General features: G+C 71.1%; 60 protein-coding genes (1 of these 60 cut by a window edge). 35 read left to right on the forward strand and 25 right to left on the reverse strand.

The window, feature by feature from the left end:
- From D0Z08_RS07295 to D0Z08_RS07330, 8 genes are all read left to right on the forward strand, one after another.
- Positions 1–563 (forward strand): NAD(P)/FAD-dependent oxidoreductase (locus tag D0Z08_RS07295; protein WP_147381357.1); only part of this gene is annotated, 563 nt, incomplete at its 5' end.
- A gap of 58 nt (positions 564–621) precedes the next feature.
- Complete coding sequence (locus D0Z08_RS07300) at positions 622–1,563, forward strand: ABC transporter permease (protein WP_118924193.1); 942 nt, start codon at positions 622–624, stop codon at positions 1,561–1,563.
- Positions 1,556–2,551, forward strand: coding sequence for an ABC transporter permease (locus tag D0Z08_RS07305; protein ID WP_118924195.1), 996 nt, complete (start codon positions 1,556–1,558; stop codon positions 2,549–2,551). Before D0Z08_RS07300 ends, D0Z08_RS07305 begins: the two co-directional genes overlap by 8 nt.
- The gene (locus tag D0Z08_RS07310) at positions 2,548–3,234 is read left to right on the forward strand and encodes a GntR family transcriptional regulator (RefSeq protein ID WP_118924197.1); all 687 of its coding nucleotides are present in this window, start codon (positions 2,548–2,550) and stop codon (positions 3,232–3,234) included. Before D0Z08_RS07305 ends, D0Z08_RS07310 begins: the two co-directional genes overlap by 4 nt.
- Entirely contained in the window at positions 3,231–4,274 is a 1,044-nt protein-coding gene (locus D0Z08_RS07315) for an ABC transporter ATP-binding protein (protein ID WP_220454094.1), read from the forward strand. Before D0Z08_RS07310 ends, D0Z08_RS07315 begins: the two co-directional genes overlap by 4 nt.
- On the forward strand, positions 4,271–5,287 hold the full coding sequence (locus D0Z08_RS07320; protein WP_118924199.1) for an ABC transporter ATP-binding protein: 1,017 nt from the start codon (positions 4,271–4,273) through the stop codon (positions 5,285–5,287). Before D0Z08_RS07315 ends, D0Z08_RS07320 begins: the two co-directional genes overlap by 4 nt.
- A 45-nt stretch (positions 5,288–5,332) precedes the next feature.
- Positions 5,333–6,304 carry a cation diffusion facilitator family transporter gene (locus D0Z08_RS07325; protein ID WP_118924201.1) on the forward strand — a complete coding sequence of 324 codons (972 nt, stop codon included), beginning with the start codon at positions 5,333–5,335 and terminating at the stop codon, positions 6,302–6,304.
- A 72-nt stretch (positions 6,305–6,376) separates the two neighbouring features.
- Positions 6,377–7,810, forward strand: a complete 1,434-nt coding sequence (locus D0Z08_RS07330; protein ID WP_118924202.1) for an aspartate ammonia-lyase — start codon at positions 6,377–6,379, stop codon at positions 7,808–7,810.
- Positions 7,811–7,820: 10 nt separating this feature from the next.
- On the opposite strand, the gene D0Z08_RS07335 is transcribed toward D0Z08_RS07330, so the two are convergent.
- Entirely contained in the window at positions 7,821–9,818 is a 1,998-nt protein-coding gene (locus D0Z08_RS07335; RefSeq protein ID WP_118924204.1) for a heavy metal translocating P-type ATPase, read from the reverse strand.
- 94 nt (positions 9,819–9,912) lie between these two features.
- Here D0Z08_RS07335 and D0Z08_RS07340 point away from each other — a divergent pair, with 94 nt between their 5' ends.
- Positions 9,913–10,272: an ArsR/SmtB family transcription factor gene (locus D0Z08_RS07340; protein WP_118924697.1), complete on the forward strand. Its 360-nt coding sequence runs from the start codon at positions 9,913–9,915 to the stop codon at positions 10,270–10,272.
- An 18-nt stretch (positions 10,273–10,290) separates the two neighbouring features.
- Here the strand turns inward: D0Z08_RS07340 and D0Z08_RS07345 are convergent, their stop codons facing one another.
- The 3 genes from D0Z08_RS07345 to D0Z08_RS07355 are packed head-to-tail and all read right to left on the reverse strand — an operon-like array spanning position 10,291 to position 13,869.
- Positions 10,291–12,651, reverse strand: a complete 2,361-nt coding sequence (locus D0Z08_RS07345; protein ID WP_118924206.1) for a heavy metal translocating P-type ATPase — start codon at positions 12,649–12,651, stop codon at positions 10,291–10,293.
- Between the two features lie 22 nt (positions 12,652–12,673).
- Positions 12,674–13,666 carry a hypothetical protein gene (locus D0Z08_RS07350; protein WP_118924208.1) on the reverse strand — a complete coding sequence of 331 codons (993 nt, stop codon included), beginning with the start codon at positions 13,664–13,666 and terminating at the stop codon, positions 12,674–12,676.
- Entirely contained in the window at positions 13,663–13,869 is a 207-nt protein-coding gene (locus D0Z08_RS07355; protein ID WP_118924210.1) for a heavy-metal-associated domain-containing protein, read from the reverse strand. Before D0Z08_RS07355 ends, D0Z08_RS07350 begins: the two co-directional genes overlap by 4 nt.
- 136 nt (positions 13,870–14,005) lie before the next feature.
- Here D0Z08_RS07355 and D0Z08_RS07360 point away from each other — a divergent pair, with 136 nt between their 5' ends.
- Entirely contained in the window at positions 14,006–14,305 is a 300-nt protein-coding gene (locus D0Z08_RS07360; RefSeq protein ID WP_118924699.1) for a metal-sensitive transcriptional regulator, read from the forward strand.
- A gap of 27 nt (positions 14,306–14,332) precedes the next feature.
- Here D0Z08_RS07360 and D0Z08_RS32005 read toward each other — a convergent pair whose 3' ends face one another.
- The 3 genes from D0Z08_RS32005 to D0Z08_RS07370 are packed head-to-tail and all read right to left on the reverse strand — an operon-like array spanning position 14,333 to position 15,977.
- Positions 14,333–14,482, reverse strand: a complete 150-nt coding sequence (locus D0Z08_RS32005; RefSeq protein ID WP_182481214.1) for a hypothetical protein — start codon at positions 14,480–14,482, stop codon at positions 14,333–14,335.
- Positions 14,479–14,742: a CDGSH iron-sulfur domain-containing protein gene (locus D0Z08_RS07365; RefSeq protein WP_118924212.1), complete on the reverse strand. Its 264-nt coding sequence runs from the start codon at positions 14,740–14,742 to the stop codon at positions 14,479–14,481. The genes D0Z08_RS32005 and D0Z08_RS07365 overlap by 4 nt, the downstream gene beginning before the upstream one ends.
- 2 nt (positions 14,743–14,744) lie before the next feature.
- The gene (locus tag D0Z08_RS07370; protein WP_118924214.1) at positions 14,745–15,977 is read right to left on the reverse strand and encodes an NAD(P)/FAD-dependent oxidoreductase; all 1,233 of its coding nucleotides are present in this window, start codon (positions 15,975–15,977) and stop codon (positions 14,745–14,747) included.
- A 131-nt stretch (positions 15,978–16,108) separates the two neighbouring features.
- Here D0Z08_RS07370 and D0Z08_RS07375 point away from each other — a divergent pair, with 131 nt between their 5' ends.
- A complete protein-coding gene (locus D0Z08_RS07375) occupies positions 16,109–16,318 on the forward strand; it encodes a heavy-metal-associated domain-containing protein (protein ID WP_118924216.1) in 210 nt (69 codons plus the stop codon).
- A 31-nt stretch (positions 16,319–16,349) separates the two neighbouring features.
- Here the strand turns inward: D0Z08_RS07375 and D0Z08_RS07380 are convergent, their stop codons facing one another.
- Together D0Z08_RS07380 and D0Z08_RS07385 are read right to left on the reverse strand one after the other, a co-directional pair.
- Positions 16,350–17,117, reverse strand: coding sequence for an ABC transporter permease (locus D0Z08_RS07380; RefSeq protein WP_118924218.1), 768 nt, complete (start codon positions 17,115–17,117; stop codon positions 16,350–16,352).
- A 108-nt stretch (positions 17,118–17,225) separates the two neighbouring features.
- Complete coding sequence (locus D0Z08_RS07385) at positions 17,226–19,853, reverse strand: DUF7948 domain-containing protein (RefSeq protein ID WP_118924220.1); 2,628 nt, start codon at positions 19,851–19,853, stop codon at positions 17,226–17,228.
- Between the two features lie 180 nt (positions 19,854–20,033).
- On the opposite strand from D0Z08_RS07385, the gene D0Z08_RS07390 reads away from it, so the two are divergent.
- Both D0Z08_RS07390 and D0Z08_RS07395 read left to right on the forward strand, forming a co-directional pair.
- Entirely contained in the window at positions 20,034–20,957 is a 924-nt protein-coding gene (locus D0Z08_RS07390) for an EamA family transporter (RefSeq protein WP_118924222.1), read from the forward strand.
- A gap of 19 nt (positions 20,958–20,976) precedes the next feature.
- The gene (locus tag D0Z08_RS07395) at positions 20,977–21,609 is read left to right on the forward strand and encodes a glyoxalase (RefSeq protein WP_118924224.1); all 633 of its coding nucleotides are present in this window, start codon (positions 20,977–20,979) and stop codon (positions 21,607–21,609) included.
- Positions 21,610–21,620: 11 nt separating this feature from the next.
- Here D0Z08_RS07395 and D0Z08_RS07400 read toward each other — a convergent pair whose 3' ends face one another.
- The 3 genes from D0Z08_RS07400 to D0Z08_RS07410 all read right to left on the reverse strand — a co-directional run bounded on the left by D0Z08_RS07400 (position 21,621) and on the right by D0Z08_RS07410 (position 23,591).
- Positions 21,621–21,953: a hypothetical protein gene (locus D0Z08_RS07400; RefSeq protein WP_118924226.1), complete on the reverse strand. Its 333-nt coding sequence runs from the start codon at positions 21,951–21,953 to the stop codon at positions 21,621–21,623.
- On the reverse strand, positions 21,950–23,176 hold the full coding sequence (locus D0Z08_RS07405; protein WP_118924228.1) for a serine/threonine-protein kinase: 1,227 nt from the start codon (positions 23,174–23,176) through the stop codon (positions 21,950–21,952). Before D0Z08_RS07405 ends, D0Z08_RS07400 begins: the two co-directional genes overlap by 4 nt.
- Positions 23,177–23,240: 64 nt before the next feature.
- Positions 23,241–23,591 (reverse strand): HNH endonuclease, encoded by a 351-nt coding sequence (locus tag D0Z08_RS07410; protein WP_245993740.1) that lies wholly within the window; start codon positions 23,589–23,591, stop codon positions 23,241–23,243.
- Positions 23,592–23,726: 135 nt separating this feature from the next.
- On the opposite strand from D0Z08_RS07410, the gene D0Z08_RS07415 reads away from it, so the two are divergent.
- From D0Z08_RS07415 to D0Z08_RS07445, 7 genes are all read left to right on the forward strand, one after another.
- Positions 23,727–24,413: an aquaporin gene (locus tag D0Z08_RS07415; RefSeq protein WP_118924232.1), complete on the forward strand. Its 687-nt coding sequence runs from the start codon at positions 23,727–23,729 to the stop codon at positions 24,411–24,413.
- A 5-nt stretch (positions 24,414–24,418) separates the two neighbouring features.
- Positions 24,419–24,817, forward strand: coding sequence for an arsenate reductase ArsC (locus tag D0Z08_RS07420; RefSeq protein WP_118924701.1), 399 nt, complete (start codon positions 24,419–24,421; stop codon positions 24,815–24,817).
- A gap of 66 nt (positions 24,818–24,883) precedes the next feature.
- Entirely contained in the window at positions 24,884–25,336 is a 453-nt protein-coding gene (locus tag D0Z08_RS07425) for a methyltransferase family protein (protein ID WP_118924234.1), read from the forward strand.
- A 214-nt stretch (positions 25,337–25,550) separates the two neighbouring features.
- A complete protein-coding gene (locus tag D0Z08_RS07430; protein WP_118924236.1) occupies positions 25,551–26,933 on the forward strand; it encodes a xanthine dehydrogenase small subunit in 1,383 nt (460 codons plus the stop codon).
- Complete coding sequence (gene xdhB, locus D0Z08_RS07435; RefSeq protein WP_118924238.1) at positions 26,930–29,194, forward strand: xanthine dehydrogenase molybdopterin binding subunit; 2,265 nt, start codon at positions 26,930–26,932, stop codon at positions 29,192–29,194. Before D0Z08_RS07430 ends, xdhB begins: the two co-directional genes overlap by 4 nt.
- Positions 29,194–30,036, forward strand: a complete 843-nt coding sequence (gene xdhC / locus D0Z08_RS07440) for a xanthine dehydrogenase accessory protein XdhC (RefSeq protein ID WP_118924240.1) — start codon at positions 29,194–29,196, stop codon at positions 30,034–30,036. The genes xdhB and xdhC overlap by 1 nt, the downstream gene beginning before the upstream one ends.
- Complete coding sequence (locus D0Z08_RS07445; protein ID WP_245993743.1) at positions 30,033–30,869, forward strand: thioesterase family protein; 837 nt, start codon at positions 30,033–30,035, stop codon at positions 30,867–30,869. Before xdhC ends, D0Z08_RS07445 begins: the two co-directional genes overlap by 4 nt.
- A gap of 96 nt (positions 30,870–30,965) precedes the next feature.
- Here D0Z08_RS07445 and D0Z08_RS07450 read toward each other — a convergent pair whose 3' ends face one another.
- Positions 30,966–31,325, reverse strand: coding sequence for a cupin domain-containing protein (locus D0Z08_RS07450; protein ID WP_118924242.1), 360 nt, complete (start codon positions 31,323–31,325; stop codon positions 30,966–30,968).
- Between the two features lie 130 nt (positions 31,326–31,455).
- Between D0Z08_RS07450 and D0Z08_RS07455 the strand changes: the two genes are divergently transcribed.
- Positions 31,456–31,899, forward strand: a complete 444-nt coding sequence (locus D0Z08_RS07455; protein ID WP_118924244.1) for a MerR family transcriptional regulator — start codon at positions 31,456–31,458, stop codon at positions 31,897–31,899.
- On the opposite strand, the gene D0Z08_RS07460 is transcribed toward D0Z08_RS07455, so the two are convergent.
- The 7 genes from D0Z08_RS07460 to D0Z08_RS32905 form a co-directional block, all read right to left on the reverse strand.
- Complete coding sequence (locus D0Z08_RS07460) at positions 31,893–32,369, reverse strand: nucleoside deaminase (protein ID WP_118924246.1); 477 nt, start codon at positions 32,367–32,369, stop codon at positions 31,893–31,895. The genes D0Z08_RS07455 and D0Z08_RS07460 overlap by 7 nt on opposite strands.
- A complete protein-coding gene (locus tag D0Z08_RS07465) occupies positions 32,369–33,175 on the reverse strand; it encodes a MurR/RpiR family transcriptional regulator (RefSeq protein ID WP_118924248.1) in 807 nt (268 codons plus the stop codon). The genes D0Z08_RS07460 and D0Z08_RS07465 overlap by 1 nt, the downstream gene beginning before the upstream one ends.
- A 79-nt stretch (positions 33,176–33,254) precedes the next feature.
- Complete coding sequence (gene pucL, locus D0Z08_RS07470; RefSeq protein WP_118924249.1) at positions 33,255–34,145, reverse strand: factor-independent urate hydroxylase; 891 nt, start codon at positions 34,143–34,145, stop codon at positions 33,255–33,257.
- A 10-nt stretch (positions 34,146–34,155) separates the two neighbouring features.
- On the reverse strand, positions 34,156–34,473 hold the full coding sequence (uraH, locus tag D0Z08_RS07475) for a hydroxyisourate hydrolase (protein WP_118924251.1): 318 nt from the start codon (positions 34,471–34,473) through the stop codon (positions 34,156–34,158).
- Entirely contained in the window at positions 34,470–34,994 is a 525-nt protein-coding gene (uraD, locus tag D0Z08_RS07480) for a 2-oxo-4-hydroxy-4-carboxy-5-ureidoimidazoline decarboxylase (protein WP_118924253.1), read from the reverse strand. The genes uraH and uraD overlap by 4 nt, the downstream gene beginning before the upstream one ends.
- A gap of 43 nt (positions 34,995–35,037) precedes the next feature.
- Positions 35,038–36,177, reverse strand: a complete 1,140-nt coding sequence (locus D0Z08_RS07485) for an amidase (protein ID WP_245993745.1) — start codon at positions 36,175–36,177, stop codon at positions 35,038–35,040.
- Positions 36,174–37,235 (reverse strand): hypothetical protein, encoded by a 1,062-nt coding sequence (locus tag D0Z08_RS32905; RefSeq protein WP_245993747.1) that lies wholly within the window; start codon positions 37,233–37,235, stop codon positions 36,174–36,176. Before D0Z08_RS32905 ends, D0Z08_RS07485 begins: the two co-directional genes overlap by 4 nt.
- A 27-nt stretch (positions 37,236–37,262) precedes the next feature.
- Here D0Z08_RS32905 and D0Z08_RS07490 point away from each other — a divergent pair, with 27 nt between their 5' ends.
- The gene (locus tag D0Z08_RS07490) at positions 37,263–37,535 is read left to right on the forward strand and encodes a hypothetical protein (protein ID WP_118924255.1); all 273 of its coding nucleotides are present in this window, start codon (positions 37,263–37,265) and stop codon (positions 37,533–37,535) included.
- On the opposite strand, the gene D0Z08_RS07495 is transcribed toward D0Z08_RS07490, so the two are convergent.
- A complete protein-coding gene (locus tag D0Z08_RS07495) occupies positions 37,536–38,630 on the reverse strand; it encodes a hypothetical protein (RefSeq protein ID WP_118924257.1) in 1,095 nt (364 codons plus the stop codon).
- A gap of 25 nt (positions 38,631–38,655) precedes the next feature.
- Between D0Z08_RS07495 and mshB the strand changes: the two genes are divergently transcribed.
- The 6 genes from mshB (at position 38,656) to D0Z08_RS07525 (ending at position 44,011) form a co-directional block, all read left to right on the forward strand.
- On the forward strand, positions 38,656–39,576 hold the full coding sequence (mshB, locus tag D0Z08_RS07500; protein ID WP_118924259.1) for an N-acetyl-1-D-myo-inositol-2-amino-2-deoxy-alpha-D-glucopyranoside deacetylase: 921 nt from the start codon (positions 38,656–38,658) through the stop codon (positions 39,574–39,576).
- Positions 39,573–39,947 (forward strand): DUF6113 family protein, encoded by a 375-nt coding sequence (locus D0Z08_RS07505; protein WP_118924261.1) that lies wholly within the window; start codon positions 39,573–39,575, stop codon positions 39,945–39,947. The genes mshB and D0Z08_RS07505 overlap by 4 nt, the downstream gene beginning before the upstream one ends.
- A 16-nt stretch (positions 39,948–39,963) precedes the next feature.
- On the forward strand, positions 39,964–41,724 hold the full coding sequence (locus tag D0Z08_RS07510; protein WP_245993794.1) for a VanW family protein: 1,761 nt from the start codon (positions 39,964–39,966) through the stop codon (positions 41,722–41,724).
- Position 41,725: 1 nt separating this feature from the next.
- On the forward strand, positions 41,726–42,268 hold the full coding sequence (locus tag D0Z08_RS07515; protein ID WP_118924265.1) for a 2'-5' RNA ligase family protein: 543 nt from the start codon (positions 41,726–41,728) through the stop codon (positions 42,266–42,268).
- Positions 42,269–42,362: 94 nt separating this feature from the next.
- Positions 42,363–42,827 (forward strand): Zn-ribbon domain-containing OB-fold protein, encoded by a 465-nt coding sequence (locus tag D0Z08_RS07520; RefSeq protein ID WP_118924267.1) that lies wholly within the window; start codon positions 42,363–42,365, stop codon positions 42,825–42,827.
- Complete coding sequence (locus D0Z08_RS07525) at positions 42,824–44,011, forward strand: lipid-transfer protein (RefSeq protein ID WP_118924269.1); 1,188 nt, start codon at positions 42,824–42,826, stop codon at positions 44,009–44,011. The genes D0Z08_RS07520 and D0Z08_RS07525 overlap by 4 nt, the downstream gene beginning before the upstream one ends.
- A gap of 70 nt (positions 44,012–44,081) precedes the next feature.
- Here the strand turns inward: D0Z08_RS07525 and D0Z08_RS07530 are convergent, their stop codons facing one another.
- Positions 44,082–44,909, reverse strand: a complete 828-nt coding sequence (locus D0Z08_RS07530; RefSeq protein WP_147381360.1) for an adenylate/guanylate cyclase domain-containing protein — start codon at positions 44,907–44,909, stop codon at positions 44,082–44,084.
- 103 nt (positions 44,910–45,012) lie between these two features.
- On the opposite strand from D0Z08_RS07530, the gene D0Z08_RS07535 reads away from it, so the two are divergent.
- The 3 genes from D0Z08_RS07535 to D0Z08_RS07545 all read left to right on the forward strand — a co-directional run bounded on the left by D0Z08_RS07535 (position 45,013) and on the right by D0Z08_RS07545 (position 49,316).
- Entirely contained in the window at positions 45,013–46,422 is a 1,410-nt protein-coding gene (locus tag D0Z08_RS07535; RefSeq protein ID WP_118924273.1) for a MoxR family ATPase, read from the forward strand.
- Positions 46,423–46,432: 10 nt separating this feature from the next.
- Positions 46,433–48,436, forward strand: a complete 2,004-nt coding sequence (locus tag D0Z08_RS07540; protein WP_118924275.1) for a vWA domain-containing protein — start codon at positions 46,433–46,435, stop codon at positions 48,434–48,436.
- Positions 48,437–48,536: 100 nt separating this feature from the next.
- On the forward strand, positions 48,537–49,316 hold the full coding sequence (locus D0Z08_RS07545; protein WP_118924277.1) for a sulfite exporter TauE/SafE family protein: 780 nt from the start codon (positions 48,537–48,539) through the stop codon (positions 49,314–49,316).
- Between the two features lie 6 nt (positions 49,317–49,322).
- On the opposite strand, the gene D0Z08_RS07550 is transcribed toward D0Z08_RS07545, so the two are convergent.
- On the reverse strand, positions 49,323–50,258 hold the full coding sequence (locus tag D0Z08_RS07550; protein ID WP_118924279.1) for an NAD(P)-dependent alcohol dehydrogenase: 936 nt from the start codon (positions 50,256–50,258) through the stop codon (positions 49,323–49,325).
- A 50-nt stretch (positions 50,259–50,308) separates the two neighbouring features.
- Here D0Z08_RS07550 and D0Z08_RS07555 point away from each other — a divergent pair, with 50 nt between their 5' ends.
- Genes D0Z08_RS07555 through D0Z08_RS07570 form a run of 4 tightly spaced genes read left to right on the forward strand, consistent with a single transcriptional unit; the run spans position 50,309 to position 52,680 of the window.
- Positions 50,309–51,013, forward strand: coding sequence for a TetR/AcrR family transcriptional regulator (locus D0Z08_RS07555; RefSeq protein WP_245993749.1), 705 nt, complete (start codon positions 50,309–50,311; stop codon positions 51,011–51,013).
- The gene (locus tag D0Z08_RS07560; RefSeq protein ID WP_118924283.1) at positions 51,010–51,381 is read left to right on the forward strand and encodes a pyridoxamine 5'-phosphate oxidase; all 372 of its coding nucleotides are present in this window, start codon (positions 51,010–51,012) and stop codon (positions 51,379–51,381) included. Before D0Z08_RS07555 ends, D0Z08_RS07560 begins: the two co-directional genes overlap by 4 nt.
- Positions 51,378–52,121 (forward strand): VOC family protein, encoded by a 744-nt coding sequence (locus D0Z08_RS07565; protein ID WP_118924285.1) that lies wholly within the window; start codon positions 51,378–51,380, stop codon positions 52,119–52,121. The genes D0Z08_RS07560 and D0Z08_RS07565 overlap by 4 nt, the downstream gene beginning before the upstream one ends.
- Positions 52,122–52,146: 25 nt before the next feature.
- On the forward strand, positions 52,147–52,680 hold the full coding sequence (locus D0Z08_RS07570) for a DinB family protein (protein ID WP_118924287.1): 534 nt from the start codon (positions 52,147–52,149) through the stop codon (positions 52,678–52,680).
- Between the two features lie 3 nt (positions 52,681–52,683).
- Here the strand turns inward: D0Z08_RS07570 and D0Z08_RS07575 are convergent, their stop codons facing one another.
- Both D0Z08_RS07575 and D0Z08_RS07580 read right to left on the reverse strand, forming a co-directional pair.
- Entirely contained in the window at positions 52,684–54,039 is a 1,356-nt protein-coding gene (locus tag D0Z08_RS07575) for an ABC1 kinase family protein (RefSeq protein WP_118924289.1), read from the reverse strand.
- A gap of 40 nt (positions 54,040–54,079) precedes the next feature.
- On the reverse strand, positions 54,080–54,220 hold the final stretch of the coding sequence (locus D0Z08_RS07580; RefSeq protein ID WP_118924291.1) for a CARDB domain-containing protein. It continues 1,929 nt past the right edge of the window; 141 of the gene's 2,070 nt are visible here — the last part of the coding sequence; its start codon lies off the right edge, out of view; its stop codon occupies positions 54,080–54,082.

Consider the following 54,220-nt stretch of genomic DNA (forward strand, 5'->3'; position numbering starts at 1 on the left):
CCCGGCGCCCGTTCCGGTGGCAGCAGGTCCGGATCGCGCCGGTGGGCAGCTTCATCATCGTCACCGAGCCGCTGGGCAAGGAGGTCTGTGATGAGCTGATGCCGACCCGGCGGATGGCCTCGGACTCGAAGAACCTCCTCTACTACTTCCGGATCACCCCCGACCACCGGCTGCTGTTCGGGGGCCGGGCCCGGTTCGCGATGTCGAGCCCGACCTCGGACGAGAAGAGCGGGCGGATCCTGCGCGAGGCGATGACCAGCGTGTTCCCCCAGCTCGCCGCGACCAAGGTCGACTACTGCTGGGGTGGTCTGGTCGACATGAGCATGGACCGGATGGTCCACGCCGGGGAGAAGGACGGCCTGTTCTACTCCATGGGCTACTCCGGACACGGGGTCCAGATGGCCACCCACATGGGCAAGCAGATGGCCGAGTACCTCAACGGCACCCCCCAGGCCAACCCCTGGCGCGACCTGACCTTCAAGCGCATCCCCGGCCACTTCGGACCCCCCTGGTTCCTCCCCTTCGCCGGGGCCTACTACAAGTTCCAGGACCTCATCAAGTAGCGCGCGCTGCGGGATAGACGATGATGACCACACACGACCGAAGCACCGGGAGCCCGGGATGCTGATCTTCTTGATTCGACGGACGCTCGTCCTGGTGATCACCCTGCTGATCGTCTCGGTGCTCGCGTTCCTCATCCCGTACGCCGGCGAGGGCGACCCGGCGCGGAAGATCCTCCGCGCGCGGGTCAACGACCCCGCGCTCGACCAGTCCCAGGTCGACGCTCTCACCAAGGAGCTCGGCCTCGACCGGCCGATCTACGAGCAGTACTTCGAGTGGCTCGGGAACACGATGACCGGAGACTTCGGGTTCTCCTACACCAGCCGGGTGCCGGTCTCCGAGATGGTCGCGCCGGCCCTGTCGGTCTCGATCAGCCTCGCGCTGGCAGCGCTGCTGCTGGCACTGGTGTTCGCACTGCCGCTCGGGATCGTCGCCGCCACCAGACGGGGCGGGAAGATCGACAACGTCATCACGTTCCTCTCCCAGAGCGCGGTCTCCGCGCCGGAGTACTGGGTAGGCCCGGTGCTGGTGCTCATCTTCGCGAAGCACTTGGGCTGGCTGCCGTCCGGCGGGTGGTCGGGCCTCGCCTACATCGTGATGCCGGCGTTGGCGCTGTCGCTGCGGCCGATGGGCTACTTCACCCAGGTGACCCGCGCCGCGATGACAGAGGTGCTGGCGGCGCCGTACATCACCGCCGCGAGGAGTCGGGGACTCAGCTTCCCCAAGACCCTCGCCCGCCACGGCATGCGCAACAGCATGCTGCCAGTCATGACCTTGTTCTCGTTCTGGTTCGCCGGTCTCCTCGGCGGATCGGTGGTCATCGAGGTGATCTTCAACATCCCGGGGATGGGCCGGCTGCTCTACACCTCGGTCCTCAACAACGACGTGCCGGTCATCCAAGGCGGGATGATGTGGATCCTCACCCTCGCTGTCGTGATCAACACCATCACCGACCTGCTGTACGGCGTCCTCAACCCAGCGATCAGGGTGACCCATGGCTAACTCGACGCTCACCACGCCCCCGACCCGCAAGCGCGAGCCGTGGCACCTGTCCGCGCCGCCCTCGCACCGGCCGAACATCTTCCTGGCCACCGTGCGCAACCTCCTGCACCGGCACTGGACGTTCGAGGTCGGAGCAGCACTGCTCCTCTTCGTCCTCCTGGTCCTCGTCCTGACGCCCTGGATCGCGCCGCACGACCCGGCGAACCAGGATCTCGCCAACCGGCTCGCCGGCCCGTCCGCCGATCACTGGCTCGGGACGGACCATCTCGGTCGCGACGTGCTGTCCCGGCTGATGTGGGGCGGCCGGTTCTCGGTCACCATCGCCGGGATCACGCTGGTCATCTGTGTCGTGTCGGGCACCATCCTCGGCGCGCTCGCCGGGCGTCGCGGCGGCTGGATCGACGAGGTCGTGATGCGGACCGTCGACGTGCTCGTCTGCTTCCCCGACGTCGTCATCGCGCTGTTCCTCATCGCCCTCTTCGGTACCGGCTACGGCACCTTGATCGCCGCGCTCAGCATCGCCGGCTGGACGCCGTTCGCCCGGCTCATGCGCGGTCTGGCGCTGGAGATCAACGCCAAGGAGTACATCGAGGCCGCCGAGATCCTCGGCTCACCGAAGTGGTTCATCCTGTTCCGGCACGTCATCCCCAACGCCCTGCCCCCGGTCGCGGCGATGAGCTTCCTGCGGTTCGGCCACAAGCTGATCACCGTCGGCGCTCTGTCGTACCTGAGTCTCGGTGTCCAACCGCCGGACTCCGACTGGGGAGCGATGCTGCTCGACGCACAGCCCTACATGGAACGTGCGCCCTGGGTTGGCATCCTTCCCGGCGCGGCGATCTTCATCACGGCGCTCAGTGTCACCATGATCGGACAAGGTCTCGACGTACAGAAGAAGCGCCGCACGACCGCACGAACAACAGGGCCGTCAGGAGCGCCGGCCGAGGAGCCGGCGTCCCGCACCGCAATCGAAGAGGGAGAAGCTCTATGAGCTCAGAAACAGTTCCTACGCAACTTCCGCGGGCGACCTACGCCTCGATGGTGACCGAGCGCCTTCGGGACAGCATCGTCAACGGTTCACTCGCGCCGGGTTCGCAGCTGAGCGAGGCTGAGCTGGCGACGCGGTTCGGCGTGAGTCGGGGACCTGTCCGAGAAGCGCTCCAGAGGTTGATCCAGGAGGGCCTGGTGCGGGCCGAGCCGCACCGCGGCGTCTTCGTGCCGGTGCTGACCGAGGACGACGTCCGGGACATCTACCTGGCACGCGCGGCGCTCGAGTCTGCCGCGGTCCAGCACATCATCACCAGCTCCAGGTCCGAAGCGGCTGCGGACGACCTCGACGCCATGGTGAAGCTGATGGCGGAGGCAGAGGCAGCCGATGACTGGGAGGCCGTGGGGCGCCACGACCTCGACTTCCACTCGGCGCTGGTGGCCGCGACCGGCAGCGAGCGCCTGCAGCGGATGTTCAGCACGGTGATCTCCGAGACGCGCCTCTGCCTCGGCGTGCTGACGTCTGCCGACGCGCGGAGCGACCTCGTCGACGAGCACCGTCAGATCGCGGCCATGATCCGGAAGCGCCAGACCGACAAGGCGCTCGCCGTGCTCAAGCAGCACTTCGACGACGCTGTCGTCACGATCAAGAGCCGCGAGCCGGATCCCGAGGAGGACGCGGGATGAGCGCGGCGCCGATGCCGATCGATCGCGGAATGCCCGCCTCTTCATTCGGCGAGCCGTTGCTCGAGATCAAAGGCCTGCGCGTCGACTTCCCCGAGGTGGGCGACGGGCCGGCGATCGACGGCATGGACCTGACCGTGCGCCGCGGGGAGATCGTGGCCCTGGTGGGGGAGTCCGGATCCGGCAAGAGCCTGACCGCGCTCACGATGATGGGCCTGCTGCCGCCAGGAGCGCAGGTCACGGACGGGACGGCATTGCTGGACGGCGAGGACGTCCTGAGCATGTCCCCGAAGCGGCTCAACAAGGTGCGAGGCAGCAAGGTCGCGATGCTGTTCCAGCAGCCGAAGGTGATGCTGGACCCGACCGCACGCGTGGGCGGCCAGGTGGCGGAGGCGCTGCGGCGTCATCGCGGTGTGGGCCGGCGCGAGGCCAAGGCGCGCGTGGTACAGATGTTGAGGGACGTCGGCATCCCCGAGCCCTCCCGTCGGGCCTCGGCCTTCTCCTACCAGCTCTCCGGCGGGATGGCTCAGCGCGTGATGATCGCAGCTGCGCTGTCCGCGGACCCGGAGCTGGTGATCGCCGACGAGCCCACGACGGCCCTCGACGTGACCGTCCAGGCCCAGATCCTGGACCTGCTGCGTCGCAAGCGCGACGAGCTGGGCCTGTCCATCCTCCTGATCACCCACGACCTCGGCATCGTGTCGACGATGGCCGACCGGGTCGCCGTGATGTACGCCGGCCGGATCGTGGAGGACGGCACCACGGCAGACATCTTCAGCTCGCCCCAGCATCCCTACACGGAGGCGCTGATCAAGGCATCGCTGCTGGAGGCCGACCGAGGCAAGCTGTTCTCCATCCCCGGCAGCATTGCCCATGCGCGGGCCATGGAGCGCGGCTGCCGGTTCCTGCCCCGGTGTCCCAAGGCGGCCGAGCTCGGCATCAGCGACATGTGCAGCGGCGCCGAGCCCACCCTGCACACGTGCGGCGAGCACGAGCACCACAGCCGCTGCCACGCGGCGCCCGAGCACGCGGAGGCGTCATGATCACCCCACTTCCCAGCACCGTCGTCCAGCCCGAACCCGCACCGGCCCCCGTCCCGTCGCAGCCGCTGTTGACCCTGGACGGGGTGGTGAAGCACTACCCGGCCGGCCGGGGGAAACAGGTCCACTCCGTTGACGGGGTGTCGCTGGAGGTTGGAAAGGGCGAGGTGCTGGGCCTCGTCGGTGAGTCCGGCTGCGGGAAGTCGACGCTGGCCAGGACCATCCTGCGTGCGGTCTCGGCCACCGCCGGGCAGATCACCTTCGACGGCGAGGACATCACCCGGGTCAAGGGCGCCCGGCTCAAGGCGCTGCGTCGTTCGATGCAGTTCGTCTTCCAGGACCCCTACGGTGCGTTCGACCCCAAGATGCGACTCGGCACCAGCCTGGACGCCCCGCTGCGCCACCACGGGATGAAGGACAAGGCGGAGCGCCGCGGGCGGATCGCCGAGATGCTCGACCGGGTCGGGCTCGAGGAGGAGATCCTGGACCGGTTCCCCCGTGAGTGCTCCGGCGGCCAGCTGCAGCGGATGGTGATCGCCCGGGCACTCCTGCTCAAGCCGAAGTTCCTGATCTGCGACGAGCCGACCTCTGCGCTCGACGCGTCGATCCGGGCGCAGATCCTCAACCTCCTGGTCGAGCTGAAGGACCAGCTGGACCTGACCCTGGTGCTGATCTCCCACGACCTGCGGGTGGTGCGCTACCTGTGCGACCGGGTCGCGGTCATGTACCTCGGTCAGATCGTGGAGGTGGCGATGCGTGACGATCTGTTCAGCAACCCCCGCCACCCCTACACCCGGGTGCTGCTGGCTGCCTCGCTGGCCGAGGAGGAGAAGACGGGCGAGCACGAGCTGGTGTCCCAGCTCAGGGGTGAACCTCCCAGCCCGATCGACCCTCCGGCGGGATGCCGGTTCCACCCCCGCTGCCCGCTGGCCCAAGAGGTCTGTCACACGGTCGTTCCCGAAGCCGCCCGTCCGGGCGAGGGACACCTCGTCACGTGCCACTTCTGGGACCAGTGACGCGACCATTCACCGACCAGCGCGACACCGAGAGGCGAACCAACGATGGGGCGCGGACACGACCACCACGACCACCAGGACCATGGCGAAGGTGACCACGGCCACGGCCACGGCCATGGCCTGAGCGCGCTGGATGCGGTCAACGCCGGTGCCCGCTACCGGCGCCCGCTGCTGATCGCCTTCCTGCTCACCGTCTCCTTCGTGGGCGTCGAGTTCACCGTCGGCATCCTCTCCGGCTCCTTGGCCCTGCTCTCCGACGCGGGCCACATGCTGTCCGACGCGGGCGGACTCGGCATGTCGCTGGCCGCGATCACCCTGGCCAGCGGCGGCACCGCGGCCGCGCACCGCACCTTCGGCTGGTACCGCCTGGAGATCCTCGCCGCCCTGGCCAACACCGTGCTGCTGTTCGCCGTCGCCGGCTACGTCGTGTACGAAGCCATCCAGCGGTTGGACGGGGACCACGAGGTCGCCTCCACCCCGATGATCGTGGTCGCGATCCTCGGCCTGGTGGTCAACCTGATCGCCTTCCGTCTCCTTGCCGCCGGTGCTCAGGAGAGCCTCAACCTGCGCGGTGCCTACCTGGAGGTGATCGCCGACGCTGTCGGCTCGGTCGGGGTGCTCATCGGCGCGGCGATCATCGCCTTCACCTCGTGGTACTGGATCGACTCCCTGATCGCCATCGGCATCGGGATCTTCATCCTGCCCCGCGCCTACAAGCTCGGACGTGACGCGCTTCGGATCCTCGTCGAGTCCGCCCCTGCCCACATCGACGTCGACCATGTGGCGACCGACCTCCAGGCGATCCCGGAGGTCGAAGAGGCCCACGACCTCCACGTCTGGACCATCACCTCTGGCATGGACGCCGTGAGCGTCCACCTCCAGGTCCGCCCCGACGCCGACATGCACGCGGTGCTCGACCAGGCACGCGAAGTGCTGCGCGACCGCCACCAGATCAGCCACGCCACCGTCCAGGTCGAGCCCACCAACCACACCGGTTGCAACCTCGTCCAGTGGTGACGGGGTTCACCGGATAGCCCGTCGCCGATCGACCGGCGACCGTCTCGACAACGACAGAACAGGAGCTTCGGCATGCCGTCGCGCGCCCGCACCGAGCAGGACTTCCTCGGCGAATGGGAAGTACCCGCTGGGGCCTACTGGGGAGTGCACACCGCACGTGCCCTGGAGAACTTCCCGATCAGTGGCACACCCGTGTCCACCCATCGTGAGCTGGTCGCCGCCCTGGGAGCGGTGAAGCAGGCCGCGGTGCGGGCGAACCAGGAGCTGGGGCTGATCGACCACCGTCGTGCCGAGGCGATCGACCAAGCCTGCCAGGACGTCCGCGACGGCCTGCTGGACGACCAGTTCGTCGTCGACGTCGTCCAGGGCGGAGCCGGGACCTCGACCAACATGAACGCCAACGAGGTCGTGGCGAACCGGGCGCTCGAGCTGCTCGAGCTCCCCGCCGGCGCGTACGACGAGATCCACCCGCTCGACCAGGTCAACCGCAGCCAGAGCACGAACGACGTCTATCCGACGGCGGTGAGGCTGAGCCTCCTGTCGGCGCTCGACGGTCTCTCCACGGCAGTACGCCGGCTCAGCCAGAGCTGTCACCAGAAGGCCGGTGAGTTCTGGACGGTCCCGAAGGTCGGCCGCACCCAGCTGCAGGACGCCGTACCGATGACGGTCGGGCAGGAGTTCGCAGCGTGGGGCGCGACCCTCGCCGAGGAGGAGGCCCGCATCCAGGACTCCCGACTCCTGCTGTGCGAGATCAACCTCGGCGCCACGGCGATCGGCACGGGCATCACCGCGGACCCGGCGTACCGCGAGGCGGTGTGCCGGCACCTCCGGCAGATCACCGGTCTGCCGCTGGTGACGGCGACGAACCTGATCGAGGCGACGTCGGACACCGGCGTCTTCGTCCAGCTGTCCGGCGTCCTCAAGCGGACGGCCGTCAAGGTCTCCAAGATCTGCAACGACCTGCGGCTGTTGTCGTCCGGGCCGCAGGCCGGCTTCGGCGAGCTCCGGCTCCCGGCCCGACAGGCGGGGTCCAGCATCATGCCCGGCAAGGTCAACCCGGTGATCCCGGAGATGGTCAACCAGGTCGCCTTCGCCGTCGTCGGCAACGACGTGACCGTGACCATGGCGGCCGAGGCGGGACAGCTCCAGCTCAACGCGTTCGAGCCGGTCATCGCCCACGTGCTGCTCCAGAACATCGGCTGGATGACCCGGGCCTTCGAGCGGCTGGAGACCCTGTGCCTCGACGGGATCGCCGTCAACGACGACGGCCTGCGCACCATGAGCGCGAGAAGCGTCGGCGTGATCACCGCCCTCACCCCCTACATCGGCTACGCGGCGGCCGCGGAGATCGCGAAGACCGCGCTCGCCGGAACGGGCGAGATCCGGCAGCTGGTGCTCGCGACCGGTGCGGTGACCGAGGAGGCCCTCGACGTCCTGCTGAGCCCCGAGCGGTTGGCCGGCATCACCAGCTCCGGCACCGGCCCGCAGGACGTCGCGGCTCCGTGAGGCCCTGGCGCTAGCTCGCCGCCGTGTCGGCCTTCCGCCACGCCGCTCGCGCCAGCAGGCGGAGCCCGTTGAGCCCGACCACGATGGTCGAGCCCTCGTGGCCCGCGACCCCGAGCGGCAGCGGAAGGATCCAGATCACGTCCCAGACCACCAGCACCGTGATGACGGTCGCGGCGAAGGCGAGGTTCGCCTTCACGACCCGGTGCGCGCGCCGCGAGAGTCCGACGACCTTCGGGAGGGTGGAGAGGTCGTCGCGCACGATCACCGCGTCCGCGGTCTCCAGCGCCAGGTCCGAGCCGTGGCGACCCATCGCCACGCCGAGCTCGGCTGCGGCCATGGCCGGCGCGTCGTTGACGCCGTCGCCGACCAGGAGGACGCGGTGGCCCTGCTCCTGGAGGGCGCGAACCTCCGCGACCTTCTCGTCGGGCAGGAGGCCTGCTCGTACGTCGACGATGCCCACCTCCTCGGCGAGCCGGCGAGCGGCCCGCTCGTTGTCACCAGTCAGCAGGAGCGGGCTGCGACCGGTCATGGCGGCCAGCCGCGCAACCGCCTCCCGAGCGCCGGGACGCACCCGGTCGGCGAGGGCGAGGACCCCCACCGGCGCGCCGTCCGCGACGACCACGACGGCGGTGCGGCCGGCCTCCTCGAGCAGCGTCACCGACAGCCTCGCCTCCGCGAGCTGGTCGGCAGACGCCCCGGGGAGGTCGGCCAGGAGCGCGGGAGAGCCGACCCGGACCCGGACACCGTCGACGAGAGCGGTGACACCGCGGCCGGGCGTCGAGGAGAAGTCCTCGGTGTGCGGCACCGGGACGTCGTGCTCGTGGGCCGCCGCGACGACCGCGCGCGCCAAGGGATGCTCGCTGGGGCGCTCCGCGGCGGCGGCGAGGGCGAGCAGCCGCTCGGTCGACATGCCGGCGCTGCGGACCGGCTCGATCTCGGCCACCCGGGGAGTGCCCTCGGTGAGGGTGCCGGTCTTGTCGAAGGCGACCACGTCGACGACGCCGAACTTCTCCAGGGCCACCGCGGACTTCACCAGGACGCCGTGACGCCCGGCGTTGGCGATCGTGGACAGCAGCGGAGGCATGGTCGCCAGCACCACGGCGCAGGGGGAGGCGACGATCATGAACGTCATCGCGCGCAGCAGCGTGGGCTCGAACGCCGCACCGAGCGCGAGCGGGATGCCGAAGATCGCCAGGGTGGCCACGACCACGCCGACCGAGTACCGCTGCTCCATCTTCTCGATGAACAGCTGGGTCCGCGCCTTGGTCTGCGAGGCCTCCTCGACCATCGCGACGATGCGTGCAACGACCGACTCCTCGGCAGGACGGTTCACCACGACCTTGAGGGCCCCCGTGCCGTTGAGCGTTCCCGCGAAGACCTCGTCGCCGACCGCCTTGGTCACCGGCAGCGGCTCGCCGGTGATGGAGGCCTGGTCGACCTCGCTGAGCCCCTCCACGACCTCGCCGTCGGCGCCGACGCGCTCGCCCGGCCGGACCAGCACCAGGTCGCCGACGACGAGCTCGGCCGTGTCGACGACCTCCTCGTCGCCGGTGTCGCTCAGCCGGGTGGCGCGCTCCGGTGCCAGGTCGAGGAGGGCGCGGACCGAGTCCTCGGTCCGCCGGGTCACGAAGGCCTCCAGCGCCCCGGAGGTCGAGAAGATGACGATGAGCAGCGCGCCTTCGAAGACCTGTCCGATCGACGCCGCGAGCAGGGCCGCGACGATCATCAGGATGTCGACGTCCAGGGACTTCTCGCGGAGGGCCTGGAGGCCCGAGAGCGCCGGCTCCCAACCGCCCGCCGCGTAGCAGGCCAGGTACAACGTCCACCACACCGGCGCCGGCGCACCCAGCAGCTGGCACACCGCGCCCACGAGGAAGAGGGCGGTGGCCAGCCCGGCCCACCGGACCTCCGCCATCGAGAGGACGGACCACAACCGGGACCGGCGTGCGGTCCCGGGGGCCGGTGCGCCGACCCGGTCACGGGGCGGCGCGGACAACGTGGACGTCATGGGGACTCCCTCTGCGTTCGATGCGGACGAGGGACGAAACTAACAGATGAAGAGATGTTCATACAAGACGATAAATCGGTGTATGCTCCCGGCCATGGGCCATGGAGTTGACGGACGTGTCGCGCGGACGCGCCTCGACCTTGCTGCGGCGAAGTCCGTCGCCACGACGCTGCAGGCACTGGCCACCCCGAGCAGGCTGCTGATCCTCGGCCGCCTTCGCGAGGGGCCTGCGACCGTCGGCGAGCTGGCCGAGGCGGCGCAGATGGAGCAGTCCGCGGTCTCCCACCAGCTGAGGCTGCTGCGCAACCTCGGCCTGGTCGACGGGGTCCGGCAGGGTCGGTCGATCGTCTACTCGCTCTACGACAACCACGTCGCCCAGCTGCTCGACGAGGCGATCTACCACGCCGAGCACCTTCGTCTCGGCGCCCCCGACCGGCCGGCCGCCGGGGAGTGACGGCCGGCCTGGGCGCGCTCAGGCGCCTGCCGGGACCTTCGGTCGACCGGCGGCAGCGGGTGCGGTGCTGTCCGCCTCGTGGTCGGTGAGGGGCCGGAACCGCCGCAGTCGGAGGCTGTTCGTCACCACGAAGACCGAGGAGAACGCCATCGCGGCGCCGGCGAGCATCGGGTTGAGCAGGCCCGCGGCCGCGAGCGGCAGAGCCGCGACGTTGTAGGCGAACGCCCAGAACAGGTTGCCCTTGATCGTCGTGAGGGTACGCCGCGACAGCCGGATCGCGTCCGCGGCGACCCTCAGGTCCCCACGGACCAGGGTCAGGTCGCTGGCCTCGATCGCGACGTCGGTGCCCGTCCCCATCGACAGCCCGAGGTCGGCCTGGGCGAGCGCAGCAGCGTCGTTGACGCCGTCGCCCACCATCGCCACGACCCGGCCCTCGGCCTGCAGCCGCTTGACGACGTCCACCTTGTCGGCAGGGAGGACGTCGGCGATGACCGAGTCGTCGGACACGTCGATGCCGACCTCCCGAGCCACGGTCATCGCGGTCGCGCGGTTGTCGCCGGTGAGGAGCACGGGGCGCAGTCCGAGTGCGCGCAGCTGGGAGATGGCCTCGGCTGAGGTCGGCTTGACGGCGTCGGCGACGACGAGCACGCCGCGCGCCTGACCGTCCCACCCGATCGCGATCGCCGTGGCGCCGTCGTTCTGAGCGGCGGTGAACGCCTCCGCGAGGTCGGCGGGAAGCGGTTGCGACCACTCCTCGAGGAGCCGGGGGCGGCCGACGAGGACGGCGTGGCTGTTGTCGCCCGCCACGACGACTCCCTGGACACCCAGTCCTTCGATGTTGGTGAAGTCCTCGACGGCGGGCAGGGGTCCGAGCCGTTCCCGGCCGGCGTCGGAGATCGCCCGGGCGATGGGGTGCTCCGAGGCGTCCTCGACGGCTGCGGCGAGGCGCAGGACCTCGTCGGCGTCCTCGCCGCCGGCGGCGACGACGTGCTGCAGCGTCATCTGACCCGTCGTGACCGTGCCGGTCTTGTCCAGCACGATGGTGTCGATCCGGCGGGTCGACTCGAGGACCTCGGGGCCCTTGATCAGGATGCCCAGCTGGGCACCGCGGCCGGTGCCGACCATGAGCGCGGTCGGCGTGGCAAGCCCGAGCGCGCAGGGGCACGCGATGATGAGCACGGCGACGGCAGCCGTGAACGCGGCCGCCGTACCTGCGTCAGCGCCGACCCAGAACCCGAGCGTCGCCGCGGCGAGGACGATCACGATCGGCACGAAGACGCCCGAGATCCGGTCGGCCAGTCGCTGCACCTGCGCCTTGCCGTTCTGGGCGTCCTCGACCAACCGGGCCATCTGCGCGAGCTGGGTGTCGGAGCCGACGCGGGTCGCCCGCACGACGAGCCGGCCGCCGGCGTTGACGGTGGCGCCCACCACCGTGTCGCCCGGGCGGACCTCGACCGGCACCGACTCACCGGTGAGCATCGATGCGTCGACCGCGGAGCTGCCGTCCTCGACCACGCCGTCGGTGGCGATCTTCTCGCCCGGGCGGACGACGAAACGGTCGCCGACCGCGAGCTGGTCGGTGGGGATCCGGACCTCGGCGGGGCCCCCGGGGCCGTCGCGCAGCACGGCGACGTCCTTCGCGCCGAGCTCGAGCAGGGCCCGCAGGGCGGCACCTGCTCGCCGCTTGGAGCGGGCCTCGAAGAACCGGCCGGCCAGGATGAACGTCGTCACCCCCGCCGCGGCCTCGAGGTAGATGTTCCCGGATCCGTCGGTCCGGGCGACGGTCAGCTCGAACGGGTGCGTCATGCCCGGCGTGCCGGCGGTGCCCCAGAACAGCGCGTACAGCGACCAGCCCAGCGCGGCGAGGGTGCCGAGCGAGACCAGGGTGTCCATCGTCGACGTCCCGTGGCGCAGGTTGACCCACGCGGACCGGTGGAACGGCCAGGCGCCCCACACCACGACGGGTGCGGCGAGGGTCAGCGACAACCACTGCCAGTTCGTGAACTGCCACGCGGGCACCATCGCCAGCGCGATCACGGGAACCGTGAGGACGGCCGAGACCAGGAGTCGCTGCCTCAACGGCGCGGTCGGGTCGGGCTCTCCGTCCTCGCCCTGCGGCTCGGCCTGCTCCGGGCGGGGGAGCGCTGCGCCGTAGCCGGCCTGCTCGACCGTGCGCACCAGGTCCGCGGGGTCGAGGTCGCCCGGGAAGACCACCTTCGCCTTCTCGGTGGCGTAGTTGACCGTGGCGGTGACGCCGTCGAGCTTGTTCAGCTTCCGCTCGATCCGGTTGGCGCAGGAGGCGCACGTCATGCCCGTGATCTCGAGCTCGACCTGGTTGCTGGAGGTCGACATGGTCTCGGAGCCGGCTAGGGCGCTCATCTGGTTCTCCTTGGTACGACGGTCAGTGTTCGTCGCCGGAATGGGGCTCTTCGGTCTCTTCGGTGTCTTCGGGCTCTTCGCCCGTCGACTCCTCGGACGGCGCCGTCTCGCTGGCGGTGGCCGTGAAGGCGGCCGTCCGCACCACGCCGCCGTGCTGGAAGTCCAGGTACAGGTGGTAGCGGCCGGCGCTGGGCACCTGCGCGTAGAAGACGACCTCCGGCCCGGGCTCGGTCACGCCGTCGTCGGGAGTGCCTTCGGGGTGGACGTGCAGGTAGGCGAGGTCGCCGGCCCGGAGCGCGACCAGGTGTCCGTAGGCCCCGAGGTAGGGCTCCAGGTCGGTGACCGGCTCGCCCTTGCGGGTGACGGAGAGGGTGAGCTTCGCCTCGCTGCCCGCGGCGAGGTCGCCCTCCAGGGTGACCTCGTAGGGGCCGACCCGCGCAGTCCTGGAGTCGGTCGTCGCCAGGTCCGGCCGGTACGTCCCGCGCACGGCGAGGTCGTTGCCCAGGGTCACGGGGTCAGCACCCGTGGCCTTGAAGTCGGCGAAGAGGCGCCACTGACCGGAGGTCAGGTCCACGCGGGTCCGCCAGGTCCCGTCGGAGTCCATCACCGGGTGCACGTGCTGGAAGCCGGTGAAGTCGCGGCGTACGGCGATCAGGTGCAGCTCCTTCTCGTGCTCGAGGTCGTAGTCCGTCACGGGCTCGCCATCGGGACCGACGATCGTGAACGAGACCGGCACGGAGGAGCCGGGGGCGGCGGTGGTCTGGTCGAGATCGAACGTGTAGCCGTTCTGCGAGACCATCAGCCCCTTGGGGATGTCAGAGGCAGCCGACATGTCCATGTCCTCCATGTCCATGCCGGCCATGTCCTCACCGGTGTCCTCGGCCATGTCCATGTCCTCGTGGTCCGCCGACGCCGGTGCGTCGACCGGGCCGAACAGCCTGCCCACGCCGATCGCGCCGGCGAACACCGCGGCCACGATCGCTACGAACGCAATGAGCTTGGTCGTGACGCTCATGCGAGCTGGTACCCCGCATCCTCGACCGCCGCCTTCACGGCGGCGTCGTCGACGGGCTCGGAGCTGGTCACCGTCAGGCTGCCGCTCTCGAGCACGACGTCGACGTCCTCGACACCGGGGATCTCCTGGACCTCCTCCGTGACGGACGCGACGCAGTGCGCGCAGGTCATCCCGGTCACGGTGTAGCTCTTGCTGCTGCTCATCGGGCTGATCTCCTTTCGGTCTCGCGACTCTCAGTCCGAAGATACCCCAGGTGGGTATCTCGATCAAGAGCGCAGTGAGTGCATAGATACGGATACGGGGTATATTGGCGGCATTCAGGACGAGATGGAGAGCGCGATGGCTGAGACGCCGCACCAGCACGGCTACATGCACCGCAAGGACGACTACCTGACCCGGCTGCGACGCATCGAAGGGCAGGCGCGGGGTCTGCAGCGGATGGTGGAGGAGGAGAAGTACTGCATCGACATCCTCACCCAGATCTCGGCCGTGACGAAGGCCCTGGAGTCCGTGGCTCTGGGTCTGCTCAACGAGCACCTGAGCCACTGCGTCATCGACGCCGCCTCCGTAGGTGGCGCCGAGGCCGAGGTCAAGCTGAAGGAAGCAACCGACGCGATCGCCCGTCTCGTTCGTTCGTAGCTCGCCGTCCGCCTGCTCGATCCGACGTCAGCGCGAGCGGATCTCGGCGCGCATGATCACGCCGCCGACGTTGCGCTCGACCGCTGTGCTCCAGGCGCGAGCACCGCATGCGCACGCAGCGCCGGCGGCATTCCTGAGGAGGCCCGCGAGGGAGCTGCCGAGGCTCAGCCGGCTCATGCGGCGCCCTCGTCGTCGTCTGACGGGTCACAGGCCACCCGGTCCTCGGTGAGAAAACCAACACGTGAGTGGGTGGAGTCGCAGAACGGCTGGTCCTTGGATCGACCACACCTGCAGAGCAGCACGATGCGCTGGCCCTCGAGGTCGTACTCGTCCCCGTCGGGATCGAGCAGTCGGAAGGTGCCTTTGAGCTGGAGCGGACCGTTCCGCACCGCCTTGACACTGGTCGGTCGTGGCTGTCGCTGAGCTGAATCGGTCATGGTCACTTTCCTCCGGGTGTCGCTTCAGGGGTTCTCGCGGTCTGTCTCTCGAGCTCTGCTCGGTAGGGCGTCAGGCCGGCGGTGTGGTTGACGGCGACGGCGCCGACCAGCCGGCCGCGAAGCGTCCGCTTCGCGACGAAGCGGTGATCCTCGAGCGTCCCGTCGACGACGGTCGTGGCGTCGCCCACCCCTGGCAGACCGACGGCGCGAATCTCGAAGCCGTGTTGCTCCGTGCCGAATGAGGGGACGGGTGCAGACCCTGCTGCCGCTGAGCCGAGAAGTGTCGCCGCCGCGATCTCGGCGTGACCCGCGGCGGCGGTCCAGTGCTCGACCCTGCGAGCGATTCCGCCGACCAGCGGTTGTGGGGCTCGCGCGACATCCCCCACTGCGACGACGCCGGCCACAGGAACGCCGTACCGGTCGAGGGCCGTCAGAGAACCGTCGGTCCTGACGCCGCCGTCGCTGTCGAGGCCGCTCTCTCGCAGCCATCCTGTCTCAGGAACCGTCCCCAGCGCGGCGACCACAACGTCGGCCCTCGCCGCCCATCGATCACCGCTCGACCGATCCTCCAGCACGGCGGTCGCCTTCTTGCCCCGCCAGGTCTCGGGTGACAGCGACAGCACCACCGTCGACGTACGCAGCTCGACCCCGCGGGCCCGATGGAGCCGTGCGCAGTAGGCAGAGATCTCCGGACCCAGCGCGCCCAGCATCGGGCCCTCGGTCGCCTCGACCAAGGTGACCCGGTGGCCACGCGCGACCGCGACGGACGCGACCTCCGAGCCGAGGAGTCCGGCTCCGATGACCAGCACCTTCTGGTCGGGCGCGGCCAGCGCCTGGTGGAGCTGGACGCAGTCCTCGAAGGTGCGGATGTGATGCACGAGGGGGCCGACGCCGCTCGGCCGGAGGCGCCGAGCACTTGCGCCCGTCGCGATCACCAGTCCGTCGAACCGCAGACGCTCTCCGGTGTCCAGACGCAGGTGACGGTCGGTCAGGTCGAGGTCGGTGGCCCAGTGGCCCGTGATCCAGCGCGCATCGAGATCGACCGTCGAGGGGAGCACGAGGCTCTCGAGCTCCGGTCCCCGGACGAGTGCGGCTTTCGTGAGTGGCGGACGGTCGTACGGCGGGTGCGGCTCACGGCCGACCAGGGTGAGGGTGCCGTCGTAGCCGGCTCGTCGCAGCGCCTCTGCCGTCCGGGTGCCGGCCAGCGAGGCGCCGACGATCACGACTTCCCGCACCGCAACTCTCCTTGTAGATTGTCAACAATGGTGCCTCACCATACCCCATCCAGGTATGAAGTCAAGGGTTGCGTATATACGGTACGGGGGTAATCTATGCTCGCCAGTTCCGATCGCAAGGAGGATCAGCAATGACCAACGCCACCACCACCTACACCGTCGCCGGGATGACCTGCAACGGGTGCGTCAACAAGGTGACGAACGCCGTGACCGACGTCCCAGGCGTGGAGGACGTCGACGTCGACGTCTCGACGGGAACTCTTGAGATCTTCGGCAGCGCCGACGACGGCGCGGTCCGCGCGGCTGTGGCGAAGTTGGGATATCAGATCGTCGAGGCCTGAGTCCCCAGGAGGGGCCTTGGCTGCCCGACCGTCAGCGGGGATAGATGGTCCGCAGGTCTTTGCGGACCACTCTTCCTGTGGCGATCAGCCGGAGAAGTGACGCGGTGGTGATCGCTTGGGCTGCCAGCAGGCCGATCAGCACGAGCACCTGGGCGGCACCGGCCTCCAGGGCGCTTCCGCCGCCGAGCAGTACCCCGACGAAGGCACCAGGGAGAGTCACCAGCCCCACCGTGCGGGTCTGGTCGAGTCCGGGGGTGAGTGCTTCCCGCGCGGTCGGCTGAATCACGAGGTGGGCGGCATCGGGAGAAGGAAGACCTAGCGCCAGGGCCGCCTCGTAGGAACCTTGGTGTGCGGTCAACTCGTCGAACGCCCGGCGGCCGGTCAGCGTGCTGGCGGTCATCGCGCCGCCGATGACGATTCCCGAGATCGGGATCACGCCGGCTCCATTGAGCGGGATCACTCCCGAGCCGAGGCAGAGCCCGATGACCGGGCCAGCCCCGCCGGCGATCGCCAGCGCGACCCAGGGGGACTGTTCGCGCGGCGCGCCGAGCCGGCGGTGTGACGTCGCGGTCGCGACGACGAACATGAAGAGCACGAACGCCAGCGACCACCACAGTGACTCGATGATCGTCGCGATGAAGACGGCCACAACCGCCAGCTGCAAGACCGCGCGTATTGCCGCGGTGACGTGGTCCCGCTCGACCTCCAGGCCCGCGAGACGCGAGGTCAATGCAGCCACGACGACCAGCGTCAGGAGGACGACCGCGAGTCGCCAGTCTGGATCTGGTGCGCTCGTCATCGGGTGCACGGCCAGAGCCTGCCAGATGGGGAGAGTCCGCGCCGGTCAGCAGTAGCCAGAGCCGGGCGGGAAAGCTCCGCTTCAACGTGTGAATCGCCTGCCGGGTCGTCACTGAATGACGGTGGGCCTCGCCTTCACGGCGTCCTTGAACACGGTGTTGCCGAGGGAGGTCACCAGGACCAGCACCGACTTCCTCGCGCCGACGGGCGCGGAGAGTCGCGCCTTGACCCTGACCTTGATCTCGAGCTCGCCGTCGGCGGGAACCGGTCCGGTCCGATAGCCGCGGCCGGTCACCTGGCGGGTGATGTTCTCCCCTGCACGGAAGTACCTCACCACCCAGGCCCGCGAGCTCCCCGGCCCGGTGATCCGGAACCGGTCGCTGACGTCGTCGTCGTTCTGCGCCGTGACCACGTAGACCTCTCGCCAGCCGGGCCGCAAGACCGTTCGCCTCGTCTGTCCCTCGCCGGTGGTGTTGTAGATGTCGTCTCCGACGTTGCCCCCGACGTCGCGACGGATCCAGGCGTCGGGCCGGAAGGCCCGGTCGCGCACGCGCATCGCGATGAGGAAGGCATCGTCGGAGTTGCCGACCGTGTCGTAGGCACCGTCCGTCGTCCGCAGGTCGGTCGAGTCGGTCCAGCCGGCGACGTACAGGGCGCCCGCGTGCGGGGCCAGCTGGTAGAGGGTGTCCCAGCCGTTGCCCCCGAAGAAGGTCGAGTACTTCAGGTCTGCCTTCCCCCGCCCGGCGGGAGTGAGCCGGGCCACGATGCCGTCGACCCCGCCGCCGTACGTCCGGTCGAGCGCGCCGACGGTGGTGGGGAAGGCCGCCGACTCGGAGCCGCCGACGACGTCGACGGTTCTACCGTCGACGACGATGCTGTTGACCCAGTCCTCCTTGCGGCCGCCGAGGAACGTCGAGTACCTCAGGTCCGCTGTACCGGCACTGTCGGGCGAGATCCGCGCCACGAACGCGTCGTTCTCCCCGTTGAAGGTCCGGTCGTAGGCCCCGGCCGTGGTGGGGAACCTGGCCGATGCCGCCGAACCGACGATGTAGGCGTCACCGTCGGCAACGGCGATTCCTTCGGCCTGGTCCCACGACGGGCCGCCCAGGTACGTCGAGTAGACGAGGTCCGCCTCTCCCGCTCCACCCGGAGAGATCCGAGTCAGGTAGGCGTCCTTCGGCCCGCCGAGGGTGCGGTCGAAGGCGCCGACGGTGGTGGGGAAGTTCGAGACGTCCCACGTCGACCCGGTGAGGTAGGCGTCGCCGCCGTCCATGGCGATCGCCCACGCGGAGTCGAGGCCGTCGCCGCCGAGGTACGTGGAGTAGACCAGGTCAGCGGCTCCCGCCCCGTCCGGGGAGATCCTGGTCAGGACGGCGTCCGCCAACCCGCCCAGGACGCGGTCGAAGGCGCCCTCGGTCGTCGGGTAGTCGGAGGACTGGGCCTCGCCGGCGAGGTAGGCGTCGCCGCCTTCCACAGCGATCGCTCGGGCGTCGTCGAAGTCGCTCCCTCCCAGGAGCGTGGCGTACGTCAGGTCCGCGCTCCCCGTCGGCTCGAGGGCGAGCCGTGCGAGGAAGGTGTCCGTCAACCCGTTGTGCGACTCGTCGAAGGCTCCGGAGGTCGCGGGGAAGTCAGACGATCTGGTGATGCCAGTGACGTAGGCGTCGCCGCCGTCGAGGGCCATCCCCAGTCCGCTCTCGCTGGCGCTCCCACCGACGACGGCCGACGAGACCAGGTCGGCCGTCCCGGCGCCGTCGGGCGAGATCCTCGAGACGAAGATGTTCGACCCGGAGTCGCTCGGGTACGGGCCCGTCGTGGTCGGGAAGTTCGTCGAGAGGGTGGAGCCCGCGATGTAGGCATCGCCGTCATCGAGGCCGATCGCGTGACCGACCTCGAGGTCGCCCCCACCCAGGTACGTGGAGTACTCCAGGTCGGTGGCCGGGTCGATGACGAGCGGCCGGCGGTGGTCGTAGGCGCCGAGGTCGAAGCTGACGACTCCGTCCACCAGCCGGTAGCGGGCATCGACTCTCCGGCGCTCCCCGTCGATCCGCTGGAACGCGACCGGGGCGCGGTGCACGAAGTCGCCGATGGCCGTCGTGGCCACGAGGTGCCCATCGTCCAGGGCCAGCCCTTCGGCGCCGCGGAGCCGGTAGCCGATCCGGGCCGGGTCGGTGCCCGGCGCCACCACGAAGTCGTACTCCGCGCCGGAGCGGTCGCCCCGGAACACCATGTCGACCCCGGGGTAGAGCCCCTGGTAGCGGACTCGGCCGAAGGCGGGAACACCTCGCTGCCACTTGCTCGGGTCGTCGCCGAGGAAGTAGCTGGACGTGGCGGATTGCGGGGACCTTCCGACCAGTCGCGGCGCGGGGTTCGCACCCACGGGATCGAGCGCCACGGCCACCGCGGGCGCCGGCTGCTTCGTCGCCTTCGGCGAGGCGTCGGCCGCTCGTAGGTCGAACACCGCCCCGTTCTCCGTCAGGAACAGCGTGAACCCCGAGCCCTGAGCCAGGTACTCGACTGCGGCATCGGTCTGCCCGCGGTTGACCTCGAACGCCAACGGCAGCGAGTCGAAGGCCCGTCGGGCCCGATCCTCCATCGCTGCGGTGGTGCCGGCGTCAGGGAAGGCGACCGCCACGTCGTCGGGGTCGAACTGGGTGAACGTGAGCGCGGTGACCGCGGCGGTCACGGCCAAGGTGGCGGCCGCGACAGCTGCTACGGGCCGGGTGAGCAGGTGCAGCATCGTCAAAAGTCCCTCTTGTCTCGAAGTCGCACCGATGATGCCTCGTGGGGAGACCGCGTGACCGAGGAACTGCCAGATTCCATCGACTCCCGGCCAACTCCCGGGCACCCGCAATAACCGATTGCGCCGAGCGGTTCCGCCCACGAGGGTTCGAGCACACACAGGGCAGGCGGGAAGCGGATGGACTCACGGGCGAGGCTGGGGCTGGTCGTTGCGGCGCTCGCGATCGTCTACGTCGTCTGGGGTTCGACCTACCTGGCGATCCGGGTCGTCGTCGAGGAGATGCCGCCGCTGTCCGGGATGGGCAGCCGGTTCCTCGTTGCGGGGCTGCTGCTCGGCGGCCTGCTGGCACTGCGGGGCGTCGACCTCCGGGTCAGCCGCGCCGAGTTCGCCGGCGCCGCGCTGCTCGGGCTGCTGCTGCCGCTGCTCGGCAACGGGTTCGTCGCCGTCGGCGAGGAGATGGGCGTGCCCAGCGGAGTGGCGGCGCTGCTCGTCGCCGCGGTCTCCCTCTTCGTCACCATCTACCGGATCCTTGCCGGCGATTGGCCGTCGGTGTGGTCGGTGATCGGCGTGGTGCTGGGTTTCGTCGGCCTCGCGTGGCTGGTGCTCGGCGGACGCGAGCAGGACGACGTGCCGCTGGTGGGCGCGGCGATCGTGCTCGCGGCGAGTGCCTTCTGGGGATTCGGCTCCTGGGTCCAGCCGCGGCTCACGCTGCCCAAGAACGCCTTCGTGCTGGCCGTCCACGAGATGTGGACCGGGGGCGTGATGATGATCGCCCTCGGCCTGGTGCGTGGCGAGGACCTCGAGCCTTCGACGTACGGCGGCGAGACCTGGCTCGCCTGGGGCTACCTGGTGGTCTTCGGGTCGATGCTGGCGTTCAGCGCGTACGTCTGGGTGCTGGCGAACGCGCCGATCGGGCTGGTCGCGACCTATGCGTACGTCAACCCCGTGGTCGCGGTGTTCCTCGGCTGGCTGATCCTCGCCGAGCCGATCACGAGCGCAGTGCTCGTCGGCGGCCTCGTCATCATCGTGGCGGTCGCCGTCGTGATCACCGTCGAGCGACTACCGGCACGTGACGAGGAGCCTGCTCTCGAGCCGGTCTGACTGCTCTAGGGTCCGCTGCATGGGCGTGACCATCGATGAGCTGCTCGTCGCGGACCCGCCGGAGGCGTGGCAGGCCGCCGGCTTCGTGGTGGGTCCGGACGCCGTCTGCCGGGTCGGCACCGTCGGCATCCGGCTGGTCGGGCGCGACCGCGGGACCGGGATCGTCGGCTGGACCTTGCGCGACCTGGCGCCGGGAATGATCGCCGGCGAGCTCGACGGCATCCCCACGACAGCGTCGGACCGGTCGTCATCGGCGCCGCCGTCGCATCCCAACGGAGTTGTCAGCGTCGACCACGTCGTCCTGCTGTCGCCGGACCTGCGCCGCACGGTCGGAGCGCTCGAGGCGATCGACCTGCACCCGCGCAGGGAGCGGGACGGAGACCTCGGTGGCGTGCCGATGCGTCAGGTGTTCTTCCGGTTGGGCGAGGTCATCCTCGAGGTCGTCGGCTCCCCGGACCAGGCGACCGAGGGGCCGGCCACCCTCTGGGGAGTGACCCACGTCGTCGCCGACATCGACGCGACCGCGGACCTGCTGGGGGAGCACGTCGGGCGGGTGAAGGACGCCGTACAGCCCGGTCGTCGGATCGCGACGCTGCGGCATCGAGAGCTCGGGATGTCGGTCAACACGGCGGTGATCTCACCGCACGTGTGACGGCTCACCGGCTACTCGTCGTCGCCCTCCTTGGGCGCCGGTAGCTCGGCGAGGACCTCCCGCGCCGCGTCGAAGATCCGGTCCGCTTCGTCGTCGGTGATCTCGTCGGCGACGAGGGCCCGAGCCGTCTCAGCGACCAGCTCGTCGACGGCCCGGCGTGCTTCGCCGAGCTCCCCGTCCTCGATCGCAGCGTCGACCTTGTCGAGACGTTCGGCCAGTGCGGGCGCCGACTCTCCGGGCGGCTGCTCGTCCGAGCACCCGGCCGCGGCGAGCAGCACCAGTCCGCCGGTGACGGCGCCCGCGAGGGCTACGCGCCATCGGGCCTGCGGCGCGGCGCGCCTCATTCGTCCTCTCCGTTCACGGCGATGTGCAGCTCGGTCAGCGGCTCGCGCAGGTCCGCGGGAGTGTTGTCGGGGATGGCAGGGGTGGCGCCGTCTCCGCTCACCGCGGCCATGACCACCAGCAGCACCACGAGCGCCCCCAGCGCGGCGAGGACTCCCCAGGTCTCCGGCGGCAGGGTGCGGAGTCGTACGACGAGGCGGCGGCTCTGGCGTGCCAGCGCGTCGCCGGCGCGGTCGATCGCCGACGTCCGCTGCGGCTGTGCCGGCGGGGCCCCGGCCTGGTCGACCAGCGTTCTCGTCAGTCCGGGGCGGGCGGCCGTCTCGGTGCCGAGGATCGGCGAGGTCTCTGCGTCCGGGATGCCGGCCGAGGCGACCGGCGCCGGTTCGCTGAGGTGGGCGCGCAGCCGGGCGGCCGCGTCGGCGGGGCTCGGTCGGTCGTCCGGGTCGAGGGCCGTCATGTCGGTCAGCAGGTCCCGCCAGACGTCCGGGAGCTCGGGGATCTCGGGCGGGCGGTGGAGCCGGGCGTGCGCAGCCTCGGCAGGGGTGCCGGGATACTCCCGCCGTCCCGTGATCGCCTCGAGGAGGACCAGCCCGAGCGAGTACACGTCGGCGGGGCCCTCGACCTGGCCGCCGTTCACCTGCTCGGGTGCGATGTAGGCCGCCGTTCCGATCGCCATGCCGCTGCGGGTGTGGTGGGTCCGCTGCTCGACCAGGCGCGCGATGCCGAAGTCGGCGAGCTTGACCCTGCCGGCCGGGTCGATGAGGACGTTGCCGGGCTTGACGTCGCGGTGGACGACGCCGCGGGCGTGGACGTACGCGAGCGCGTCCGCGATCTGCACCGCGATGGGGCCGAGCTCGTCGAGCGCCATCGGCCCGTTCTTCATCATCTGGGACAGCGTCGGCCCGTCGACCAGGTCCATGACGAGGAACGGCTGGTCGTACTCGGCGCCGGTCGTGGCGCCGGCGGGTCCCCCGAGGGCTCCGTCGAAGCCGGCGTCGAGCACGGTGACGAGCCCGCCGTGCGCGAGCATGGCCAGTGTCCGCGCCTCCGCGACGAACCGCTCCCGGTCGGTCTCGTCGCCGGCGCCGTCGAGGAGGATCTTGACCGCCACCGGCCGGCCCAGCTTGAGGTCGGTGGCTCGGTAGACCTCGGCCATGCCGCCGCGTCCGATGACCTCCGCCAGCTGGTAGCGATCGGCCAGCACGATACCGAGGTCGATGGACATGGACGTCGCTCCTTGGGGCCCGCGCCGCCCGGGTGCTCAGCCGGGCGTTGTCGATGAGGTTCAGTTACCCGATGGCGGGGCGGGCAACCTCGCCGGCGATCTCGGCCTGGCGGACCAGGAATGCCCGCTCGTCCAGCCTCTTGCGCCGCATCCAGGTGGTGACCTCGGCGTTGCACTTGCTGGCGTTGCACGAGCGGCAGGCCGGCACGACGTTGACCAGCGTGTAGCGGCCGCCGCGGGAGATCGGCAGGACGCAGTCCTTCTGCGGAGCGGGGTCGGCCGCACCGCAGTAGGCGCACCCGCCCCAACGGGCCTGGAGCAACGCCCACTGCGCGTCGGTCAGGTCGTGCTCGACCTTCGCCATCCGGCGCTTCCGTCGGCGGGCGTACGTCGCGGCGCGGGTGCGGGATGCCACGAGGGGAGGGTACGGCGAGCGAGCCCCGGTCCGCGGGAGTGTCGCCGTGTCTCCGTCTTTGCGTCCAGTCGGTCGCATAGACCGTCGTTCGCCGGGAGTTAGGCCCGCGACATCGACGGCTGCCAAGATCGGCGCATGTCGAAGTCCCTCGGCCGGCAGGTCGCCGCGGAGCTCGTCGGTACGGCGTTCCTCGTGATGGCGGTGATCGGCTCCGGCATCGCGGCCACGCGACTGTCGCCCGACGACGTGGGCCTGCAGCTGCTGGAGAACAGCCTGATCACGGGCGCCGCGCTGGTCGCCCTGATCCTGGCGCTCCAGCCGGTCTCCGCCGCGTTCAACCCGGTGGTGACGCTGGTCGAGCGGGCCCTCGGAGTGGTCGACACCCGCGACGCGGCCGCGCTGATCGCCGGGCAGCTCGTCGGTGGCTCGGTCGGTGCGGTCCTCGCCAACCTGATGTTCGAGCTCGACGCGGTGTCGATCGCGTCGACCGAACGCACCGGCGCCGGGCTCTGGCTGGGTGAGGTCGTCGCCACGGTCGGCCTGGTCCTCGTGATCTTCGGCAGCATGCGGTCCGGCCGCACCGACACCGTCGCCTACGCGGTCGGCGGCTACATCACCGCGGGGTACTGGTTCACCAGCAGCACCAGCTTCGCCAACCCGGCCGTGACCGTGGCCCGGATGTTCTCCGACACCTTCGCCGGCATCGCGCCGTCCTCCGTGGCGATGTTCGTCGCGATGCAGCTGGTCGGCGGCGCGATCGCCGTCGGCCTGGTGCGCCTGCTGTACCCGACCGCCGATCCTGTCTCCGAGGAGTCCCGATGACGGCGATGTCCGGCCAGCCCAGCGTCCTGTTCGTCTGCGTCCACAACGCCGGACGCTCGCAGATGGCGGCCGGCTACCTCGAGCACCTGGCGCGAGGCCGGATCGACGTACGCTCCGCCGGCTCCGCGCCGGCCGACCAGATCAACCCGGTCGCCGTCGAGGCCATGCTCGAGGAGGGCATCGACATCACGACCGCGACGCCGAAGGTGCTGACGACCGAGGCCGTCCAGGAGTCCGACGTCGTCATCACGATGGGCTGCGGCGACGCCTGCCCGATCTTCCCCGGCAAGCGCTACGAGGACTGGCAGCTGGACGACCCTGCCGGCCAGGGCATCGAGGCCGTCCGGCCGATCCGCGACGAGATCCGCAGACGCGTCGAGGCTCTGGTCGCGGACCTGACGTAACCGCCGTCGCGTCCGGCCAGACGCTGACGCTGCCCGTCGTTCCGTAGCGGCAGGTACGGTCGCGGGGTGCCCGTCGTACCCCCTCCTGCCTACGCCCTCGTCGGCGCCGTCGCCCAGCACGTCCTCGCCCGGAAGGGCGGGGCGGGGGCTGTCCGGAAGGTCGCGGGCGGCGCGGTCGCGGCCGCCAGCGTCGTGCTGATCGCCGGCAGCATCCAGCGGTTCCGCGACACCGGCACCACGGTCGAGCCGTTCCGCCCGGAGCAGGCGAGCGCGCTGGTGACCGACGGCCCCAACGCGCTCACCCGCAACCCGATGTACGTCGGCATGGCGGGGCTGCTCACCGCACACGCGCTGGCGCGGGGCGGGGTGCTGCCGGCGCTGCCGGTCGTTGTCTTCGTCGCCCTGATCGACCGGGTCCAGATCCAGCCCGAGGAGGCGGCGCTGCGCGAGCTGTTCGGGCAGGAGTACGACGCCTACTGCGCCCGGGTGCCGCGGTGGCTGCCCGGCCTGCCGATCTGAGCCAGATGCAACCTCTGGGTTGATCCGCGCGTCATAGTGGGTACCGGCACAGGCCAAGGGAGGTCGCGGTGCGCAAATCACCGGAGTCGCGTCACGTCATCGTGGGGCACGTCCAGCACGTCAAGGTCCTGATCGCCTGGTTGACGCGGCGAATCGCTCGCGTCTGACTGCTTTCCGGGTGCCGCGCGCCAGCGTGCGTCGTACCGTTCACCTTATGGAGCAGCCGCTGGTCACCGTCAACGGTGCGTCCTGGGACCTGGTCGGCGTCGCGCCGCCCGCGACGGCCCTCGACTGGCTCCGCAGCATCGGCCTGACCGGCGCCAAGGAGGGCTGCGCGGAGGGCGAGTGCGGGGCGTGCTCGGTGCTGCTCGCCCGGCCCGGCATCGAGGCCCCGACCGAGTGGACCGCGGTCAACGCGTGCCTGGTGCCGGCCGCCGCACTCGCGGGCCAGGAGGTCGTGACCGCGGAGGGACTCGGCGAGCCCGACGCGCTGCACCCCGTCCAGCGCGAGCTCGCGGTCCGGGGCGGCTCCCAGTGCGGCTACTGCACGCCGGGCTTCGTCTGCAGCATGGCCGCGGAGTACTACCGGCCGGGCCGCTGTGAGAGCGGGGTCTTCGACCACCACGCGCTCTCCGGCAACCTGTGCCGCTGCACCGGCTACCGGCCGATTGTGGAGGCGGCCGAGGCGCTCGGCGCGCCCGCGGCCGGCGACCACCTGTCCTTCCGTACGACGGCACCGCCGCCGGAGGTGACCCCCGTGCGGGTGCCCGGCTTCGCTCGGCCGGCAACGCTCGCGGAGGCGCTCGACCTGCTGGGGGAGCCCGGCGCAGTGCCGCTCGCCGGCGCGACCGACCTCGGGGTCGAGGCCAACCTGCGCGCCTCCCGTCCGGGGCTGCTGGTCGCGATCGACCACCTGACCGAGCTGAGGACGCTGGAGGTGACGGCGGACTCCGTCGAGATCGGCGCCGCCCTGTCGCTGACCGAGATCGAGCGCCGGCTCGCCGGTGCCGTCCCCCTGCTGGACGAGGTCTTCCCGCAGTTCGCGTCGAGGCTGATCCGCAACGGCGCGACGATCGGCGGCAACCTCGGCACCGCCTCCCCGATCGGGGACCTGCCGCCGGCGCTGCTCGCGCTCGACGCATCGGTGGTGCTGGTGTCGGCAGCGGGGGAGCGCGTGGTGCCGCTCGTCGAGTACTTCACCGGCTACCGCGAGACGGTCCTGCGGCCGGGTGAGCTGATCGCGAGCGTCCGGGTGCCCCTGCCGCTCGCACCGCTCACCGCCTTCCACAAGATCGCGAAGCGCCGGTTCGACGACATCTCGTCGGTTGCCGTCGCGTTCGCGATCGAGATCGTCGACGGGGTCGTGGCGCGGGCGGCGATCGGGCTCGGCGGGATCGCCGCGACGCCGATCCGGGCGACCGAGGCGGAGCAGCTGCTCGTCGGGCACCCGTGGACCGGTGCCACGGTGGTCGAGGCGGGAGCCTGGCTCGCTGCCTCCGGTACGCCGATCGACGACCATCGCGCCAGCGCGGACTTCCGCCGGGCGATGATGGAGAACGCGCTCTTCAAGCTCTACACCGAGACGGTGGCCTCATGAGCAGGCTGTCCGAACGACCCGTGACCGCGGTGGTCGGCGAGGCCCGGCCGCATGAGTCGGCGGCGCTCCACGTCACCGGACGGGCGCTGTACACGGACGACATCGCCCTGCGGACGCCGTACCTCTTGCACGCCCACCCGGTCTGCGCGCCGCACGCGCACGCGATGATCACGCGCCTCGACCCGAAGCCGGCGTACGACGTGCCCGGCGTGGTGCGGGTGCTGACGGCCGACGACGTGCCCGGGATCAACGACGCCGGCACCAAGCACGACGAGCCGCTCTTCCCGACCGAGGTGATGTTCCACGGCCAGGCCGTCGCCTGGGTGCTCGGTGAGTCGCTGGAGGCGGCCCGGATCGGGGCGACCGCGGTCGAGGTGGACTACGAGCCGCTGCCGTCGATCCTGACCGTGGTCGAGGCGATCGAGCAGGAGAGCTTCCAGGGCGCCCAGCCGCGGCTCGAGCGCGGTGACGTGGCGGCGGGGCTCGCGGGCTCGACGCACGTGTTCGAGGGCGAGATCGACTTCGCCGGGCAGGAGCACTTCTACCTCGAGACGCACGCTTCGCTGGCGACCGTCGACGACGACGGTCAGGTCTTTATCCAGTCGAGCACGCAGCACCCGACCGAGACCCAGGAGATCGTCGCGCACGTGCTGGGGATAGCCAGTCACCAGGTGACCGTGCAGTGCCTGCGGATGGGCGGGGGATTCGGCGGCAAGGAGATGCAGCCGCACGGGTTCGCGGCGGTCGCCGCGCTCGGCGCCCGGCTGACCGGTCGGCCGGTGCGGGTGCGGCTCACCCGGCAGCAGGACATGACCATGAGCGGCAAGCGGCACGGCTTCCACGCGACGTGGAAGGTCGGCTTCGACGACGACGGGCTGCTGCAGGCGCTCGAGGCGACGCTGACCTCGGACGGCGGCTGGAGCCTCGACCTGTCGGAGCCGGTGCTGTCGCGGGCGCTGTGTCACGTCGACAACGCCTACTGGATCCCGCACGTCCGCGTCGACGGACGGATCGCGCGGACGCACAAGACGTCGCAGACCGCGTTCCGCGGGTTCGGCGGACCGCAGGGGATGCTGGTGATCGAGGACATCCTCGGCCGCGCGGCGCCGGTCTTGGGTGTGCCGGCCCACGAGCTGCGGCGGCGCAACTTCTACGTCGAGGGGCAGGCGACGCCGTACGGCCAACCGGTGCGGCACCCCGACCGGCTCGACCGGGCCTGGCAGCAGGTCCTCGAGTCCAGCGACTTCGAGCGCCGGCGGGAGGAGATCGCGCGCGCCAACGCCGAGAACCCCCATCGCAAGCGGGGTCTGGCGATCACGCCGGTCAAGTTCGGCATCTCCTTCAACTTCACGTCGTTCAACCAGGCCGGGGCGCTCGTCCACGTCTACAAGGACGGCTCGGTGCTCATCAACCACGGCGGCACCGAGATGGGCCAAGGCCTGCACACGAAGATGCTGCAGGTCGCCGCCACCGCGCTCGGGCTGCCGATCGAGCGGGTCCGGCTGGCGCCGACGCGCACCGACAAGGTGCCCAACACCTCGGCCACGGCGGCCAGCTCGGGCGCCGACCTCAACGGCGCCGCGGTCAAGAACGCGTGCGAGCAGATCATCGCCCGGCTGGCGCCCGTGCGCGCCCAGCTCGGAGTGGCGACCACCTGGGAGGAGCTCGTGCGAACGGCCTACCACGAGCGGATCCAGCTGTGGGCGGCCGGCTTCTACAAGACCGAGGGCCTGTCGTGGGACGCGGTCGCGGCGCGGGGCGAGCCGTTCAAGTACTTCGCGTACGGCGTCGCCGCGGCCGAGGTCTCCGTCGACGGCTTCACCGGCGCCTACGAGGTCGACCGGGTCGACATCGTGCACGACGTCGGCGACAGCCTGTCGCCGTTGGTCGACATCGGGCAGATCGAGGGAGGCTTCGTCCAGGGGGTCGGCTGGCTGACCCTCGAGGACCTGCGCTGGGACGTCTCCGACGGCCCCGGGCGCGGGCGGCTGACGACCCCGTCGGCGTCGACCTACAAGCTGCCGAGCCTCTCGGAGATGCCGGCCGACCTCCGGGTCACCCTGCTCGACCGGGCGACCGAGGACGGGGCGGTCTACGGGTCGAAGGCGGTGGGCGAGCCGCCCCTGATGCTGGCGTTCTCGGTGCGCGAGGCGCTGCGTGAGGCGGTGGCCGCGTTCCGGCCGCCCGGCGAGTCGGTCGAGCTGGCCTCACCGGCCACCCCGGAGGCGGTCTTCTGGGCGATCGAAGGTGGGCGCGACTGATGGACTGGCTCCGGGCGGTGCAGGAGTGCCGCGAGCGCCGTACCCCTTGCGTGCTCGTCACGATCACCGACGTGCGCGGCCACGCGCCGCGCGCGGCGGGCGCCAAGCTCGTCGTCGCCGCCGACCGGACCTGGGGGAGCATCGGCGGCGGCAACCTCGAGGAGGCGGCCGTACGACGCGCGCGCGGGCTGCTGCGCGGGTTGGGGCTCACCGGTGTCGCTGCGCCCGTGACCGAGCACCACACCCTCTCGGACAAGGTGCCGGTCGAGCACGGCGTGCAGTGCTGCGGGGGCGAGGTGACCCTGTTGCTCGAGCCGATCGGTGTCCGGCCGTCCGTCGCCGTCTTCGGGATGGGTCACGTCGGGTTCGAGATCGCGCTCCAGCTCAGCCGCCACGAGGTCGAGGTGCACCTGGTCGACTCGCGCAGCGACCAGCTCGCCGCCGACCGGCTCGCGGCCCTGCACGACGGTCCTGCGGACGTGCACGTCCACCAGGTTCCCGTGCTGCCCGAGCTGGTGGTGGCCGAGCTCCCGGTCGGCACCCACGTCCTGGTGCTCACCCATGACCACGCCGAGGACCTCGCCATCCTCGACGCCCTGCTCCGGTCGACGCGGCCGGCCACGATCGGGCTGATCGGCTCGTCGGCGAAGTGGGCCCGGTTCCGGGGCAAGCTCGCCGAGCTCGGCCACGAACCGGAGACCATCGACCGGGTACGGACCCCGATCGGCGATCCTGCGGTCACGGGGGTCGACGGGAAGGCGCCTGCGGCGATTGCGGTGTCCGTCACAGTCGAGGTCCTGGCACTGATTCGAGCGTCGGCGGTCAGTACGCTCGAACGGTGACCACCGAGCTGACCACTGCCGACACCGGCTCCCTGTCGGAGTTCGACCGCGACATCGCCGTCACCCCGGCGGGCGACGACTTCGTCGGTGTGATGTCCGACGGCTGGCGGGTCGGCGGCGGCCTCAACGGGGGCTACCAGCTCTCGCTCCTCGGCAACGCGATGCGGGCCGCACTGCCGAAGCACCCCGACCCTGTCGCGGTCAGCGCCTACTACATCTCGCCGGCGGAGGCCGGGCCGGTGACGGCCGCCGTACGACCGCTGCGCGTGGGCGGCCGCACCGCCACCGTGGCCGCCGACCTCAAGCAGGACGACGAGATCCGCCTCTCGGTGCTGGCGACGTACGGCGACCTCGACTCGTTCCCCGCCGATGACGTGCGCACCACGGCCGAGCCGATCGCGATGCCGCCGCGGGAGGAGTGTGTGCCCAACACCCTCGCGCCGGACGAGGTCAAGCAGATGGCGCCCTTCACGCAGCGGTTCGAGATGCTCTTCCACCCCGACGAGATCGGCTGGGCGGTCGGCAAGCCGAGCGGGCGCGGCCAGATCACGGCCTGGTTCCGGCTCGCCGACGACCGGGAGCCGGACCCGTTGTCCCTGCTGATGGCGGTCGACGCGCTCCCGCCGGTGACCTTCGACCTCGGGCTGATGGGCTGGGCGCCCACCGTCGAGCTGAGCGCCCATGTGCGCGCCAAGCCCGCCCCGGGCTGGCTCCGGCTGCGTCACCGCACCCGCAACATCGCCGGCGGGATGTTCGAGGAGGACTGCGAGGTCTGGGACTCCACCGACCGGCTCGTCGCCCAGTCCCGCCAGCTGGCCCTCCTGCCCCGCTGACCCCGCCACAACGCCGAGTCGGCTCATCTCGGGCTCCTGCGAGCGACTCGGGGTCGTACGGGACCGGAGATGCGCCGACTCGCGAATGTCAGCACATCAGCCGGCGACGGTGTTGATGCCGGGGGTCTCGTCGGCGCGGGTGAACTCGACGAACTCGGTGTCCTCGTCGATGTGGACGTTGTGGCCGGGGCGGATGTAGTAGGCGTCGCCGGCTGCGATCGTCTCGTCCGCGCCGTCGTCGTTGAAGCGGACCGTCACGCTGCCCTTGAGGCAGTAGCCCCAGTGCGGCTCGCTGCAGGCACCGCCCGGCAGGTCGGCGAACATCGGGCCGGTGTCGAGCCCCGCCTTCCACTGCTCGAGCGCGACGAACATGTCGCCGGCTCGGGCCCGGTGCTGCGAGCCGCTGCCGTCGAGCTCGAGCGCGAGCTCGGTGTTGTCCCTGGTGAAGCTGGCCATCTTCTCTCTCCTTGCTCGGGGACCGCTGGTCGGTCCGTGCCGGGACGGTAGGCCTTGAACCGCGGTGCAATGTCAAGCCCGAGATCCGGCTCTTGACCTTGAACCGGAGTTCAAGGTCTACCGTGGACGGATGCGGATCTCCGAGCTCGCCGAGCGGGTCGGAGTGGCCACCTCGACGGTGCGCTACTACGAGCGGATCGGCCTGCTGTCCGGGCCGTCACGCACGTCGTCGGGCTACCGCGACTACGACGAGGAAGACGCCGCCCGGCTGCTGTTCGTCACCCGCGCGCGCAGGATGGGCCTGAGCTGCGACCAGGTCGGCACGCTGCTCGGCATCTGGGCAGGGACGCACTGTGCCAGCGCGGCCGAGCGGGTCGGGCAGCTGATCGACGAGAAGCAGGCCGAGATCGCCGAGCGGATCGACGAGCTGCACCGGTTCTCCGCGCAGCTGACGACCGTGCAGGACGCGTTGCGTGCCGAGCCTCCGGACGCGTGCCGGACCGACCTGACCTGCTGTGTGCCGGAGTCGCCCGGGGTCGTCGTACTCGACCTGGTGCCGCGGCCCCGTCAGTAGCGGACCCGGTCGGCCTTCGCCAGCCAGGCGGCGAACGGCGCGAACCCGTCGGGCAGCGGGTGCGCCGACACGGCCATCGGCCACTCCGAGCGGGGTCGGTCGAAGAGCTCGTAGAACGCGCGGTCGTCGAAACCTCCGCGCGCGGCGTCATCGCGGTCGGCGGCGTAGACGACCCGGTCGAGGCGCGCCCAGAGGGCGGCCGAGAGGCACAGCGGGCACGGCTCGCAGGAGGTGTAGAGCGTGCAGCCCGCGAGGGCGAAGTCGCCGAGCGCCGAGCACGCCGAGCGGATCGCGACCACCTCGGCGTGGGCTGTCGGGTCGAGGTCCCGGGTGACCCGGTTCTGCCCGCTGGAGACGAGCTCGTCGCCGCGCACGACGACCGCGCCGAAGGGACCGCCGTCCTGCTCGACGTTCGCGGTGGCGAGGCCGACGGCGTGCGCCAGCCAGGCGGCGTCGTCGTTCGTCGGCATCACTCCACCTCGCCCATCCGCTCGTAGGTCTCGGTGATCTTGCGGACCCGCTTGCTGCCGGCGCGGCCGCACGCGCCCAGGACCGCGTCCGCGAGCACGCTCACCAGCGCCATCGGCGCCGCATAGCTGTCGAAGGCGAGCGAGTGCTGCACCGGGCACTCCAACCAGATCGACACCTGCGAGGCATGGGCCACCGCCGTCGGGTCGCCGACCAGGATGACCACAGCACCGGTCGTGCCCGCCTCGGCCAGGAACTCCGCGAAGCCCTTGGGGCGCCGGCGGAAGCCGACGACGACGATCACGTCCTCAGGGCCGAGGCCGACCAGCTCCTCGCCCGTGGTCTGGCCGGGCACCGGCCCGATCTCCACGTCGGCGCGCGCCTGGGCCAGCTGCTCGCGGAGGTGCAGTGCGACCGGGTAGCTGTTGCGCCAGCCGATCACGAACACCTTGCGCGCCAGCGCCAGCAGGCCGGCGACCTCGAGGATCCGCGGGTGCTCGATCGCCCGGAGGATCGCACCCTGCTCGATCGCCGCCAGAGCCTCGGCGTTGGGAGCACCGTCGACCCGCCGCGGCTCGCCGGCGCTCCGCAGCGCCCGCAGGTGCTCGCGCACCTCGTCGAAGTCCTCGAAGCCCAGGCTGCGGAACAGACGGCTCATCGTCGCGCGGCTCACGCCGGCCAGCTCGGCGAGCTCCGCGGCGCGATAGGTAGCCAGGTCGTCGAGGTGCTCGAGCAGCGTCGCGGCCGCGCGCCGTTCCTGCGGGGTCAGGGCATCGTGCCGGTCCGCGATCCGCTCGTCGATCCTCATCGGGGGTGCCTACTTCCGTCATGGCGGCGCACGAACACTATGCCGCTGCCAGGCATGACCGCGCAGGGCATCACGGCGGTCACCCGATTCCCGACCAGGCCCGCGGCTCGCCAGCGCCTCCGGCCCGGCTCACGGTCGCCGAGATCAGCCCGTAGGGACGATCGGCGGCGAAGAAGATCTCGCCGGGGTTGTCGAGGTCGAACGGCGTCAGGTCGACCAGGAAGTGATGCTTGTTGGGGCACGCGATGCGGATCTCGGCGATCTCGGGGGAGACGTCGAGGGCGGCCGTCGCCATCGCGTGGATCGTCTGCTGCAGGGCGAGGCTGTGGGTGCGGGCGAAGGCGTCGAGCAGCGCGGTGCGCACGGCGGCGTGCATCGCGTCGTAGTCGACACCCTCCGGCGGCCGAGCCTGTCCAGACCCGTAGCGCCAGGTCGCGGTCACGCTGGTGGCGAGGATCCGGTCGTCGGTCTCGGCGAGGGTCGTGAACCGGTCGCGGGGGAAGCCGTGGAACTCGCTCCCCGTGCTCTTGAGCACGACCAGGTCCTTGAGCCCGGCCAGGACGAACCGGTCGTCGCCGTACGTCTGGACCCAGGCGGTGCGGGTCTCCTGGCCCGAGCGCACGAACGAGTGCCCGTTGGCGGGCAGCCGCTCCCACGCGAACTGCTCGGCGGCGAACCAGGTGCCGGTGACCCACGGCTGGGCGGCCCAGTGGTCGGCGAGGACGAGGAGGAACGCCTCGGGCGACGTCACGCCGTGCTCGCGAGCGAGCGCGAAGACCGAGTTCTTCTGGGTGTCCGTCGCGTGCACGTGGCTGTTGTCGCCCTCGGTGTACGCCGTCGCGAAGTCCCCGCGCAGCTGGGTCGTGACGTTGAGGTCGTGCAGCACGTGGTGCTCGCCCGAACGGTCGACCCGCACCAGCCGGCACTCGGCCTTGCCGTGCTGGAGGTCGGAGAGCTCGTAGTCACCCATCAGCTGCCCCTCAACTGCCGCGGTAGGTCGTGTAGGAGTACGGGCTGAGCAGCAGCGCCACGTGGTAGTGCGGCTGGCCGTCATCGGTCGCGAAGCCCAGCGTGACCGTCGGGAAGAAGGTGTCCCGTCCCCGCGCCGCGAACCAGTCGCCGGTCGCGAACGTGATCCGGTGCTCGCCCGCTCCGAGGTGGGTCTCGAACCGCACCCGGCCGTCGGCGTCGGTCGCCGCCCGCTCGGTGCTGCCGTCGGCGGTGGCGAGGAGTACGACGACGCCCGCCGCCGGCCGACCCAGGGCAGCGTCGAGGATGTGAGTGGAGCAGGTGCTCATGCGGTCACCGTTGCGCTCCCGCCCCCGCCGGTCAACAGGTCGGTCAACCGCAGCAGGGCGATCTCCGCGAGCTGCTCGCGAGTGACGGCGAGCTCCGTGTCGGGGTCGTTGCCCAGCCGCTCCTCCAGGAGAGCCACGAGCTCGTCGCCCGAACGCCCCTTCGCCCGCACCAGGTAGATACGTCCGAAGCGCTCCTCGTAGGCCTGGTTGCCGGCGCGCAGCCGGTCGGCCAGCGCCGTGTTCGCCGGATCCACCCCGCCCTGCTCACGACGCGAGTGGTCGGCGGCTGTCCCGGACCCGGTCGGCCGCTCACCGATCCGCGGGTGGTCGGCCAGCGCCCCCTCGACCTCGGCGGGCGTCCACGAGGTGGCTTGGGCGCCGGCCGTTCGCAGCACCTGGGCCGCGTCGTCGTACGGCCGGCCGACGGCGAGCAGGTGCACCCAGGAATCGATCCCGACGCACGCCCGCAGCGCGGCCGCGACGTCGTCGTCGGGCAGCGCGTTGAACTCCTCGATCCGCAACCGAGCCTCCTGGGTGAAACCGCCGTTTCAGGGGTGTGAGGACTCAGATATACCGGACGGCGAGGTCGAGCAGGTCACGATCCCGCCCAGGAGCCGCCACCAGGCACACCCCGCACGGGAGCCCGGCAGCGGTGGTGCGCGGCAGGCTGACCGCCGGCAGCCCTCCGATCCCGGCCACGCAGGTCAGCGCGAGGGTTGCTGCGCGGACGTGGGGGAGGCGCTCGGCGAGGCCGGCGCCGAGCAGCGGGGCGACGGTGGGCGCGGACGGCAGCACCAGCACCCGGTCGGCGACCACGTCGCGGATCGTACGGCGCGCGCGGTCGACCGTCGCCCGGGCGGCCCCGGCCTCGGCGTCGGTCACGGACCGCGCCCGCTCGAAACGGCTGCGCACGTCGGCGCCGAGCGTGCCGAGCCGGTACTCCAGCCAGCTGCCGTGGGCCTGCCAGGCCTCCCACGCCTGGAGCACCACGAACGCCTCCCGCCACTCGTCGAGCTGCAGTCGTCCGGGTGAGAGTGACCGATGGGTCACGCTGGCAAGGACGACCTCGGCGACATCGGGGTCTGCGCGGTCGAACAGCTCCGGGACGACGACCAGCTCGTCGGTGCCGCCGGGCGAGTGCGGCAGCAGTACGTCGCCGACCCGGGCCAGGGTCGCCGCGTCCCGCGTCAGCCAGCCGACCGTGTCGAAGGTCGGGGCCAGCGGCAGCAGCCCCTCACGCGAGACCAGGCCGTGTGTCGTCCGGATGCCGAAGACGCCCTGGTACGCCGCGGGCACCCGGATCGAGCCCCCGGTGTCGGTGCCGAGCCCGATCGTGGCCTCGCCGAGCGCGACCGCCGCGACCGAGCCGGAGGAGGAGCCTCCTGGCACCCGGCCGGGCGCGGCCGGGTTCGGCGGCGTGCCGTAGTGGTCGTTGACGCCGAACAGGGAGTAGGCGAACTCGTCGGTCCGGGTGATGCCGCGTACCGAGGCGCCGGCGGCCAGCAGCTGCGCGACCACGGGTGCGTGCCGCGCGGCGGGCTGCGCCGCGGCCCGCCGTGCCGGGTTGCCCGCGCCGACCGGGTGGCCGGCGACGTCGTACAGGTCCTTGACTGCGAGCGTCGTCCCGGCCAACGGACCGTCGGGAGCGCCGGCGACCAGTGGGTCGCCGAGCTCCCGCCATACCGTGGTGTCGACCTCGGTCACGACAGTGCTGTGAGCAGTCGGGTGCGGTTCATGCCGAAGACCCAGCGACGGCCGGGGTGCTCGCTGAGCGACCAGAGCAGGTCGGTCTCGGGCCAGTAGACGAGGTCCTCCGGGCCGGGCGGGGTGGCCCAGCGCTGGGTGCGGAACGCGCCGGGCGTGCCGACGTGCATGTGGCCGCAGCTCGAGCCGTGGGAGGAGGTCACGAAGTAGGTGCCCTCGACCACGGCCGTGCCCTGCATCCGCTTGAGGCCGTCGTCGCCGTCGAGGATCGGCCGGGAGACGCCGTCCTCGCCCGTCGCGAGGAGCCCGGTCTCCGCGTCGGTGGGGAACCGTGCGAGTCGCCGGGTCTGCTTGCTGTTGCCGTACTCGCCGACGACCAGCGACGGCGGGTCGGTGCTGCGGTCGAGGGTCATGAACGAGAACCGCAGCCGGGTGACGCCCTCGTCGTTGGCGGCGCGGTAGGCGAACCGCAGCGGGAGGACGTACTCGTGCCCGAACGTCTCGAGACCCGACCCGGCGGGCACCCGCATCAGGTCGTCGATGCGGCAGGTGAGGAAGCCACGGCCGGTGGCAGCGACATGGAGGTAGGGGCCGTGCCACACGAGGCCGCCGGCGTGCGCCTTGAGCGGCTTGAGGCCGGGCGTGCCATCGACCAGCGTGGGTTCGACGAGGAGCACGTGGCGGTAGCGCTTTGCCTCGAGGTCGATGAAGCTGACGCGGGAGCCCTCGCCGCGCCGCTTGGAGTACCACGACGTCACCAGCATGTCGCGCTCCACGTCGGTGCGGACCGACGAGCTGATGCCCTGCGGGTACCACTGGATGTCGCGCCGGTCCTTCCGCTCCCAGGTCAGCGCCCGGTCGACGGCGCGGCCGAGCAGTCGCGGGAACGGGCAACAAGTACGGCGCATCCTGCGGTCCAGGTCGCCGAGCAGCCCGGGCATCCCGACCCGACCGCCGCCGTGCTCCTGCAGGAGGACGTCGAGCGCGTCGATCTCGCCGACGTTCTCCTCGGTGCGGGTGAGATGAACGCCGAAAGGCGGCGGTGCGGTCTGGTCCACGGCGGTCAAACGTAGATGATGGGGCTTGTGAGGGGCATCTTCTTCGACGAGGACGACGCGCGGGCGGCTGCGCTCGTGCTGACCCGCGGCGGCTTCGAGGCGACGGTCGTCCGGGAGCGGCTGGCCGGCGAGGACGACGACGAGGGCCATCCCTGGGCGGTCGTCACCGACGCGCCGATGATCCAGCTGGAGATGCTGGTCGAGACGTACGACGGCTGGCTGGACCTCGACGAGGACGCCCCTGTCGCACCGCTGCCGCTGCCGGACGAGCCGAAGCGGATCAAGCGCGCCGGGGACTGATCAGTAGGCGATCCTCGGCGTCCCGGGCAGGCATGCGCCGGGGCCGGCACCGATGGCTTCGGCCTGCACGGCCTGCTTGGCGCCGTGTTCGTAGTCAGTTTCGATGAACAGGAACTCACCGTCCTGCTCGACCGAGAAATCGCCGAGGTCGGCGAACGGCTCCAGGGTGCGGATGTCGACCCCGTCGTCGATCAGCGCCTCGCGCGCATCGAGGTCGTCCTTCGCGGCGTCCTCGCTGTCGTACTGCAGCGCCAGCAGCGCGTCCCGGTCCTGCTCTGGAGAGATGAAGAGCGCCCTAGCCGAGGGGCGACCGAGGTCGTCGTACTCGCTGGCGAGCTCCTCGGGCAACGGCCGTCCGGTGTCGGGGCAGACGGACGAGTCGTCGGTCGCCAGCAGGACCAGTTCGGGATCGCCGTCAGCGGCGTCGAGGAGGTCGTCCATGCCGCCGTCGTCGGCGAGGGAGTCGGCGTCGTCGGCGATCACGTCGGCGATCTCGTGCAAGGGGTCGGCGGCGACCGAGGTGACGACCAACTGCTCGTCCTCGTCGAGCAAGACGTTGAGCATCCAGCCTGGGTAGGCATCGCCGATGACGTTCTTCCCTTCGGCAAGCTCGACGCTGGCCGCGAAGGTGGGAAGGCCGTCGATCTCGTCGCGCTCGTAACCCGTCTCCGTCAGATCGTCGGCAAGCGCATGGAAATCCAGATCATCGCCGACCTTCCACGCCGTCGCGGTGCCTCCGTCCCACACAGCAGTTGCTTCCCATTCGATGTCGAAGTCGTTCAGTGGGTCATCCCGCATGATGGCGACGAACGGAGTGAGCTTGGTCGCGATGACCTCGTCCTCATCTCCGAAGGAATCGAGGAAGTTGCGGAAGTCACCATCGGAGACGTCGCGGGGGTCGATGTCGTCGATCCCGAGTCGCTCCGCCATCGCCTTGCGATCGGAGAACTGGACGTGGAACGTGTCGGCGGGGAGGTACTCGAACGCCTCCTCGGCGGTCGAGCCCTCGTCGAAGAGGCCGCAGCCGGTGAGGGCCGGCACCGCCAGCACGACGAGCACGAGACCGCGGCGAGCGAGGGTTCGGCCGAGACGCATGGGGACCATCATTACCCTGCTGACTATGAGCGACACCGCGGCACACCGGCTTCTCCTGGTTCACGCGCATCCCGACGACGAGTCGATCGGCCAGGGCGCCACGATGGCGAAGTACGTCGCCGAGGGCCGCGGCGTCACGCTGGTGACCTGCACCGCCGGCGAGATGGGCGAGATCCTGGTGCCCGAGCTCGAGCACCTGGCCGCCGACAAGGAGGACGGGCTCGGCGCGCACCGGAAGGGCGAGCTCGCGGCGGCGATGGCCGAGCTCGGCGTCACCGACCACCGGTTCCTCGGCGGGTTCGGCACCTACCGCGACTCCGGCATGAAGTGGCACGAGGACGGCCACGCGGTCGCCGCCGACGAGGTCCACGAGAACGCCTTCTGGCACGCCGACCTCACCGAGGCCGCCAACCACCTGGTCACGGTGATCCGCGAGGTCCGGCCGCAGGTGCTGGTGACGTACGACGAGTTCGGGGGCTATGGGCACCCCGACCACATCCAGGCGCACCGGGTCGCGATGTACGCCGCACAGCTGGCGGCGGTGCCGTCGTACCGCCGCGACCTGGGGGACGCGTGGGACATCGCCAAGATCTACTGGTCCGCGATGTCCGCGAGCCGGATCCGCGAGGGCCTGAAGCGGCTGCGGGACGCGGGCGACACCACCACGTTCGAGGGGATGGACCCGGACCACCTGCCGCCGTTCTTCCTGCGCGACGAGGACATCACCGCCGAGGTCGACGCCGGTGACTACACCGAGCAGAAGATGGCCGCACTGACGGCGCACGCCACCCAGATCACGACAGACGGACCGTTCTTCGCGCTCTCCAACAACGAGGGCAGCTGGATCTGGGGGCGGGAGCTCTTCCGGCTGGTGAAGGGCACGCCCGGGCCGGTCGGCGACAACGGCTGGGAGTCCGACCTGTTCGCCGGCGTCCCGGCGGGGTGATCCGGTCGCACGCCGGGCGGGCCGCGGTCGCCGTACTCGCCCTGCTGGCGGGCGCTGTCGTCGGCTGCTGTGCGGTCCTGCTGCACGGCTACTGGTGGGGACTGCTGCTCGCCGTGGCCGCCACGGCCTCGCTCCTCGTGGTCATCCCGGGTGGCTGGTGGCGCCGGCTGCCGTTCGCTCTCGGATGGGTCGCGGTCGCGGTGCTGCTGGCCGGCGAGCGGCCCGAGGGGGACCTGCTGGTGACGCAGACGATCCAGGGGTACCTGCTGCTCGCCACCGGCGTCGGCGTGCTGCTCGGCGGCGTGGTCGGGCTGCGCCGACACCCCGAACCGGACGCCTCGATTAACGGACGCGACGCATCGACTTCCTAGGATGCAGGGCGTGACCATGTTGGAGGCGCCCACCGCGGACCAGCCCAAGCGCGAGCGACCGGGCGGCAAGATCGTCGTGCTGGTGATCGTGCTGCTCGTGCTGCTGGTCGCCGGAGGCTACGCCGCGGCTCACCAGGTCGCCGGCGACAAGGTGCCGCTCGGCACCACCGTCTCCGGCGTCGATCTCGGCGGAATGAGCCGCGACGAGGCGATCGCCGAGCTCGAGGAGACCTTCGGCGCCCGCGCCGCGGAGCCGATCCAGGTCGAGGTCCGGGGCGGCCGCTCCGACGAGGTCCGACCCGAGGAGATCGGGCTCGCGATCGACTACGCCACGACCGTCGACGCAGCCGGCGCCGAGGACAGCTGGAGCCCGGCCCGGCAGTGGGACTACTTCACCGGCGGCGACGACATCGACGCGATCGTCGACGTGGACGAGACGCTGCTCTCCGACCGGCTCGTCGAGCTCTCCGAGGGTCTCGGGGTGCCGCCGAAGGACGGCAAGATCAGGTTCGAGGACGGGCAGGTCGACGTCGTCGAGCCGGTGCCGGGCGAGGCCGTCGACACCGATGCGGCGCGCGACGCGATCACCGAGGCGTTCCTCGGCGACGAGGACTCGGTCGAGCTGACGGTCACCGACGCCGAGCCGGACATCGACGACAGCGACATCCAGGAGGCGCTCGACGGCTTCGCCAACCCGGCGATGGCCTCGGGCGTGACCCTGGTGTTCGGCGACTCCGACGTCCGGCTGCAGCCCCGGCAGTACGCGAAGGCGCTGTCGATGGTGCCCGAGGACGGCGAGCTGGTGCCGAAGGTCGACGCGCGCAAGGTCACCCGGCTGGTCAAGGGCGCGACGAGCACCGGCGAGCCGGTCGACGCGACCTTCAAGCTCGTCGACGGCAAGCCGAAGGTGGTCCCGGCCAAGCCGGGGGTGGAGTTCGTGCCCGCCGACGTCGTCGCCGTCTTCACCGACCTGCTGGCGGCCCCCGACGGGGAGCGCACCGGCGAGGTCGAGGCCACCGTCCGCGAGGCCGACTTCACGACACAGGAGGCGCGGGCGCTGGGGATCAAGCGCAAGGTCTCCGAGTTCACGACGTACTTCCCGCACGCCGACTACCGCAACACGAACATCGGGCGCGCCGCGGAGCTGATCGACGGCACCGTCCTGGAGCCCGGTGAGACGTTCTCGCTCAACGACACCGTGGGGGAGCGGACGGCCGAGAACGGGTTCACCATCGGCTACACGATCCAGGGCGGAATCCTCAAGCTCGACTACGGCGGCGGCGTCTCGCAGATGGCGACGACGACCTTCAACGCGATGTTCTTCGCCGGTCTGGAGGACGTCGAGCACAAGCCGCACTCGTTCTACATCGACCGCTATCCCGAGGGCCGCGAGGCCACCGTCGCCTGGCCGAGCCTCGACCTGAAGTTCCGCAACGACACGGAGTACGGCGTCCTCATCCACGCCACGGTCACCCCGAGCACGTACTCGACCCAGGGCGTCGTCACGGTGCAGATGTTCTCCACGAAGGTGTGGGACATCGAGTCGCGGACCAGCGAGCGCTACAACTACCGGGCGCCGGCCACGCGACACCTCACCACGCCCGACTGCGAGCCCAACACCGGCTGGTCCGGGTTCGACGTCGACGTGACCCGGGTCTTCCGGGTGCACGGCGAGGACGAGATCGACCACACCGAGGAGTTCCACACCGAGTACACGGCCGCGGACACGGTCGTGTGCGGGCCGCCCCCGAAGCAGGACCCGCCGGCCGAGGACTGACATGTTGCTGCGTGCTGCGGTCGTGCCTCCCGACGATGCGGTCGAGGAGCTGTGGACGGCGACGCGCGCCCTGCGCACCGTGCCCGGCGTCACTGCCGTGGCACGGGAGCGGCTGGACCTCCCCATCACGTCTTTCGGCAATCTCCTGCCGCCCGACTGCGTGCGGCTCGCTCGCCTGCTCCGCTCGTCCTTCGAGGGCGCCGAGGCGCCGCGGCTGTGGTTCGACGGTTTCCGGATAGAGGACGGAGGCGAGGTCGTGGTCGGTCTGTCGGGGGACGTCGAGCCGATCGCCGACCTGGCCCGCTTCGTCCCCGAGGCCGCCGAGAGGCTGCGGCTCTATGTCGACCGTCGCCGGTTCCGACCGGTGATCAGCTTCGCGACCGTCGCGCCGACCCCCTCACCAGCGTTGCTGGACGCCGCCCTCGCCTCGGTCGCCGATTGGGCCGGGAGTCCGTGGCCGGTGCCGGGGCTCTCGCTCCTCCGCACCCGTTGGCACAACGGCGTGGACTGGCCCGAGCAGTTCGACATGATCGAGCTCGCCTGATCGGGCCGCCGCGAAGCAGGAGGGCCGGCCGAGGACTGAGCGTCGCCGCATCCGCTAGAGTGAGAACACGTTCTAGTTTTCGCGAGGTGTTGCGGTGAGCACGACTTCCACGCCGGCGGTGGCCGGCTGGTTCACGACCGGCGACGAGCCGCGCCTCGTCGCATCGCGGTGCACGGCGTGCGGCACGCTGGTCTTCCCGCCGCCCCCGCCGGAGGCCGCTAGCTTCTGCCGCAACCCCGACTGCGACGGCGAGCAGCACGAGCCTGCCGAGCTGTCCCGGCTCGGCCGGGTGTGGTCCTACACCGACGCGCAGTACCAGCCGCCGGCGCCGTACGTCCCGACCACCGACCCGTTCGAGCCCTTCGCGCTCGCCGCGGTCGAGCTGCCGGAGGGCCTCGTCGTGCTGGGCCAGGTGGCCGCCGGCTACGGCGTCGCCGACCTCGCGGTCGGCGCCGAGGTGGAGCTGGTCGTCGAGACGCTCTACGAGGACGAGAGCGGCGCACGCACCACCTGGCGGTGGAAGCCCGTCGTCGAGCTCGGCGAGGAGGCCGACCAATGAGCAAGCAGGTGGCCGTCGCCGGTGTCGGCATGCACCCCTGGGGCAAGGGGGGTCGCCCCTTCGTCGAGTACGGCGTGCACGCGGCCCGTGCCGCGCTCGCCGACTCCGGCATCGCGTGGCGCGACGTCGACTTCGTGGTCGGTGGCGAGACCGTGCGCAACGGCTACGCCGGATACGTCGCGGGCTCGACCTTCGCCTCGGCACTCGGCTGGAACGGCGCGCGGATCGCGACGTCGTACGCCGCCTGCGCGACCGGCGCCCAGGCCCTCGACACCGCGCGGGCCCGGATCCTCGCGGGCCTGTCCGAGGTCGCGCTGGTCGTCGGCGCCGACACCACGCCGAAGGGCTTCCTCGCGCCGAACGCCGGCGAGCGGTGGACCGACCCGGACTGGCTCCGGTTCCGGCTGCTCGGCATGACGAACCCGGCGTACTTCGCCCTCTACGCCCGCCGCCGGATGGACCTCTACGGCGCCACCAGCGAGGACTTCGCGCAGGTCAAGGTCAAGAACGCCCGGCACGGGCTGGAGAACCCCTACGCGCGCTACCGCAAGGAGGTCGCCGTCGCGGACGTCCTCGGCTCCGCGATCGTCTCCGACCCGCTGCACCTGCTCGACATCTGCGCCACCTCCGACGGCGCGGCCGCGGTGGTGCTGACCTCGCTGGAGTACGCGCAACGGGCGGGGATCGCTGACCCCGTGCGGGTGGAGGCGATCTCGACGGTGACGCCGACCTTCCCCAACACCGTGATCGACATGCCGCTGCTCGCCACCGATCACGCGGCCGGCGGGCCGCCCGAGCGCACCTTCAAGGAAGCGCTGGCGCTGGCGGCCTACGAGGAAGCAGGCATCGCGCCCGACGACGTCGACGTCGCCGAGGTCTACGACCTCTCGACCGCCCTCGAGCTCGACTGGATCGAGGACCTGGGGCTCTGCAAGCGGGGCGAGGCCGAGGTGCTGCTCCGTGCCGGGGACACCACGCTCGGGGGCCGGATCCCGGTCAACCCGTCCGGCGGTCTCGCATGCTTCGGTGAGGCGGTCCCGGCGCAGGCGCTCGCCCAGGTCTGCGAGCTCACCTGGCAGCTGCGGGGGCAGGCGACCGGACGTCAGGTCGAGGGCGCCCGGGTCGGGATCACCGCCAACCAGGGGCTGTTCGGGCACGGGTCGTCGGTGCTGCTGGCCCGCTGAGTTTCGTCGTACCTGAACTTCCGGCCCTGAATCCGCCCGAAAAGGGGCCGAAACTTCAGGTACGACGCGCTCAGGCGGGCGGGACGACGCGCCAGACGACGTACTGGCCGGGGAGGCCCTTGAGCTCGATCGGGTCCGTCGGGTCGACGAGCCCGACCTGGGCGTCCGCGTCGAGCGACTCGCGGACGGCGTCGCTGCACAGCACCTCACCGCCGGACGCGAGGTCGGCCACCCGGGCGGCGAGCGCGACGTTCTCGCCGAAGTAGTCACCGTCCTTGGCGACGACCTGGCCGGTGTGGATGCCGATCCGGACCCGGACCTTGCCGTGCCGGCGCAGCAGGTCGGACGGGCGGCGCAGGTCGCTCTGGATCCCGATCGCCGCGCGGCAGGCCGCCTCGGCGTCGCGGAACGCGACCATGAAGCCGTCGCCGGCGGTCTTCACCACCTGGCCGCGGTACTGCGCGATCCGGCTACGGAGGACCTGGTCGTGCGCCTCGAGCACCCTGACCCAGGTCTTGTCACCCATCCGGGCGTTGAGCTGGGTGGAGTTCTCGATGTCGGAGAAGAAGATGGTCACCGTGCCGTCGGGAGCGGCCATGTGCACGATCTCGGGCTGCTCCTCGCTGGCCCACGCCGTGAGGTCCTCGATGGTGCTCTGGATGACGCCGGTGATGCCCTGCTCGCGCACCTTGGTGGCGGTCCGGATCACCCGGCTGATCGCTCGCTCCGTGGGGTTCTGGGCCGGCGGCGGCCGCAGCGCGGCGGCGAGGTCCGACTCGAGCTGCTCCACGTGCTCCGCCTGGGAGGCGAGATCGCCCTGCTGTCGTCGCACGACGATCGCCAGGGAGACCACGGCGAGCAGCAGGATCACGCATAGGATCCCCAGGGCGACGGTCACGGCGTCACTGTAAGGCTCGCGGGGGCGCCGCACGTGGCGATCGGCGAGTGACGGCCGCCACGCGGACGACCCGCGGTGTTGCAGGCGTGGGTAGCGTGAGTCCGTGGCCAACGAACTCGGTGCACCGACGATCGCGACCCTCGGCGACCTGCGCGCCTCGGGACACGTCCAGAAGACGCTCCGCGAGGAGATCCGCGACAACCTGCTCCGGAGGCTCGCCGCCGGCGAGGACCCGTGGCCGGGACTGCACGGCTTCGAGTCCACGGTGATCCCGCAGCTCGAGCGCGCGCTGCTGGCCGGTCACGACGTGGTGCTGCTGGGGGAGCGGGGTCAGGGCAAGACCCGGCTGCTCCGCACGATGATCGGCCTGCTCGACGAGTGGACGCCCGTCATCTCCGGCTCGGAGCTCGGCGAGCACCCCTACGAGCCGATCACGGTCGGGTCGCAGGCGGCGGTCGCGTCGTACGGCGACGACCTGCGCATCTCCTGGCGCCACCGCACCGAGCGCTACTCCGAGAAGCTCGCGACCCCCGACACCTCCGTCGCCGACCTGATCGGCGACGTCGACCCGATGAAGGTGGCCGAGGGCCGCTCCCTCGGCGACCCCGAGACCATCCACTTCGGGCTGATCCCGCGCAGCCACCGGGGGATCGTCGCGATCAACGAGCTGCCCGACCTGGCCGAGCGGATCCAGGTCGCGATGCTCAACGTGATGGAGGAGCGCGACATCCAGATCCGCGGCTACGTGCTGCGGCTGCCGCTCGACGTGCTCGTCGTCGCCTCGGCGAACCCCGAGGACTACACCAACCGCGGCCGGATCATCACGCCGCTGAAGGACCGATTCGGCGCGGAGATCCGCACCCACTACCCGGCCGCGCTGGAGGCCGAGATGGCCGTCATCCGGCAGGAGGCACACCTGGTCGCGGACGTGCCCGAGCCGCTGCTCGAGGTGCTGGCCCGCTTCACCCGCAACCTCCGGCAGTCGACCGCGGTCGACCAGCGCTCGGGAGTCTCGGCGCGGTTCGCGATAGCGGGCGCGGAGACCATCGCCGCGTCCGCCCTGCGGCGGGCCACCCTGCTCGGCGAGGACGCAGCGGTCGCGCGTGTCGTCGACCTCGAGACCGCGGTCGACGTGCTCGGCGGCAAGATCGAGTTCGAGTCCGGCGAGGAGGGCCGCGAGAACGAGATCCTCACCCACCTGCTGCGCACGGCCACCGCCGAGACGGTGCGCGAGCACTTCCGGGGCCTCGACTTCGCGCTGCTCGTCGACGCGATCGAGGAGGGCGCCACCGTGATCACCGGGTCGGGGGTCTCCGCGCGCGACGTGCTGGCCGGGCTGCCGGTCCTCGGTGAGTCCGAGCTCTACGACAACGTCTGCGAGAGGGTGCTGGGTGCCGGTGGTGGCACGACCGATGGCGACCGCGCCTGCGCGATCGAGCTCGCCCTCGAGGGCCTGTTCCTCGCCCGCAAGATCGGCAAGGACACCGACGGGAGCGAGACGATCTACGGATGAGCACACGACCATGAGCCGCTACCGCCGGTACGACGGCGGCGATCCCCTCGCCCCGCCCATCGACATCGCCGAGGCACTCGATGCCATCGGCGAGGACGTCATGGCCGGCTACAGCCCGGAGCGGGCGATGCAGGAGTTCCTCCGGCGCGGCGGCCAGGACCGGGACGGGCTCGACGACCTCGCCCGACGGGTGGCCGAGCGCCGGCGCGAGATCCTGCAGCGGCACAACCTCGACGGCACGCTCGCGGAGGTGCGTGAGCTGCTGGACCGCGCCGTGCTCGAGGAGCGCAAGCAGCTCGCCCGCGACGCGATGATGGACGACGGCGACCGTGCGTTCCGCGAGATGCGGCTCGACAACCTCCCGACCTCGACGGCGGCCGCGGTCACCGAGCTGTCCGACTACGACTGGCAGTCGCCGGAGGCGCGCCAGGCCTACGAGGAGATCAAGGACCTGCTCGGTCGGGAGCTCCTCGACCAGCGCTTCGCGGGCATGAAGCAGGCGCTCGAGGGCGCCACCGACGAGGACCGCGCCGCGATCCAGGAGATGCTCTCGGACCTCAACGACCTGCTCGAGAAGCATGCCGCCGGGGAGGACACCCAGCAGGACTTCGACGACTTCATGGCCAAGCACGGCGACTTCTTCCCGGAGAACCCCCAGAACGTCGACGAGCTCATCGACGCGATGGCCCAGCGCTCGGCAGCCGCGCAGCGGATGCTCAACTCGATGAGCCCCGAGCAGCGCGAGGAGCTGATGCGGCTCTCGGCGCAGGCGTTCGGCTCCCCGCAGCTGATGCAGCAGCTCGCTCGCCTCGACGGCAACCTCCAGGCGATGCGGCCGGGGGAGGACTGGGGCGGCTCCGAGCGGTTCCAGGGCGACCAGGGAGTCGGCCTCGGCGACGGCACCGGGATGCTGCAGGACCTGGCCGACCTCGATGACCTCGCCGACCAGCTCTCGCAGTCGTACGGCGGCGCCCGGCTCGATGACGTCGACCTCGACAAGCTGGCCCGTCAGCTCGGTGACCAGGCCGCCGTCGACGCCCGCCGGCTCCAAGAGCTCGAACGCGCTCTTCGCAAGACCGGCACGATGGAGCGCGGCTTCGACGGCGAGCTCCGGCTGACCCCGAAGGCGATGCGCCAGCTGGGGAAGGCGCTGCTGCGCGACGTGGCCCAGCGATTGTCCGGGCGCCAGGGGCAGCGGGAGCTGAGTCAGGCCGGTGCCGCGGGCGACCTGTCGGGCGCGACCCGGCCGTGGGCGTTCGGGGACACCGAGCCGTGGGACATCCCGCGGTCGGTGCTCAACGGTGTGCTCCGACGAGCGGGAGACCCGTCGGGCCCGCGGCTGTCGATCGAGGACGTCGAGGTGGCCGAGACGGAGGCGCGCACCCAGGCCGCGGTGGCGCTCTGCGTCGACACGTCGTTCTCGATGGCGATGGACGGACGGTGGGTGCCGATGAAGCGCACCGCCCTCGCCCTGCACACCCTGATCGGCACCCGCTTCCGTGGCGACTCGCTCGAGCTCATCGGCTTCGGGCGGCACGCGGAGCGGATGGACATCGAGCAGCTCACCGCGCTCGACGCCCGCTGGGCGAAGGGCACGAACCTCCACCACGCGCTGCTGCTCGCCAACCGCCACTTCCGCAAGCACCCCAACGCGCAGCCGGTCCTGCTGATCGTCACCGACGGTGAGCCGACCTCCCACCTCGAGCCTGACGGCGAGGTGTACTTCAACTACCCGCCCCACCCGATGACGATCGCGCTCGCCGTACGAGAGCTCGACAACGCGCGCCGGCTCGGCGCGCAGACCACGTTCTTCCGTCTGGGCGACGATCCCGGTCTTGCCCGCTTCGTCGACTCCATGGCCCGCCGCGCCGAGGGCACCGTGATCGCGCCCGAGACCGACGACCTCGGCGCCGCCGTGGTCGGCTCCTACCTCGGCTCCCGCGGCCCCCAGGGCCGGTCCGGCCCGGGCTCGTACGGCGACTGGTTCGGCGGCCGGGGGTTCTGGGTCGGGTGAGCAGCCGTCGTACCCACCATTGGGGTCGTGAGGGGACCGGATCCCCGACCGGAATGCCGGGTGCGACGCGCGACCGACGGCAACCCCGACAATAGGGACGATGTCCGACCCCACCGTGACCGTGCTCGTCCTCCTCGGGCTGGCCGCGCTCGCGGCCGGGTTCGTCGACGCGGTCGTCGGTGGCGGGGGACTCATCCAGCTCCCGGCACTGTTGATCGGGCTGCCCGGTGCGTCGCCGGTCCAGGTGCTCGCCACCAACAAGGTCGCGTCCATCTGCGGTACGTCGGCGGCCGCGGCGACGTACTACCGCCGGGTCCGGCCCGACCCGCGCACCTTCGGACCGCTCATGGCCTGCGCGCTCGTCGGCTCGTTCGCTGGCGCGGTGGTGGCCTCGCAGATCCCGCGCGAGGCGTTCGAGCCGATCGTGCTCGTGGTGCTGGTCGTGCTGGGTGCGTACGTCGTGCTGCAGCCCGACGTCGGCGAGGAGACCCTCCTGCGGTTCAGCGGGCACCAGCACCTGGCGGCCGCGATGGCGGTCGGCGCGGTGATCGGGTTCTACGACGGCGCGCTCGGGCCCGGCACCGGCAGCTTCCTGGTGTTCGCGCTGGTCGGGCTGCTCGGCTACGACTTCCTCGAAGCCTCGGCGAAGGCCAGGCTGGCGAACTGGGCCACCAACCTCGGCGCCCTGCTGCTCTTCATCCCCACCGGAGCCGTCCTCTGGAAGGTCGGCCTGCTGATGGGCGCGTGCAACCTCGCCGGGGGCTACCTGGGCGCGCGGACCGCCGTGGAGAAGGGCTCGAAGTTCGTCCGGGTCTTCTTCATCGTCGTCGTCTCGGCCTTCATCGTCCGGATCGGCGGCGACGTCTTCGGCGTCTGGTGACCTCGGTCAGGGCTTGACCACGAGGTTGCCGATCTTGTGACCCCCGTCGATCCGGCGGTGCGCCTCCACGATCGCATCGAGCCCGCCGACCACCTCGGTGACCGGGTCGAGCCGCCCGGACGCCAGGTGGTCGAGCAGTGCCCCGACGTCCTCGGCTCGCTCGCTGGCCGGTCCGGCGACCACCCGTCCCCGGGCCCGGATCGTGTCGACCAGTCCGGCCACCGCCAGGATCAGCACCCCGTCGTCCGTGAGCAGGCGCAGCCCGCCAGCCCGGCTGAGGTTGCCGACGGCGTCGAACACCACGTCGTACCTCGCGGTCAACGTGTCCAGGGGTGTGCGGGTGTAGTCGATGACGTGGTCCGCGCCCAGCTGGGTGACGAGCTCGTGGTTGCGGCTGACCGCGGTCACCTCGGCCCCGGCGAGCTTCGCCAGCTGCAGTGCGCTGGTGCCGACCGCTCCCGACGCGCCGTTGACGAGTACGGCGGACCCGGGCCCGACCCGATCCCGGAGGAAGTGCAGCGCGGTCGTGCCGCCGAACAACGCTCCGGCCGCGTCCTCGTGCCTGACCGTTGCCGGCTTCCGCACGAGCGAGCCCGCTGGCATCACGACGTACTCGGCGTGGCCTCCCATCCGCATGTCGTTCATGCCCGCCACTTCGTCGCCGGGCGCGAGATCCACCACTCCCGGGCCCACGCGCTCGACCGTGCCGGACAGCGAGCCGCCCAGGATCGGACGGCGCGGTCCGCGGATCCCGAGGGCCACTCGCGCCAGCAGGCCGAACCCGCGCGGAAAGCGAGCACCCCGGATCCGGGCGTCGCCGGCAGTGACGGCGACCGCCTCGACCCGGACCAGCACCTCGCCCTTGCCGGGCTCGGGCACCGGCACCTCCGTGACGACGACCTGCTCCGGCGGGCCGTAACGCTCGATGATCGCTGCTCGCACTAGATCTCCCCTTACGTCCGTAAGTCTGCTGTCCGTCAGCGTAGACTTACATGCGTAAGTTCACAAGGGAGCTCCTCACCATGCCAGCACGCCAGCCCCTCAACCCGGCGCGAATCATCACGGCCGCGGCCGCAGTCGCCGACCGCAGCGGCCTCGCAGCCGTCAGCATGCGCAGCGTGGGGAAGGAGCTCGGCGTCGAGGCGATGTCGCTCTACCACCACATCCCCGGCAAGGAGGCGCTGCTCGACGGCCTCGCCGACTGGGTGTTCGCGCAGGTCGAGCTGCCAGGACCCGACGATCCCTGGCGCGAGGCGATGGCCAGCCGCGCGGGTTCGGCGCGTGCCGTACTCGCCCGTCACTCGTGGGCACTCGGCATGATCGAGTCGCGCTCCGCCGCCGGGCCACAGCTCCTGCGGCACCACGACACGGTCCTCGGAACGCTGCTCGCCGCGGGCTTCCCGATGGCGCTCGCCGTCCACGCGTTCTCGGTGATCGACGCCTACGTGTACGGCTTCGTGCTCACCGAGGTGAACCTGCCGTTCGAGCCGACCGACGGCGCCGCAGAAGCCTTCGCGGCGGAGATGGCTCCGCCGCCGGACGAGTACCCGCACCTTTCCCGGATGCTGACGGAGCTGGTGCTCGGGCGCGAGTACGTGTTCGCCGACGAGTTCGGCTACGGCCTCGAGCTCATCCTCGACGGGCTCGAGCGTCGCCTGCACGGCGGCAGCCCGAGTCCGCCTATCGTGGGCGCGTGAGCATCCCCGTCGAGATCGGTGACATCACCGCCGCCCTGGAGCGCTTCGGCAGCGGCTACCTGCTGACGACGACCGACGGCAGGGTCAAGGTGGTGACGGTCGACCCCGACGCCACCGGCACCGGGCTGCGGGTCAGTGCGCCGGGGCGCGGCACCCTCGGCAACCTCGCCGCCAACCCGGCCGTGACGCTGGTCTTCCCGCCGCTCGAGCAGCACGGCTACTCGCTGCTGGTCGACGGCACCGGCGTCGCCGACGGCGACGATGTCGTCGTGACGCCGACGAGCGCGGTCCTGCACCGTCCGGCCGCGCACGCCGACGGCCCGCTCCCACCGGACGGCTGCGGGCACGACTGCGAGCCGGTCGCGTGAGCCCCTTCTGGATCACCGCCTTCCTCGACTTCGCCGCGGACGGCCACGACGACGGGGTCCGGTACTGGTCGGCCGTCACCGGGTACGACGTCAGCCCCCGCCGCGGCGACGCCGACGAGTTCGCCACCCTGGTCCCGCGCGACGGGGATGCCTTCCTCCGGGTGCAGCGCCTCGACGGGGGTGCCGACCGGATCCACCTGGACCTGCACGTGCCGGACCCCCGCGCGGCCGCCGACCGGGCGGTCGGGCTCGGGGCGACCGAGGTCGCGGACCACGGCTACATCGTCCTCACCTCGCCGGGCGGGTTCACGTTCTGCTTCGTCTCCCACGCGGGCACGACCCGACCGCTCCCGTCCACCTGGCCCGGTGGGCACTCGTCGCTGATCGACCAGGTCTGCCTCGACATCCCCGCGTCGTCGTACGACCGCGAGAGCCTGTTCTGGAGCGAGGTGACCGGCTGGGAGGAGCGCGGGTCGACGGTCTCGACGGACTTCCACCCGTTGCTGCGCCCCGCCGGTCATCCGGTCCGACTGCTGCTGCAGCGGCTCCACGACCCGACCGGCAAGGTGCGCGCGCACATCGACTGGGCGACGAACGACCGGGCCGCGGAGACCGAGCGTCAGGTCGGACTCGGGGCGACCGTGCTCGGGACCTACAGCCACTGGACCGTGCTGGCCGATCCGCAGGATCGCGTCTACTGCCTCACCGACCGTGACCCGGATACCGGGGTGCTCCCGTGAGCGGCGCCGCGTAGCGTCGCCACCCATGGACGCCGAATCCCGGATCGACCCGCCGCTGCAGGGCGACGAGGCCACCACCCTCCGTGCGTTTCTCGACTACCACCGCGACACGCTGCGGTGGAAGGTCGACGGCCTCACCCAGGAGCAGCTCGCGCAGACCTTGGCGCCCAGCGCGTTGACCCTCGGTGGCCTCGTGAAGCACCTCGCGCTGGTGGAGTCGAACTGGTTCGAGGTGGTGCTCGCCGGCGGCACGCTGCTGCCGCCGTTCGACACCGTCGACTGGGATGCCGACCCGAACTGGGAGCTCAACACCGCTGCCGACGACACCCCGGAGCAGCTGCTGGCGTTGTTCGACGATGCCGTCACCCGCGCCGACCTGTCGATCGACGAGGCCGTCGCGAGGGCCGGCCTCGACGCCGAGTCGGTGCGCAAGACCCGGACCGGCGACCGGCACTTCTCGCTGCGCTGGATCCTGCTGCACATGCTCGAGGAGTACGCCCGGCACAACGGCCACGCAGACCTGTTGCGCGAGTCGATCGACGGCGCGACGGGGGAGTAGCGCTCAGTCGTCGGGCTCGGCGAATCCCGGTAGGAACTCGGCCATGATCGCCCGGAACGGGGCCTCGGCCTCGAGCTGGCTCATCACGCCGACGCCGCCGAGCCAGGTGCGGTGGATGAGGAGGTACGACGGCGGCAGGTTCAGCTTGATCGTCACCGTGTACGTCGGGTCCTTGGGGTTGTTGAGCCGCTGGAACTGCTCGCGCATCCAGGCCCGCGAGAACCGGAACCGCTCGGTCTGGCTCGGCTCGACGAACGGTGCCAGGTAGTCCATCAGCAGCTGCGGGTCCATCTTGATCCGGTCCTTGAGGAAGCCCTCCTCACGGAGCCCGGCGATGACGGCCTCGCCGTCACCAGCCGCGCACCGTCGTACCAGCCGGCCGAGCGGCTCCGGCAGACCGCCCTCGGGGAGCCGGGCGACGGCGCCGTAGTCGAGCACCCCGAGCCGGCCGGGCGACCCGTCCGCGTTGGGGATGATCCGGTAGTTGCCCGGGTGCGGGTCGGCGTGCAGCAGGCCGGTGCGGGCGGGGCCGGAGAAGAGGAAGCGCACGTAGAGCTCGCCGTAGTGGTCCCGCTCCGCGGGGGTGCCGCTCGTGATCACCGTCGCCAGCGACGACGGGGTCTCCAGCCACTCGGTGATGAGCACCCGCGGTCCGACGGCCACCACCTCGGGTACGACGATCTCGGGGTCCTCGGCGAACGCCGCCGCGAACGTGCGCTGCGCCTCCGCCTCGAGCGGGTAGTCGAGCTCCTCCAGCGCCCGTGCCTGGAGCTCCTCGATGAGCGGCTTGATGTCGACGCCGGGGATGACCGGCGCGATGGTGCGCGCGGCCCGGGCGAGGGTCTTCAGGTCGGAGTCGATCGCCTGGCGGGCGTCGGGGTACTGCACCTTCACCGCGACCTCACGCGACTGCCCCGTCTCCGGGTCGTGCCAGCGCCCCTTGTGCACCTGCCCGATCGACGCGGCAGCGGCGGGTCCGCCGTCGAGCCAGACCAGCTTGGTCTTCCAGTCGGGGCCGAGATCGGCGGAGAGGATGTCGCGCACGGTCTGGGTCGGCATCGGCGGCGCGGAGTCCTGGAGCCGGGTCAGGTGCTCGCGGTACGGCGCCGCCATCTCCTCCGGCAGTGCCGCCTCCAGGATCGACAGCGCCTGGCCGAACTTCATCGCTCCGCCCTTGAGCTCGCCCAGCGTGCGGAACAGCTGCTCGGCCGTGCGCTGCTGGATGTCGTTCATCACGGTCTCGGCGGTCGCGCCCCCGAGCCGCTTGCCGAACCCGAGCGCCGTGCGGCCGGCGTATCCGAGGGGGAGCGCGGCGAGGCGGGCGGTGCGCGCGGCGGCGGTCCGGGGGAGGTCGGCCATGACCTCATTGTCGCCGGTCGCGCCAACCGCGGCCGGCCCGCTAGGGCGCCGGGGTGTGGCGCAGGACCAGCGACGTCAGCTCGCGCGGGTTGCCGGCGTCACCACCGAGCTGATGGTCGTAGGTCTTCGTGGCGAGCACGTCGGACCCCGACGGACCTACGGTCCAGTCCTTGATCAGGTA

The sequence above is a fragment of the Nocardioides immobilis genome (assembly GCF_003515065.1).
Taxonomy (GTDB): Bacteria; Actinomycetota; Actinomycetes; order Propionibacteriales; family Nocardioidaceae; genus Nocardioides; species Nocardioides immobilis.

Excerpts from the sequence above, each read along its gene's own strand:
- D0Z08_RS07300 (WP_118924193.1), top strand. The coding sequence starts at position 622 with ATGCTGATCTTCTTGATTCGACGGACGCTCGTCCTGGTGATCACCCTG.
- D0Z08_RS07305 (WP_118924195.1), top strand. The coding sequence starts at position 1,556 with ATGGCTAACTCGACGCTCACCACGCCCCCGACCCGCAAGCGCGAGCCG.
- D0Z08_RS07310 (WP_118924197.1), top strand. The coding sequence starts at position 2,548 with ATGAGCTCAGAAACAGTTCCTACGCAACTTCCGCGGGCGACCTACGCC.
- D0Z08_RS07315 (WP_220454094.1), top strand. The coding sequence starts at position 3,231 with ATGAGCGCGGCGCCGATGCCGATCGATCGCGGAATGCCCGCCTCTTCA.
- D0Z08_RS07320 (WP_118924199.1), top strand. The coding sequence starts at position 4,271 with ATGATCACCCCACTTCCCAGCACCGTCGTCCAGCCCGAACCCGCACCG.
- D0Z08_RS07325 (WP_118924201.1), top strand. The coding sequence starts at position 5,333 with ATGGGGCGCGGACACGACCACCACGACCACCAGGACCATGGCGAAGGT.
- D0Z08_RS07330 (WP_118924202.1), top strand. The coding sequence starts at position 6,377 with ATGCCGTCGCGCGCCCGCACCGAGCAGGACTTCCTCGGCGAATGGGAA.
- D0Z08_RS07335 (WP_118924204.1), bottom strand. The coding sequence starts at position 9,818 with ATGACGTCCACGTTGTCCGCGCCGCCCCGTGACCGGGTCGGCGCACCG.
- D0Z08_RS07340 (WP_118924697.1), top strand. The coding sequence starts at position 9,913 with ATGGGCCATGGAGTTGACGGACGTGTCGCGCGGACGCGCCTCGACCTT.
- D0Z08_RS07345 (WP_118924206.1), bottom strand. The coding sequence starts at position 12,651 with ATGAGCGCCCTAGCCGGCTCCGAGACCATGTCGACCTCCAGCAACCAG.
- D0Z08_RS07350 (WP_118924208.1), bottom strand. The coding sequence starts at position 13,666 with ATGAGCGTCACGACCAAGCTCATTGCGTTCGTAGCGATCGTGGCCGCG.
- D0Z08_RS07355 (WP_118924210.1), bottom strand. The coding sequence starts at position 13,869 with ATGAGCAGCAGCAAGAGCTACACCGTGACCGGGATGACCTGCGCGCAC.
- D0Z08_RS07360 (WP_118924699.1), top strand. The coding sequence starts at position 14,006 with ATGGCTGAGACGCCGCACCAGCACGGCTACATGCACCGCAAGGACGAC.
- D0Z08_RS32005 (WP_182481214.1), bottom strand. The coding sequence starts at position 14,482 with ATGAGCCGGCTGAGCCTCGGCAGCTCCCTCGCGGGCCTCCTCAGGAAT.
- D0Z08_RS07365 (WP_118924212.1), bottom strand. The coding sequence starts at position 14,742 with ATGACCGATTCAGCTCAGCGACAGCCACGACCGACCAGTGTCAAGGCG.
- D0Z08_RS07375 (WP_118924216.1), top strand. The coding sequence starts at position 16,109 with ATGACCAACGCCACCACCACCTACACCGTCGCCGGGATGACCTGCAAC.
- D0Z08_RS07380 (WP_118924218.1), bottom strand. The coding sequence starts at position 17,117 with ATGACGAGCGCACCAGATCCAGACTGGCGACTCGCGGTCGTCCTCCTG.
- D0Z08_RS07385 (WP_118924220.1), bottom strand. The coding sequence starts at position 19,853 with ATGCTGCACCTGCTCACCCGGCCCGTAGCAGCTGTCGCGGCCGCCACC.
- D0Z08_RS07390 (WP_118924222.1), top strand. The coding sequence starts at position 20,034 with ATGGACTCACGGGCGAGGCTGGGGCTGGTCGTTGCGGCGCTCGCGATC.
- D0Z08_RS07395 (WP_118924224.1), top strand. The coding sequence starts at position 20,977 with ATGGGCGTGACCATCGATGAGCTGCTCGTCGCGGACCCGCCGGAGGCG.
- D0Z08_RS07400 (WP_118924226.1), bottom strand. The coding sequence starts at position 21,953 with ATGAGGCGCGCCGCGCCGCAGGCCCGATGGCGCGTAGCCCTCGCGGGC.
- D0Z08_RS07405 (WP_118924228.1), bottom strand. The coding sequence starts at position 23,176 with ATGTCCATCGACCTCGGTATCGTGCTGGCCGATCGCTACCAGCTGGCG.
- D0Z08_RS07415 (WP_118924232.1), top strand. The coding sequence starts at position 23,727 with ATGTCGAAGTCCCTCGGCCGGCAGGTCGCCGCGGAGCTCGTCGGTACG.
- D0Z08_RS07420 (WP_118924701.1), top strand. The coding sequence starts at position 24,419 with ATGTCCGGCCAGCCCAGCGTCCTGTTCGTCTGCGTCCACAACGCCGGA.
- D0Z08_RS07430 (WP_118924236.1), top strand. The coding sequence starts at position 25,551 with ATGGAGCAGCCGCTGGTCACCGTCAACGGTGCGTCCTGGGACCTGGTC.
- xdhB (WP_118924238.1), top strand. The coding sequence starts at position 26,930 with ATGAGCAGGCTGTCCGAACGACCCGTGACCGCGGTGGTCGGCGAGGCC.
- xdhC (WP_118924240.1), top strand. The coding sequence starts at position 29,194 with ATGGACTGGCTCCGGGCGGTGCAGGAGTGCCGCGAGCGCCGTACCCCT.
- D0Z08_RS07450 (WP_118924242.1), bottom strand. The coding sequence starts at position 31,325 with ATGGCCAGCTTCACCAGGGACAACACCGAGCTCGCGCTCGAGCTCGAC.
- D0Z08_RS07455 (WP_118924244.1), top strand. The coding sequence starts at position 31,456 with ATGCGGATCTCCGAGCTCGCCGAGCGGGTCGGAGTGGCCACCTCGACG.
- D0Z08_RS07460 (WP_118924246.1), bottom strand. The coding sequence starts at position 32,369 with ATGCCGACGAACGACGACGCCGCCTGGCTGGCGCACGCCGTCGGCCTC.
- D0Z08_RS07465 (WP_118924248.1), bottom strand. The coding sequence starts at position 33,175 with ATGAGGATCGACGAGCGGATCGCGGACCGGCACGATGCCCTGACCCCG.
- pucL (WP_118924249.1), bottom strand. The coding sequence starts at position 34,145 with ATGGGTGACTACGAGCTCTCCGACCTCCAGCACGGCAAGGCCGAGTGC.
- uraH (WP_118924251.1), bottom strand. The coding sequence starts at position 34,473 with ATGAGCACCTGCTCCACTCACATCCTCGACGCTGCCCTGGGTCGGCCG.
- D0Z08_RS07495 (WP_118924257.1), bottom strand. The coding sequence starts at position 38,630 with ATGCGTCTCGGCCGAACCCTCGCTCGCCGCGGTCTCGTGCTCGTCGTG.
- mshB (WP_118924259.1), top strand. The coding sequence starts at position 38,656 with ATGAGCGACACCGCGGCACACCGGCTTCTCCTGGTTCACGCGCATCCC.
- D0Z08_RS07510 (WP_245993794.1), top strand. The coding sequence starts at position 39,964 with ATGTTGGAGGCGCCCACCGCGGACCAGCCCAAGCGCGAGCGACCGGGC.
- D0Z08_RS07515 (WP_118924265.1), top strand. The coding sequence starts at position 41,726 with ATGTTGCTGCGTGCTGCGGTCGTGCCTCCCGACGATGCGGTCGAGGAG.
- D0Z08_RS07525 (WP_118924269.1), top strand. The coding sequence starts at position 42,824 with ATGAGCAAGCAGGTGGCCGTCGCCGGTGTCGGCATGCACCCCTGGGGC.
- D0Z08_RS07540 (WP_118924275.1), top strand. The coding sequence starts at position 46,433 with ATGAGCCGCTACCGCCGGTACGACGGCGGCGATCCCCTCGCCCCGCCC.
- D0Z08_RS07545 (WP_118924277.1), top strand. The coding sequence starts at position 48,537 with ATGTCCGACCCCACCGTGACCGTGCTCGTCCTCCTCGGGCTGGCCGCG.
- D0Z08_RS07555 (WP_245993749.1), top strand. The coding sequence starts at position 50,309 with ATGCGTAAGTTCACAAGGGAGCTCCTCACCATGCCAGCACGCCAGCCC.
- D0Z08_RS07570 (WP_118924287.1), top strand. The coding sequence starts at position 52,147 with ATGGACGCCGAATCCCGGATCGACCCGCCGCTGCAGGGCGACGAGGCC.
- D0Z08_RS07575 (WP_118924289.1), bottom strand. The coding sequence starts at position 54,039 with ATGGCCGACCTCCCCCGGACCGCCGCCGCGCGCACCGCCCGCCTCGCC.